The organism is Sphingomonas sp. EC-HK361 (assembly GCF_902498785.1).
GTDB lineage: Bacteria > Pseudomonadota > Alphaproteobacteria > Sphingomonadales > Sphingomonadaceae > Sphingomonas.
Genome location: NZ_LR701493.1, coordinates 86372 through 142856 on the forward strand (window position 1 = coordinate 86372; position 56485 = coordinate 142856).

Sequence of the window (56485 nt, forward strand, 5' to 3'; positions counted from 1 at the left end):
CTTCCCCCCTGACGAACGCCCCCGCCACCCCTATGTGTGGTCGGCAATGGCACGTCACTCACTCATCGCGGCTCGCATCCGATGACCGATTCGTTCGATCTCGGCGAACCGCCGCAGCCGGCGCGCGCGGAAACCTACCGCGTCCTCGCGCGCAAATATCGGCCGCAGACCTTTGCCGAGCTCATCGGCCAGGACGCGATGGTCACCACGCTTGGCAATGCGATCAAGCGCGACCGGCTCGCGCACGCCTTCCTGCTGACCGGCGTTCGCGGGGTGGGCAAGACCTCGACCGCGCGGCTGATCGCGAAGGCGCTCAACTGTATCGGTCCGGACGGCAATGGCGGGCCTACGATCGATCCGTGCGGGGTTTGCAGCTTCTGCACGTCGATCGCGGAGGGGCGGTGCATCGATGTTTTAGAGCAGGACGCTGCGTCGAATACCAAAGTGGAGCAGATGCGCGAGCTGCTGGACAACGTCCCCTATGCGGCCGCCAGCGCGCGCTACAAGATCTACATCATCGACGAAGTCCACATGCTGTCGAACAGCTCGTTCAACGCGCTCCTGAAGACGCTGGAGGAGCCGCCGGCGCATGTGAAGTTCCTGTTCGCGACGACCGAGGTGAACAAGGTGCCGGTGACGGTCCTGTCGCGCTGCCAGCGTTTCGACCTGCGCCGTATTCCGGCCGATCTCCTCGCCGATCACTTCGCGAAGGTCGTGACGGCCGAGAACGTCACCGCCGAACCCGAGGCGCTGGCGCTGATCGCGCGCGCGGCGGAAGGGTCGGCGCGCGACGGGCTCTCGATCCTCGATCAGGCGATCGCGCATGCCGATTCGGGCGGCGGCGGGGTGACCGCGCCCGCGGTGCGCGAGATGCTGGGCCTGTCGGATCGCAGCGCTGTGCGCGATCTCATGGCGCTGCTCCTCTCGGGCGATGCGCCGGGCGCACTCTCGGCACTGCGCCGGCAATATGATTATGGCGTCGATCCGCTGGGTGTGCTGCGCGCGCTGCTGGAGGCGGTGCACGGCGTCACCCTGCTGAAGGTCGGCGCGGCGGCGGATGCGGCGCAGTCGGCCGAGGAGCGCGATGCGTTCGCCGGGTGGGCGGAGCAGCTGTCGTTTCCTGCGCTCCACCGGCTTTGGCAGTTGCTGCTCAAGGGGCATGACGAGGTCGCGCGCGCGGCGCTGCCGATCGAGGCGGCGGAGATGGCGCTGCTGCGCGTCATTCACGCCTCCAGCCTGCCCGATCCGGGGGAACTCGCGCGGCGGATCGCGAGCGGGGAAGGCGCCCCGGTTGCTCCCGTCGCGCCAGCCGCACCTGTAGCGTCGCCTTCGCCGCCAGTGGACCGGACGCCATCGGAATTCGCCGGCGTCATGGCGCTGCTCGAGGCGAAGGGGCATCACGCGCTCTACCACCGGCTGCTCTCGGCGGCGCGGGTGGTGCGGTTTGAGACGCCCGAGATCGATTTCAGCGGCACGCGACCGATCGCGGCGGATACGCTGGCCGAACTCGCGCAGGTGTTGAAGGCCGAAACCGGGCGGGTGTGGAAGATCGCCATGGTCGATGCGCCCGGCGCGCCGACGATGAAGGAACGTGAGGACGCAGCAGCGGCCGCGGAAAGGCAGGCGGTGCTCGACAGCCCGCTCGTCCGCGCGGCGTTCGAATCCTTTCCCGAGGCCGAACTCGAAGATTGGCCCAAGACCCTGAAACATGGAGCGTGACATGAAAGACCTGAACGATATCATGGCGATGGCCCAGAACGTGCAGAGCGAGCTGGAAAAGGCGCAGGCCAATCTCGATTCGATCGAGGTCGAGGGCGTGGCCGGCGGCGGGCTCGTCAAGGTGAAGGCATCGGCGAAGGGCCGGATCATCGGGCTCGATATCGACGAATCGCTGCTCCAGCCGAGCGAGAAGCAGATGGTCGAGGATCTGGTGGTCGCGGCCTTCAATGACGCGCGGACCAGGGCCGATGCGGTGTCCGGCGCAGAGATGTCGAAGATGACCAGCGGCCTGTCGCTGCCGCCGGGATTCAAGCTGCCGTTCTGAGCCGGTCGATACGGTTAAGGAACGACTTTGCCCGTCCGTTCGTTTGCGCTCCCATCAGTAACAGGGAGTAGAAGGCATGGCTGACGAACGGATCGTGGAAACCTCGACCGAGCCGCACACGACGATCATTGAGCGCCGTGGCGGCGGCGGCGGCGCCGGCATTTTCATCGGGATCGTGCTGCTGGTCGCGGTCGTGGTCGGCGCGTTTTTCCTGATGAACCAGTCGAAGAACGACAATCTGAAGACCAACGCGATCACGTCGGCGGCGAAGGACGTCGGCGACGGCGCGCAGAAGGTCGGCGACGCGGCGCAGAAGTCGGTCGAGTAAGTCATCCATTCCGTTCGTTTCGAGCGAAGTCGAGAAACGCTGGACTGGGCTGCGAAGCGTTTATCGACCACGCGCGAAATGAACGGGTGGGTCAAGTTGGGTCGAAAACACTCCCGCTAGCGCAAGCAGGCGTCCAGGCCATCGCGCCGAACGATGCCGACCCGGGCGGCGATCGCGTTGCCGTGGCTGCGGACGAAGCCACGCGGATCGATCGCCGCCCGTTTCTTCGGCAGCGGCAGGACGGCGGCGATGCGGCCCGCTTCGGTCGCGCTCAGACGATCGGCACCGTGCCTGAAATAGCGCTCGGCGCCCGCCTGCACGCCATAGGTGCCGATCCCGGTCTCGGCGATGTTCAGATACACCTCCATGATCCGCCGCTTGCCCCACAGCGTCTCGATGAGGACGGTGAAATACGCCTCGAACGCCTTGCGCACATAGCCGCCGCCCTGAATCAGGAACGCGTTCTTCGCGGTCTGCTGGCTGATCGTCGAGCCGCCGCGGATTCGCCCACCTCGCGCGTTGCGCGCGGCGGCGCCCGCCATTGCGCGGAAATCGAAGCCGTGATGCGAGCAGAAGCGCGAATCCTCCCCCGCGATCGCCGCGCGCGCCATGTCGGGATCGATATCGGACAGCGGGGTCCAGGCCTTCGTCACCGAATGGCCGCTCATCACGTCGCCCAGCATCGTGAAAGTGAAAGGCGGCGGAACGAAGCGATACGCGAGCACCCAGAGCGCCGTCACCACGATGAACCACAGAAGGATTTTCAGGCCCAGCCCGATGACGCGCGCGATCATCGCGCCGCGCTAGATTTTCCCGTGGGGCGTTTCAACCGGATTAGGCGTGCCCGCGTCACTGGACCTGCCGCCCCGCGCGGCGTATCCGGCGCGGCGGCCAGCACTTCCGCTTTCACCTCCATGTTCGACAGGGACGCCGACACTCGTGACCGCGCTACTTCCCGAAGGCTTTCGCGACGCGCTGCCGCCTTATGCCGATGCCGCCGCGCAGATCGAATCGGCGATCCTCGGCGTGGCGCATTCGCATGGCTATGAGCGCGTCGATCCGCCGCTCGCCGAATTCGCGGAAGGGCTGGCGAGCCGGCTGAAGGCGGGTGGTCTTCGCGACGCGGTGCGCTTCGTCGATCCGGTGAGCCAGGCGACGCTCGCGATCCGGCCCGATCTGACCGCGCAGGTCGCGCGGATCGCGGCGACGCGGATGGGGCATCATCCGCGCCCCGTCCGGCTCTCCTACGCGGGCACGACGCTGAAGCTGCGCGCGCCGCAACTCGCCCCGGCGCGTGAACGCAGACAGATCGGCTGCGAGCTTATCGGACTCGATTCGATTGCTGCCGCGATCGAGATCGTCAGCGTCGCGGTCGAGGCGCTGGAAGCCGCCGGCGCGATGGATTTGTCGATCGACTTCACGCTGCCTGACCTCGTCGATACGCTGGCCGCGGACGCGTTGCCGGTGCCTGTCGAGGAAATCGATGCGCTGCGCGAGCGACTGGATGCGAAGGACGCCGGCGGGGTCGCCGCGCTCGCGCCCGCCTATATGCCGCTGGTCGAGGCTGCAGGGCCGTTCGACGCGGCGCTCGCGCGCCTGCGTTCGTTCGATACGCGAGGGTTGCTCGCCTCGCGGCTCGACGGGCTGGCCGCGATCGCGTCGACGCTTGCGGGGCGGGTGACGCTGACCCTCGATCCGACCGAGCGGCACGGATTCGAATATCAGAGCTGGCTCGGCTTCTCGCTGTTTGCTGGCGGCGCGAGCGGTGAGGTGGGGCGGGGCGGCACCTACACGATCGTCCATGAAGACGGCGCCGAGGAAGCGGCGACGGGCTTCTCGCTCTTCCCGGGCGGGTTGCCCGGCGCAAGCCGCGGCGGCGCGCGGCGTCGGCTGTTCCTGCCCGTGGGTGCCGATCCGGCCGCCTCCGCGCGAATGCGGGCGGCAGGCTGGGTGACGGTCGCCGCGCTGGAGGCGGGCGATACGCCCGAGGCGCAGCTTTGCACCCATCTGCTGGTGGACGGCGAGCCGCGCCCGCTGGGCGGTTGACTAACGGGCGCGCGACCGTCTAGGCGCGCCCCGCATTTGAAGATCGTCTGCGTGCCGAGTCCTGTCGAAGGGCGCGCGGATCGGACCCGGCAGGTGGAGACCTGTATCATGGCCAATGTGGCAGTCATCGGCGCGCAGTGGGGCGACGAGGGCAAGGGCAAGATCGTCGATTGGCTCGCCGAGCGCGCCGATATGGTCGTGCGCTTCCAGGGCGGGCACAATGCCGGACACACCCTCGTCGTCGGCGACAATGTCTACAAGCTGTCGCTGCTGCCCTCTGGCATCGTGCGCGGCACGCCGTCCGTCATCGGCAACGGTGTCGTCCTCGATCCTTGGGCGCTGCGCGACGAGATCGACAGGCTGGCCGGGCAGGGCGTTGTCGCGACGCCCGAGACGCTGCGCATCGCCGATAATTGCGCGCTGATCCTGCCGTTCCACCGCGATCTCGATGCGCTGCGCGAGGATGCGAGCGGGGCGGGCAAGATCGGGACGACGCGGCGCGGCATCGGCCCCGCCTATGAGGACAAGATCGGCCGCCGCGCAATCCGGGTTTGCGATCTGGCGCATCTCGACGATCTGGGTGCCCAGCTCGATCGGCTCACCGCCCACCATGACGCCTTGCGTGTCGGCTTCGGCGAGCCGCCGATCGACCGCGCGCGCCTGCTTGCCGACCTGCGCGAGATTGCCGGGTTCGTCCTGCCGTTCGCCAAACCCGTCTGGCGCGACCTCAACGAGGCGCGACGCGCAGGCAAGCGGATCCTGTTCGAAGGTGCGCAGGGCGTGCTGCTCGACGTCGATCACGGCACCTACCCCTTCGTCACCTCGTCGAACACGATCGCCGGCACCGCGGCGGGGGGATCGGGGCTGGGGCCTGGGGCGGTCGGCTTCGTGCTCGGGATCGCCAAGGCTTACACGACGCGGGTCGGGTCCGGACCGTTTCCCACCGAGCTCGAGGACGAAACCGGCGAACGTCTCGGCACGCGCGGGCGCGAGTTCGGCACGGTCACCGGGCGCAAGCGGCGGTGCGGCTGGTTCGATGCGGTGCTGGTGCGGCAATCGGCCGCGGTCAGCGGCATCACCGGAATCGCGCTGACCAAGCTCGACGTGCTCGACGGCTTCGATGAAGTCGCGATCTGCACCGGCTATCGCCTGCACGGCGAGACGCTCGACTATTTCCCGGCCAATGCCAGCGATCAGGCGGCGGTCGAGCCGATCTACGAAACGATGCAAGGCTGGTCGCAATCGACCGCGGGCGCGCGCAGCTGGGCCGATTTGCCGGGTCAGGCGATCAAATATATCCGCCGCGTCGAAGAGCTGATCCAATGCCCGGTCGCACTCGTCTCGACGAGCCCGGAGCGGCAGGACACGATCCTCGTGCGCGATCCCTTCGCGGACTGACAAAAAAGCGGCGGCCAACCAAGGCCGCCGCTCCTTCCATCGGTCGTGATCCTGCAGATCAGTGCGGCGTCACAGAGCCATTCGCGTCGGCGCTACCCGTGGCGCCGACGTTCGTGCCGCCAACCGTTGCGCCGGCCGTGGTGCCTGCGGATGCGCCGTTATCGACGGTTGCGCCGGTGGAGGTGCTCGCACTCCCATTGACGCTGGTGGCGTTGGCCGTGTCGCGGGCCTTGCGTTCTGCTTTGGCAGCAGCGCGATCGGCGCGAGCCTTGGCGCGCTCGGCGTCGCGCTGCGCACGGTCTGCCGTTGCGTTGGCGGCATTCGTGGTGCGCTGGAGCGCGTCGGTCTGCACCGTGCCGTTCACGGCCGTGCCGGCGCTGCCCATCGTCTGGCCGAGCGGGGTGCCGGCCGAGCCGCCGAGCGTGCCGCCGGCGCCACCGCCCAGAACCTGGGCCGACGCGACGCCGGGAAGCGCGAGCGCGCCTGCGGCAAAGATCGTGATGATACGCATGACTTTTCTCCTTACTAAGGCGAAATAAAACGTGGTGACGCCAAAGGACCCGGCGGCCAAAGGCTGCCGGGTCCTGGCGTAGTCCTAACCGGTGATCAGCCCTGCGGCGGAGTCGTCGGAGGCGTCGTCGACGGCGACGTCGGAGCCGGAGTGCTCGGCGTCATCGACGGATCGGCCGGCGTTGTCGGTGTCGGGCTGGTCGGCGCCGGCGTCGTGGTCGTATCGGTCGGCATGGTCGACATGTCGCCCGACTTCTTCGACTTCTTGTGCTTCTTCGACGTCGTGGTCGACTGATCGGGCGTGCCCATGCTGTCGGTCGTCGGCGTGGTCGTCTGCGTCTGATCCGTCGGCGTGGTCTGCGCCATCGCTGCGGCCGGCATCACAAGTGCGCCTGCGGCGATAATGCTGAGGAACTTCATTGGAAAATCTCCTGGATTTGATCCCTGTTAGAGACTTAATATAGGAGCGCTTTCGTTGAATATCACCCGCACTGACCGCGATGAAGCAACGACTGGTCGGCTAATACAAGCGCCATCATTGCTTCGACAACTGGCGCGCCGCGAATCCCTACACAGGGGTCGTGCCTGCCCTTTGTTTGGATGTTGCTCGCTTCACCTTGCCGTGTGACCGTCTCGACGGGAATAAGGATCGAGCTGGTCGGTTTGAAGGCGACGCGGACGCGGATCGGCTGACCCGTCGCGATTCCTCCTGCGATTCCGCCTGCGTGATTGGCGAGAAATTCGGGACCGGCCTCGCCGGGGCGCATCGGATCGGCATTCTCCTCTCCGCGCAGCGCAGCCGCTGCGAAGCCATCGCCGATCTCGACACCCTTTACCGCGTTGATCGACATCATCGCCGCGGCGAGTTCCGAATCGAGCTTGGCATAAAGCGGCGCGCCCCAGCCGGCTGGGACCCCCGTCGCTTCGCAGGCGATTACGGCGCCGAGCGACGACCCAGCCTTGCGCGCGCTGTCGATCAGCGCCTCCCACCGGACGGCCGCGTCAGCGTCGGGGCAGAAGAAGGGATTGGCGTCGATCTGCGCGTCGTCAAAGTTCGCCGGATCGATCGCGTCGCCACCGATCGCCTCCACCCAGGCGCGGATGCGCACCTGCGGGATGACGAGCCGGGCGACGGCGCCGGCCGCCACCCGCGACGCGGTTTCCCGCGCGGACGATCGCCCGCCCCCGCGGTAATCGCGAAACCCGTATTTCGCGTCATAGGCGTAATCGGCGTGGCCGGGACGATAGGCGTTCGCGACCTCCGAATAGTCCTTTGATCGTTGATCGACATTCTCGATCATCAGGCTGATCGGCGTGCCGGTGGTGCGCCCCTCGAAGACGCCGGAGAGAATGCGGACCTGATCCGGCTCCTGCCGCTGTGTCGTGAAGCGCGAGGTGCCCGGACGGCGCTTGTCGAGCCATGGCTGGATGTCGCCCTCGCCGAGCGCGATGCCGGGCGGGCACCCGTCGACCACGGCGCCGATCGCCGGCCCATGGCTTTCACCCCATGTGGTGAAACGGAACAGGTGGCCGAAGCTGTTCAGGCTCATCAGACGAGCGCGATGTCGGGCGCGTCCTCCGCCTTCATGCCGATGACATTGTAGCCTGCATCGACATGGTGCGTCTCGCCGGTGACGCCGCTGGAAAGATCGCTCAGCAGGTAGAGTCCGGCCCCGCCGACATCCTCGATCGTGACGTTGCGCTTCAGCGGCGAGTTCAGCTCGTTCCATTTCAGGATCAGGCGGAAGTCGCCGATTCCCGAGGCGGCGAGCGTCTTGATCGGCCCGGCCGAGATCGCGTTGACGCGGATGTTATCGCGGCCGAGATCGACGGCGAGATACTGAACGCTCGTCTCGAGCGCGGCCTTTGCCACGCCCATGACGTTGTAATGCGGGATGACCTTTTCCGCGCCGTAATAGCTGAGCGTCAGCAGCGCCCCGCCGCCTTTGCCGGTTTCCGGATCGAACGGCGTCATCATCTTCGACGCGCGCTGTGCGACCGCGACGAAGGAATAGACGCTGACGTTCATCGTCATCAGGAAATTGTCGAGGGTGGTATCGACATAGCCGCCGCGCAGCTCGTTCTTGTCCGAAAAGCCGATCGCGTGGACGACGAAGTCGATCGTCGGCCAGTCCTTCGCCAGCGCCGCGAACGTCGCATCGAGCGCCGCCATGTCGGACACGTCGCAGTCGTAAAGCCGCGCGACGCCCAGCTGCTCGGCGAGCGGGCGCACGCGCTTTTCCATGGCTTCGCCCTGATAGCTGAAGGCGAGTTCCGCGCCGGCTTCCCCCAGCTTCTTCGCAATGCCCCAGGCGAGCGATCGATCATTGGCGAGCCCCATGATGAGCCCACGCTTTCCCGCCATCAATTGGTTCACTTGGTCGTCCCTGCCGTTTCGGTTTTGCCTTCCTCTACTCCGGTGACGGGTGGTTCCGCCAGTGCCGCGTTCAGGTGCGCCCCGAAAACGAGACCGAGCCCGATGAGAAAGAAGAACAGCAGCATGACGACCACGCCGGCAAGGCTGCCATAGGTCAGGTCGTAGCTGCCGAGATGCGAAAGCACCCACGGCAGCGCTGCCGTGGCGCCTACCCACCATGCGGTCGTGAACAGTGCGCCCGGCCACTTGCGGCATTTTGAATAACGGTATTTCGACGGGGTCACCGAATAGAACAGCATGTAGAGCGCGCCGAACATCACGACGCCGGGGATCACCCGCGACAAGCCGATCCATCCCGCGACGCCCTGCGCGAAGGGGACCAGTCGGTAGACGAACTGTTCCGCTGCGGTGAGGATGCCCTGGATGAGAAACGACAGCAGCGCGAGGATGACCGAGCTCACGATCACGAGCATCGACAGCAGCCGACCTTTCCAGAAGGGCGCGGTGGAACGGTAGCCATAGGCGCGCCGGAAGATGTCGCGGATCGTCTCGATGAAGCTGCCGACCGTCCACAGGCCGATCAGCCCGCCGAACCACAGCAGCGATCCCGTGCGCGCGGCAAGCACGTCGGTGATCGGCTTGCGAAGAAGGTCCGATACGTCGGGCGGCAGGACATGCAGGAAGGAGGCGACCGCGCGCTGCGTCTCCGCGCTCTGGCCGAAGATCGAGGCGATCGCCGCCGCCACGATGAAGAACGGAAAGACCGTCATCAACGCGAGATAGGCGAGGTTGCCGGCGTGGATGAAGCCGTCGTTGAAGACGCCGATCGCCGCGCGCTTGACGATCTCGAACGCGTAGCTTCCGGGGCGGACGCGCGCGAGCTGGCGGTCCAGCCTCAGCCGTGCCGCGCTGCGGTCTCGCCCGCGATCTTCAGGTGTCAGTGCTGTGCCCTCGCTCATGCGAGGTCAGACGCCCATGTCGGCCCGGGGGTTCCGCGTGTCGATGTCTTTGTGCTCGTTGATGAATGCTTCCAGCTCGGGGCTGACCTGCGGGACGGTGACCATGATGGTAATCATCTGGTCGCCGCGCCCGCCGCCCTTCTTGTGAAAGCCCTTGCCCTTCAGGCGGAACACCTTGCCTGAGGAAGTGCCCTTCGGGATCGTCAGCATCACCGGCTTCTCCACGGTCGGCACCTTCACGCCGCCGCCGAGCACCGCTTCGGCCAGCGTGATCGGCAGGTCGAGCCGCACGTCGTCGCCGTCACGGGTGAAATAGCGATGCGGGGTCACCTCGATCGTCACGATCGCGTCACCCGCGCCGCCGGGCCCCGGTTCGCCCTTGCCCGCGAGGCGCATCTGCGTGCCGTTCTCGACGCCGGCCGGCAGCTTCAGGTCGACGGTCTTGCCGTCGCCCAGCATGGTCCGCTGCGGCGACAGCGCGGCGGCATCGATGAAGGGCACGCGCAGTTTGTAGGCGATGTTGGCGCCCTTGGGCGGCGGCTGACGCCGCCCGAACCCGCTGGAGAAGCCGCCACCGCCGCGATTGCCGAAAAGCCCTTCGAAGATATCGGACATGTCGGCACCTTCGCCGCCGCCGAAGCTGTAATCCTCCGGCCGGAACCCGCCGCTCTGCCCGCCCGGACGCCCGCCGCCGAATCCGCCATGGCCGAAGGGGGAGGTGGGATTGCCGTCGCCGTCGATCTCGCCGCGGTCGAAGCGTGCGCGCTTGTCCTTGTCGTTCAGCAGATCATAGGCGTTGGTTACCTGGCTGAAGCGCTCCGATGCCTTGGGATTGTCCTTGTTGCGATCCGGATGGAGTTCCTTCGCCAGCTTGCGATAGGCCTTCTTGATGTCCGCCTCGCTCGCGCCGCGCGCGACGCCGAGGGTCGAATAAGGATCCGCCACTTAAGTCCCCGTTGAACGTGTGTTACCCGGCTATGTGGGCGCGCGCGGGGCGGAGCGCAATCGCGTTTGCGGTCAGGCCGCGATCGGCTCTGGCGAGGCGGGGAGATCAAGCGGGGCGACATCGACGCTGACCGCCATCGCCTGTGCACCCGAACCGAGCACGACGCCGTCCACCGGCGCGACCTCGCCATAATCGCGCCCGATCGCGACGACTACGTGATCGCCTGCCATCCAGATGCCGTTGGTGGGATCGAAGCCGATCCAGCCGCGCGCCGGCCCGCACCACAGGAGTACCCATGCGTGGGTGGCATCCGCGCCGACAAGTCTCGCCTGACCGGGCGGCGGAATCGTGCGAATATAGCCAGAGGCATAGGCGGCCGGCAGCCCGGCCGCGCGCAGGCCGGAAATCATGATCTGCGCGAAATCCTGGCACACGCCGCGGCGCTTCGCGAAGGCTTCGTGGGGCGGCGTGTCGACAAGGGTCGCGGTCGGATCGAAGGCGAATTCGCGCTGGATGCGCCGCGCGAGCGCGATGCCGGCCTCCAGCGCGGGCGCGTCGGGGTGCAGATCGGCCGCGCACCACGCAGCGATATCGGCTTCGAGCGGGATGAGCGGCGAGGGAAAGAGGTAGCTGGCGGGTCCGCTCGGCGACACATCGCGGCTGTCGCGCGCCATATTGGCGACCTGACCCAGCGTCGGATCGTCGGGTGCGGGGACGGGCACGAGGCGATCCACCGTCACCCGCGCTGCGCTTTCGATAACGAGCTGGCGCACCGGTTCCTCGACCACCAGCCTTGTGACGTGCGCCAGACCAGCCTCGGCCCGCGCCGGAAAGGTCCGCCCCGACGGGCTGACATGGAGCGCGTACTCCTCCACCCGCTGCCCCGGCCAGTCGATCGGGCGCAGCCGCAGGTTGCACCGCGCAAAGCGCACCGCGCCGCCATAATCGAACCGCGTGATGTGGCGGATGTCGTAGATCACGCCAGCGTCAGCCCGCCGGCGCGCAGCGGCTCTGCGCCCTGCAGGAAATAGCGACGTGCGACCGCGTCGGAGAGCTGCCCCAACCGCCGCTCGATCTCGCCGAGCCGGTTCGCGTCGAGCGTCGCCGCCGCCGCAGTAGCGACCAGCGCATGGATCGCGGTCGCCTCCGCCTGTTGCGGCTCGGCCATGCCGTCGTCCGCCAGCACGGGGAGCGCCGACACATGCGCGGCGATGCAATCCACCTGATAGGCGAGGCTGCGCGGGTTGCCCGGATCGAGCGCGACAAGATCGACGACGGGCACCCGCGCGATTCCCGTCAGATAGCGCTGGCGGTAGCTGATCTGGCTGTCCCCCAGATCGAGCAGTGTCTGCAGATCATCGGCGGTCGCGCCCGGCATTCCGAACACCCGCGTCGCCCGTGCGATTGCCACGGCGCGCTCGATCCGGCGCCCCAGATCGTGGAACCGCCACGCGCTCGTCCGTCCCATATGCTCGGCGGACAATCCGGCGATCGCGGCATAGCGCCGCTGGAGCGATCCCGCGCGGTCGAGCAACCCGCGGTGGGTCGGGAAGGGCGCATCGAGAAGGCGCATCATGTCCGCGGACAGCCGGTCGCGCGATCCGTCGCCGATGGCACGGGCATGGCGGTTGATCTCCGCGACCGACTGCCAGCCCTCGCCAAGCGACTCCATCGCGGTGCGTGCGGTGTGGGTCAGATCGGCGCGGCGAAGCGTGTGCGGGTGTGGGGCGGCACCGGAGGACACGATCTGCCCGACGAGTCGCCCAACGGTTTCGGACGCGAGCGCGGCGCCGGCATCGGCGTCGATCGAATTGCCGAGCATCACGCGGATCGCGCTGAGCAGCGCCTCGCCACGCTCGAGATAGCGGCCGAGCCAGTAGAAATTATCCGCAACGCGGCTGGGCAGCGTGCCGGGGTTGCGGCGGATGCCGGCGGAATCTGCTGCGGGAAGAAGCGATACGGGCGCGACCACCTCTCCACCGAAGACGCAGACGTCGGCGGACCACAGCCCTTCGCCCATCACGGTCGCGCGGTCGTCGGCATGCTCGCCGATCCGCGCGAAGCCGCCCGCCATGACCGACCATTCGCCCTTGCCGTCGCGCGCCGCGAAGACCCTGAGCGTGAACGGACGCGCGACCATCGTGTCACCGACGACGACCGGCATGGTGGAAAGCCGGACGATCTCCTGCCCGACATAATCCTGCGGGCGGCGCGCGATATCGTCCAGCAGGTCGGCGCGTTGTTGCGGAGAAAGATCGGCCCCCGTGACTGCGTCCTTGCCCGGCAGGCCGAGCGTCGGCTGGCCGAACGCCGGCGCGACGATCAGGCGGTCGAGGTCCTCTTCCGCCCGCGCGCGCTCGCGTGGCTGGCCGCACCACCACGTCGCGATATTCGGCAGGCGCAGCCCCTCGCCGGTCAGCCGGGTCGCGAGCTGCGGCAGGAAGGCGGCGAACGCCGGCGATTCGAGGACGCCGACGCCGGGGGCGTTGGCCAGGACGACATTGCCCGCGGCATAGCTGTCGATCAGCCCCGGCACGCCGATCTGCGAATGGCTGTCGAACGCCAGCGGATCGAGCAGCCGCGGGTCGAGCCGCCGCCAGAGCGCATCGATCCGTTTCAGCCCGTCGATCGTGCGGACATAGACGCGGTCCTCAAGCGCTGCGAGGTCCGCGCCCTCGACCAGCAGCAGCCCGAGATAACGCGCAAGATGCGCCTGCTCGGCATAGCTCGGGTTGAAACGGCCCGGGGTCAGCAGCCCGATGCGGGGCTCCGCTCGCTTGCACGCGGCAGCGAGTCCGGCACGGAAGGCGGCGAAGAAAGGCGCATGACGGCGCACGTTCAGCCGGTCCTGCAATCCGCCCAGCGTCCGGCTGACCGCCAGCCGGTTTTCCAGCGCGTAACCGGCGCCCGCGGGCGCGCGCAGGTGATCGGCCAGCACGCGCCATTCGCCGGTCGGCCCGCGACCGAGATCGAAGGCGACGAAGTTCAAATGGTGGCCGCCCGGCGGCTCCATGCCGACCAGCGGTCGCAGGAAATAGGGGCTGCCGGTGACAAGCGTCGCGGGGATCATGCCGCGATCGACAAGCCGTCCGGGTCCGTAGATATCGGCGACGATCGTTTCGAACAGCGCCGCGCGTTGCACGATCCCGCGCTCGATCTCGGTCCATTCGTCGGCGCCGATCATCAGTGGCACCGGGGAGACGGGCCATGGCCGCTCGTCCGCCTCGCCGATCACCCGAAAGCCCGTGCCGATATCGGCGGCGTGGCGCTGCACCCGCTCGCGCGCATGACCCAGATCGTCGCCGGCGACCGCCGCCAGCTCCTCGAACATCGCGGCCCAGGCGTCCGCCGCCCCCTGCGCCAGCGCATCGCCGCGCGTCGCGCGGGCGCCGTAATCCTCCATCCAGCGCTTCGCGTGGGTGCCCGCGTCGAACAGCGGGGCGGGGGTTGGGCTTATCGCCATCAGCGCCTGCTTGGACCTCGTCGCGGTTGCCGGACGCGGCCTTTGGTGACGCCCCCCTTGCTGCGACGCAAGGTGAAATCGCGGCTGGTGCTAAAGATCGGGCAGCGCCTGTCGCGCCGATCCCCAGCCGGCGAGCGCGCGCGACGCCGCGCGCTCGATCAGCGTATCGCGGTCGGTGACGGCGAAGATGTTCGCCGCGTCGATATCGCGCAGCTCGCTCCACGATACCGGCGCCGCGACCGGCGCGCCGCTGCGCGCGCGGGCGGAATAGGGCATGACCGCGGTCGCGCCCCGCTGGTTGCGCAGCCAGTCGATGAAGATGCGGCCCTTGCGCTTCGCCTTCGACATCGTGGCGACGAAGCGGTCCGGCTCGGCCTGCGCCAGGGCTTGCGCGAAACGGCTCGCGAAGTCCTTGACCGCCGGCCACTCCGCCTCCGGCGTCAGCGGCACGACGACATGGACGCCCTTGCCCCCCGACAGCATCGGGAAGCTCGTCAGGCCCAGTTCCGCCAGCTGCGCCTTCAGATGCTCGGCGGCCTTCTTGGTATCGCCGAAATCAAGGCCTTCGTCGGGATCGAGATCGAAGATCATGCGGTCGGGCTTTTCCAGGGCTGCGACCGACGATCCCCATCCGTGAAATTCGATCGTCCCCATCTGCACGCACGCGACCAGCCCGTCGGCGTCATCGACGTAAAGATAGTTCTCGGTGCTGCCGTCCTTTTTGCGGATCGGCACATGATGGACGTGATCGCCGAACGATCCGGCATCGTGCTTCTGGAAGAAGCAGGCCTTGCCGCGGCCTTGCGGGCATCGGACGAGACTGACCGGGCGGTTCGCGGTCCACGGCAGCATGATCGGTGCGACGGCCGCGTAATAATCGGCGAGGTCGCCCTTCGTGACCTTGCTGTCAGGGAAGACCAGGCGGTCGCTGCTGGAGACCTTGACGTGGATTTCGGGGCGCGCGGCGGCAGGCGCAGGTGTTTCCAGCCGCACCTCGTCGGCTGGCTGGTCCTCGCGCAGTCCGAGGAAACTCGGATGACGCAGTACGCCATCGGGCGTCGTCTCGGTATAGGCGATCTCTGCAACGAGTTTCGGCGTCACCCAGCGCGCGCCGCGAACCGCCGCGCGCGGGGCTTCGACGGTGGCCGTCTTGCGGGCCAGCCGCGCGAGCTTCGCCGACAGCGCGTCCATCGACGCTTGGTCGAACCCGGTGCCGACCTTGCCCGCATAGATCAGGCCGTCCTCGGCATGCGTGCCGAGCAGCAGCGAGCGAAACCCGCGTTTCTTGTCCGACGGCAGCCACCCGACGATCACGAATTCCTGCCGCCGCGTGCATTTGACCTTGAGCCAGGCGCGCGTCCGCCGTCCGCGATAGGGCGCGTCGGCGAGTTTCGACACGATGCCCTCGAACCCCTCGCGGCACATCGTCTCGAACAGCGCTTCGCCCGATCCGGTGACATGCTCGGCATATTGGATCGCGCCGTTTTCGGGCAGGACGGCGCGCAGCCGCTCCTTGCGCTGGACGTTGGGAAGATCGCTCAGATCCTCGCCATCGAGGGTCAGCAGGTCGAACGCGAAACACGTCATTGCGCGACCTTCGCTGATGGCCACCTTGAGCGTCGAGAAGTCCGGGCGCCCGTCCTTGAACGCGACGATCTCGCCGTCGATCAGCGCGGACGAGACGGGCAGCGCGGCGGCGGCGTCGGCGATACCCTGAAACTTGTCGGTCCAGTCGAGTCCGCTCCGGGTGAACACTTTCGCCTTGCCGCCATTCACCGCGATGAGCGCGCGGTAGCCATCATACTTGACCTCGTGAATCCAGCTGGAGCCTGTGGGGACGGTGTCGACGAGGGTGCAGAGCTGGGGTGAGGTAAACGAAGCAAGCGCCTCCGCCGCCTTTGTGCTCCCGCGAAGGCGGGAGCCCAGTCTGGATCCCCGCCTTCGCGGGGATACATTGTCAGGGGGCCTGCCCTCCGCAATTTCCTGCATCGTCAGCCCGGTTGCCACGCTCGTCAGCGCCGTTTCGGTGAGCACATCGGTGCCTCCCGCGTCCGCATCGTCGATCTTTCTCAGCAGCCAGTTCTCGCGCTTCTCCTTGTCCCGCGGCTTCAGGCGAATGAGCAGCCACTCGCCCTTCATCCGCTCGCCATCGAGCACGAAATGCAGGTGGCCCTTCTCCAGATCCTTCGCGCTCTTGCCCTCGATCGGCGCCCATGTGCCGCGATCCCACAACATCACCGTGCCGCCGCCATATTCGCCTTTCGGGATCGTCCCTTCGAAAGTGGCGTAACTGAGCGGATGATCCTCGGTGCGCACCGCGAGCCGCTTTTCGTCGGGGTCCAGGCTCGGCCCGCGCGTGACCGCCCAGCTTTTCAGGACGCCGTCGAGCTCCAGCCGGAAGTCCCAGTGGAGCCGGGTGGCGTCGTGCTTCTGCACCATGAAGCGCGCACGTCCTGAGCCTGTCGAAGGGTTCTGGCCGGGCGCTAGCGTGCCGGCCGGTTCGGCGGTCTTCGCAAAGTCGCGCTTGGCGTTGTAGGTGGAGAGGGGATCTTTCACGCTCTCCCCTCCCTGGAAGGGAGGGGCCGGGGGTGGGTGGCCCCGGACGACGCGCTCGCGTGGAGGTCGACCCACCCCCAACCCCTCCCTTCCAGGGAGGGGAGCAGACCGGACTCAAGCACGCTTGTTCGCCGCCGGTTTCCGAGGCGGTGTCGCCTTCTTCGCGGGCCCCTTCGCTGCCTCGCCGCTCTTCGCCATCGACTTCTTGAGCGCCGCCATCAGATCGACGACATTGCCGCTCGCCCGTCCGTCATCGTCACCCTTGTCCTCGATGATCTTGCGGTTCGACTTGGCCTTTCGCTTGCGCTCCACCAGCGCCTTCAGCGCATCGACGTAGCGATCGTGAAACTCGCCCGCGTCGAACTTGCCCGATTTCTTCGCGATCAGCGCCTCGGCGAGGTCGAGCAGCTCGGTGTCCGGCTTCGTGTCGGGGATGTCGCGAAAATAGCCCTGCGCCTTGTTCACCTCGTCGGCGTAGCGCAGCGTCTCCAGCACCATGCCGCGCCCGCACGGTTTCAGGCTCACGACATATTCGCGACCGCGCATCGCGAGCTGGCCGAGCCCGACTTTCTTCGTGCGTTTGAGCGCCTCGCGCAGGACGATGAAGGCTTCTTCCGCCAGATCGTCGGCGGGCACGACGAAATAGGGCTTCTCGTAATAGAGGACGTCGATCTCGTCCGCATCGACGAACTGGGTGAGCTCCAGCGTCTTCTTCGATTCCAGCTTCACCGCATCGATCTCATCCTGATCGAGCAGGACATATTCGCCCTTTTCGATCTGGTAGCCCTTCATGATCTCGTCGGCATCGACCGGACCGACCCCGGTCACGACCTTGTCGTAATGGATCGGCTTGCCGGTCGGTTCGTGGATCTGGCGGAACGAGATGGAGGCGCCCGATTTCGTCGCCGAATAGATCTCGACCGGGATCGAGACGAGCGCGAGGCGGATCTGGCCTTGCCAGTAAGCGCGAGCGGGCACGGGCGACGTTCCTTCGTTGCGGAGCCGATTCAATCGCTGAGAAACGGAGTCGTTCCCCAACGACGGTTTCGCTGATGCGGAAGCTCGGCTAAGGCGCGGAGATGGCCGACGATCCTCTCGCGCTGTTCGACGCCTGGTATGCCGAGGCAAGGGCGAGCGAACCCAACGACCCCAACGCCGTGGCGCTCGCGACTGCGGATGGCGCGGGGCGCCCGTCCGTTCGCATGGTGTTGCTGAAGGGGCACGGTCCCGACGGTTTCGTGTTCTACACCAACCGCGAAGGTCGCAAGGCGGCGGAGCTTGCCGACAATCCAAATGCGGCGCTGCTGTTCCACTGGAAATCGCTGCGCCGGCAAATCCGGATCGAAGGCCCCGTCACGCTGGCGAGCGACGCCGAAAGCGACGCCTATTTTGCCTCGCGCAGCCGCGATTCGCAGCTTGGCGCCTGGGCTTCCGATCAGTCCCGCCCGCTCGCCGACCGTGCGACGTTCGAGGCGCGGTTCGAGGCGATGACGACGCGCTTCGCGGGCGGCGACGTGCCGCGCCCGCCGCACTGGGGCGGTTACCGCATCGCGCCGCGCTCGATCGAATTCTGGCAGGATCGCGCGCACCGGCTTCACGAACGCCGTGTGTTCACGCGCGCCGGCGACGGCTGGACGGAGGGGATGCTCTACCCATGACTCGCGACGAACGCCGCCGGATCATCCCGCTCGCGATGCGCGCCGCGCTCGCCAGCGTCGCGATGGCGTGCTTCCTGCTGGCGCTGAAGGGATTTGCGGCGTGGCACACGGGATCGGTCGCGATGCTCGGTTCGCTCGCCGACACCGCGCTCGATCTGCTGGCGAGCCTCGTCACCCTCTACGGCGTGAAGCTGGCGGCGGAGCCGGCGGATCACGACCACCGCTTCGGTCACGGCAAGGCGGAGGCGCTGGCGGCGCTGTTCCAGGTCGCGCTCATCACCGCGTCGGCGGCGGGTATCGCCTGGCGCGCGATTCTGGCGTTCGGCAACCCCAATGCGACTGCGGATGCCGAATTCGGCGTTGGCGTATCGATCGTCGCGATCCTCGCCACCCTGGTGTTGCTGGCCTATCAGCGCAGCGTCATCCGCAAGACCGGATCGGTCGCCATCCTCGCCGATAACGTCCACTACCAGTCGGACGTTCTGCTCAACGGCTCGGTCATCGTCGCGCTCGTGCTCGACCAGTATTTCGCCTGGCGCTGGGCCGATCCGCTGTTCGGCATCGCGATCGCCGCCTGGCTGGCGTGGAATGCGTTCGGCGCGTCGTCGAACGCGATCGACCAGCTGATGGACAAGGAATGGCCTGAGGATCAGCGCGCCGCCTTCCTTGACGTCGCCGCGCGCCAGCCGGGGCTGAAGGGCATCCACGATTTCCGCACCCGCCGATCTGGCAGCCACGATTTCGCGCAGTTCCACATGGAGGTGGAGCGTGAGCTGACGGTCGCGCAGGCGCACGATATCGTCGAAGGGGTCGAGCGCAACCTGCGCGACGTTTTCCCCAAGGTCGAGGTGCTGATCCATCTCGATCCCGAAGGGCATGTCGATACCGACAATCCGCTCGTCGAAGCGGACGTGACCCCGCATTGGTTCGGGAAGCGGCTATGAGCCGCATAGGGTTCGGAAAACGGCTATGAGAATCCCCTTCGCCCAGATTGATGCCTTTGCCGACGCCGCGTTCACCGGCAATCCCGCGGCGGTGATGCCGCTTTCATCCTGGCTCGACGATGACGTGCTCCAGCGGATCGCGGCCGAGAACAAGCTCTCCGAAACCGCGTTTATCCTGCCCGACGAAAGCGGCGAGGCGGATTTCGAGCTGCGATGGTTCACCCCGACTGCCGAGGTGGTGTTGTGCGGCCATGCGACGCTCGCGAGCGGGCACTTCGTCCTGTCGTCCGACACGACGCGTGACGCGGTCCGCTTCCGCACCCGCAAGGCCGGCGTGCTTGCCGTCGAGCGGGACGGCGCCGGCTATGCGCTGGCGCTGCCGGCGTGGGGGCCTTCGCCCAAGCCGCTGCCGGAGATCGTCGCGGCGCTCGGACTCGATACGGTCGTGGAGACGCTGTGGCATCCGCATCGCTACGGCCTGATCGTGGTCGAGAACGCCGCGGTGGTGCGTGGTCTCGACCCCGACTTTAGAGCGTTGGCGCGGGAAGGCGACGTGCTGACGATCGTGACGGCGCCCGGCGACGATACCGATATCGTCAGCCGCGTCTTCGCGCCCGGCGCAGGGATCGACGAGGATCCCGTGACCGGCTCCGCTCACGCGGTGATGGTGCCCTATTGGACGAACCGGCTCGGCCGTGACCGCTTCACCGCGTTCCAGGCGAGCGCGCGGGGCGGGCGGCTGACGTGCCGGCTGGATGGGGAGCGCGTTGTGCTTGGCGGTGCGTGCGTGACCGTGATCGAGGGGACGTTCCTGCTGCCCTGACCTGATCCTCCGCGGCACGGGGAGGGGGACCAGCGAAGCTGGTGGAGGGGGCGTTCCTCAAACGATGTCGCTGGAGGAAACCCCCCTCCGTCAGCGCTGTGCGCTGCCACCTCCCCGCGCCGGGGAGGACTTTTTTGCGCTGCCGATCACCCCGAAAACATCGCCCATCGTTTCGACGACCGGGTGCATCTTCCCCTCGTCGGTGTGGCCCAACCGGATCAGCACCGTCCCGCGCCCGGGACCTACCGACGGACTCGCCATCACGAACTGGCCGAGATGCCCTTCCATCGCCGCGAGGTCCGCCGGCCCCTTCGACGGAAACAGTGACGGGGTCCCATCGGCACCGCCCGCCCGGTTGAGCCATGTCTGCCCGCCATATTCGGCATTGGTCGGAGACGGCGTCTTCATGAACGCGAGCCACTCGGGCGGCACAACCTGCCGCCCGTTTGCGGCTTTTCCATCGAGCAGCAGCATCCCCATCCGCCCCCAGTCATCGAGGGTCATCCGGATGATCGACCCGCCGATCTGGGTGCCGGCGCCGTCGAATTCCAGCGCGGCACTCGTCACGCCCGCAGGGCCGAAGAGCCGCGCCTGCGCGAAGTCGCGATAGGCCGTGGCCCGCACACGCGGATCGCGCGACGGCGTGAGCGCGCGGGTCACGATCTCCGCGAGGATGACCGTCGTCAGCGAGCTGTATTCGAACGTCGCACCCGGCGCTGCCTCGAGCGGCTGGGCGATCGCGCGTGCGGCCATGTCCTGCGTGCCGCCGACGAACAGGACCTGGTTGGTGTCCGATTTCTCGACCGGATCGCCGACCTCGGTATGCCGCAATCCGGAGCGCATCTGGAGCAGCATGCGCAAGCTGATCGTCGCGCGGCGGTCGCCCGGCCGGCGCCACTCCGCGATCGGTGCGGGCGCGTCGAGCGACAGCTTGCCGTCAGTGACAAGCATCCCGACGAGCATCGCGGTCACCGTCTTGGCCATCGACCAGCTGATGAAGCGGTTCGCGTCCGAATAGCCGGGTTCGTACATCTTCGCCGCGACGCAGCCATTGCTGAGCAACAGCACGGCGCGGGTTTCCGGGCGCTGCGTGAACAGCGCATCGAGGTTCGGCTGGACCGCCGACAGGTCGATCCCCGCACAACCGCCATGCTGCGCGATCGGCGCGCGGACCGGCGCCGCGGTCGTCGCCAGCAGCAGCGGCAACAGAACGGCGAGGATCGGCTTGCGCGGCATGATGCCGACGATACGATGCGCGCCCATGAAGGCAAGGCGCATCGCGGTCGCAATCGCAGTTCTGATCGTCGCGATGCTTGCGGGCGGGTGGCTCTATGTCCGCAGCATCACGCCGCAGCTCGAACTCGGCGTCGGCTATGCCGCGCGGGTCGCCTGCGGATGCCGCTTCGTCGAGGGACGGACGCTCGCGAGTTGCCGCACCGATTTCGAGGCCGGGATGGAACCCATCCGCCTGAAAGAGGATGCTGCCGCAAAGAGCGTCACGGCATATGTGCCGCTGATCGCGAGCCGCACGGCGCGGCTCGATCCCGTCCTGGGCTGCCAGCCCGCGCCGTTCACCGGAACGCCGATCGCGGTGCATTGAGCGAAGCTGCACTGGCAACGCCCGCGATATTTGCTAGAGCCTCGTCCGGTTTATGGCGTCCAATCCCCCAGAAGACGTGAATTTCACGCTCCACCGCGACGGCGGCACCGTGCGCGATCGGCTCGGCCGTGCGTGGGCGCGCCGCTGGGTCAAGGCGCTTGCGGTGCTGTTAGGCCTGTTCCTGCTCGGCATTCTCGCCTTCTGGCTGATCTTCGCGCGCGACCTGCCATCGGTGTCGCAGCTCAGGACCTACGAGCCGCCGCTGCCGACGAACGTGCGCAGCAATGACGGCACGCCGATCTATTCCTACGCCCGCGAGCGACGGGTCGAGCTGTCCTTTGCGGAATATCCCCCGCTGCTGGTGAAAGCGTTCCTGTCGGCCGAGGACAAGACCTTTTTCGAGCATCACGGCCTCGATTATCCTGGCCTCGTCCGTGCGGCGTTCCAGGGCATCACGACGGGCAAGACCCCGCGTGGCACCTCGACGATCACGCAGCAGGTCGCGAAGAACCTGCTCGTCGGCAACGAGGCGAGCTACCGGCGCAAGATCCGCGAGGCGATCCTTGCCTACAAGATCGAGGATACGCTCACCAAGCCGCAGATTCTCGAGCTCTATCTCAACCAGATCGCGCTCGGCCGGAACGCGTTCGGTGTGGAAGCGGCGGCGCACGCCTATTTCGACAAGGAGCTGGACGAGCTGACGCTCGCGCAGATGGCGTATCTCGCGATTCTTCCGAAAGGCCCGTCCAACTACGATCCGTTCCGCCACACCGACCGCGCGCTGGAACGCCGGGGCTATGTGCTGGGCGAGATGCTGAAGAACGGGTTCATCACCCAGCCGCAATATCAGGAAGCGATGGCCGAACCGCTCGGCGCGATCATCCGCCGCACGCCCAAGTTCGAGCGGGTGGGCGGCTATTTCGTCGAGGAGGTCCGCCGCCAGCTGATCGCGAAGTTCGGCGAGAACGAGAAAGACGGCCCTTTCAGCGTCTATTCGGGCGGGCTGTGGGTGCGCACCTCGCTCGATCCGCGCATTCAGGATTATGCCGCGAACGCGCTGCGCGAGGGATTGCTGCGCTATGACGCCGGGCGCGGCTGGGCGGGGCCGCTGCGCCATGTCGATATCGATGGCGACAAGTGGCTGGGCGCGCTGCTCAACACCAACATCAGCCTCGACTACAAGGACTGGCGCGCCGCTATCGTGACCGCGACCGGTGGCAGCATCGCGACGATCGGTTTTGCCGATGGCAGGACCGGCGACCTGCCGCGCTACGGCGCGCAGATGCCGGTGCGCGGCAAGGGCGGCACCGCGTTCGCGGCGCTGAAGGTCGGCGACATCGTCGCGGTCGCTCCTGACGGCGGCAATTTCGCATTGAAGGCCGTGCCCAAGATTTCGGGCGCCTTCGTGGTCGAGGAGCCGGCAACGGGTCGTGTTCTCGCGATGCAGGGCGGGTTCGATTCCACCCTCCAGGCGTTCAACCGCGCAACGCAGGCGGAGCGCCAGCCGGGTTCGACGATCAAGCCGATCGTCTATGCCGCCGCGCTGGAACACGGGATGACGCCGTCGTCGATCGTCGTCGACGGGCCGTTCTGCGTCTATCAGGGCGCAGCGCTCGGCCAGAAGTGCTTCCGCAACTTCGGCAACATGCGCGGCGCCGGCCCGCATACGATGCGCTGGGGCCTCGAACAGTCGCGCAACCTGATGACCGTCCAGATCGCCAACAAGACCGGCATGACCAACGTCGTGGCGCTGATGAAGGCGATGAACGTCGGCGACTATCAGCCCTATCTCTCCTATTCGCTGGGCGCCGGCGAGACGACGGTCAGCCGTATGGTCAATGCCTATGCGGTGCTGGCGAACAACGGCAAATGGCACCCGCCGAGCCTCGTCGATTTCGTCCAGGATCGCCACGGCAAGGTCATCTGGCCGGAAAACTGGCGCGCGTGCGATGGCTGCAACGCGCCCGACTGGAACGGCAGGCCGATGCCGCGGCCGGGCATGCGCGGGCGCCAGGTGCTCGACGCGATGAGCGCGTATCAGATGGTGCATATCGCGGAAGGCGTGATCCAGCGCGGCACCGCGACGGTGCTGCGCGATCTCGACCGGCCGATGTTCGGCAAGACCGGCACCAATACCGGGCCGAAGGACGTGTGGTTCATCGGCGGCACCCCGCAGATGATCGGCGGCGTCTATATCGGCTATGACAGCCCGGTGAACCTCGGCGGCTATGCACAGGGCGGCACGCTGGCCGCACCGATCTTCAAGTCCTTTGCGGTGAAGGCGTATGAGGGGATGGAGAAGCTGCCGTTCCGCGCGCCACCGGGCATCCGCATGGTGCGCGTCGACCGCGCGAGCGGGCGGCCGGTCTATGGCGCCTGGCCGAACATGGACGATCCGAAGCCTGCGGTGATCTGGGAAGCGTTCAAGCCCCTCGCCGAGGCGCGCCGGGCCGCGCGGCGTCCGGGTGCCGCGCCCACGGCCGCCCCGACCGCGACCGTCCAGCCGCGCGCCACCCAGCAGTCGGACAGCGATTTCTTGCAAAGAGAAGGCGGAATCTACTAGCCCGCCACCCTATATCGTGACGGCGGCATCCCCGTTGTCCTTCGAATTATCTGGAGTTTCCCTATGCGCGCCGAAGCGCAGGCCCATGTCGACAGCATCAACGAGGCGCTGGCGCTGCTGCGCCGGTTCCTCGATTGGGACCGCGCGCTGCGCCGGCTTGACGAGCTCAACGCGCGCGTTGAGGACCAGGCACTGTGGAACGATCCGAAGGCGGCGCAGGCGGTGATGCGCGAGCGTCGGCGCCTGGATGAAGCGATCACCGCGACCCGCAAGATCGAGAGCGAGCTTTCGGACACCATCGAACTCATCGAAATGGCGGAAGCCGAAGGCGACAGCGAGATGGAGACCGAAGCGGTCGCCAGCCTCGGCGAACTATCGAAGCGCGCGCAGGGCGACAAGGTGAAGGCGCTGCTGGCCGGCGAGGCCGACGCCAACGACACCTATATCGAGGTGAATGCCGGTGCCGGCGGGACGGAAAGCCAGGACTGGGCGGGCATGCTCAGCCGCATGTATTCGCGCTGGGGCGAGCGTCACGGGCTGAAGGTCGAGCTGATCGACCAGCATTCGGGCGAGCAGGCGGGGATCAAGTCTGCGACGATGCTGCTCAAGGGCGAGAACGCGTACGGCTATGCCAAGACCGAGAGCGGCGTTCACCGCCTCGTCCGCATCAGCCCCTATGACAGCGCGGCGCGGCGGCACACCTCGTTCGCCAGCGTGTGGGTCTATCCGGTCATCGACGACAATATCGATATCGAGATCAACGAAAGCGATCTGCGCATCGACACCTACCGCGCATCGGGCGCCGGCGGGCAGCACATCAACACGACCGATTCGGCGGTGCGCATCACCCATCTGCCGACCAACATCGTCGTGCAGTGTCAGAACCAGCGATCGCAGCACAAGAACAAGGCGGAAGCCTATAACCAGCTGCGCGCGCGCCTCTACGAGCGCGAGCTGGCCGAGCGCGAAGCCGTGGCGAACGCGGAAAATGCCGCCAAGACCGATATCGGCTGGGGCCACCAGATCCGGTCCTACGTCCTCCAGCCCTATCAGCTGGTGAAGGACCTGCGCACCGGCGTGACCTCCACCAGCCCGTCCGACGTGCTCGACGGCGACCTCGACGAATTCATGGCCGCCGCGCTATCGCAGCGCGTGACCGGCGAGAAGGTCGAGGTGGAGGACGTGGATTGAGACGAGCGGGGGTTTGGCTGGCGCTGATTGCGCTCACGTCCGGCGTGGCGGCGTGCGACGGCGCGACCCCGCTCATCAAGAAGCATGAAGACGCGCCGGGTCCGTTCCCGGCGGCCGACCGCCCCGTCGCCAGCATCGTGTCGGCACGCTGGTCGACCGAGGAGGAGCGCGACCGGCTGAACGAATCGGGCGAGGTGATGGCGGGCGCCGCGATGAAGCGCGGGATGACCGTCGCCGATATCGGCGCGGGCGAGGGCTATTACACCATCCGCCTGGCGCAGCGGGTCGGCGCGAAGGGCAGGGTGCTGGCGGAGGATATCGTGCCCGCGGTGCGCGACGCGCTGGCCGAACGCGTCGCGCGCGAGCGGCTGGACAATGTCAGCGTGCGGCTTGGTGAGCCTGCCGATCCGAAGCTGCCCGAAGACAGTTTCGACCGCGTATTCCTGGTCCATATGTATCACGAGATCGCGCAGCCCTACGAGTTCCTGTGGCGGCTGCGGCCTGCGTTGAAACCCGACGGGCTGGTCGTCGTCGTCGATGCCAACCGAATCACCCGCAACCACGGCACCCCGCCGGCGCTGCTGAAATGCGAGTTCGCCGCGGTCGGCTACCGGCAGATCGAGATGAAGGACATGCCATCCGCCGGCGGCTATCTGGCGACCTTCCAGGCGGTCGGCCCGCGTCCCGCGCCGGCGGATATCCGCGCCTGCCGGATGCGTGCCAACACGCCCCTGGCCCCTAAAGCAGCCCCGCCGCCCGAAAGCTGAACCGGCTGCCGGCGGCCATGATGAGATGGTCGTGCAGATGCGCATCGATCGCCGCGAGCGCCTGCGACAGCCGCCGGGTCAGCGCGAGATCGGCCTCGCTCGGCCGCGGATCGCCGCTGGGGTGGTTGTGCGCGAGCACGACCTCGCGGGCGCCGAAGGCGAGCGTATCGATGGTGATGCTACGGAACGGCAGCTCGACCGTACTTGCGTCGCCTGCGCCGCAATGCCGCAGGCCGAGCAGCGCGCCGCGACGGTCGAAATAGGCGGCTGCGCACAATTCCCTCGGCGCCTTGGCGAGCGGTTCGAACAGTGCAGCAATGGGATCGTCTCGCCCCTCCATTCGGCCAAACATGACGCGCGGCGACTTCCCGTCACGCGTCGACTGATCCGTTTCGGTGCGACCGGCATCGCGGCTTGGCGACTCGCCGCGGCTTCGCTACGCCTCCGGTCATGCGCCAATATCTCGATCTGATGTCCCGCGTGCTGAACGAGGGCGCGCGGCAGGACGACCGTACCGGGACCGGCACGCTCTCGATCTTCGGGCACCAGATGCGCTTCGATCTGGCGCAGGGCTTCCCGATGCTCACGACGAAGAAGCTCCATTTCCGATCTATCGCCATCGAATTGCTGTGGTTTTTGCGCGGCGACACGAACGTGCGCTGGCTGCAGGAGCGCAAGGTCAGCATCTGGGACGAATGGGCGGACGAGGGCGGCGATCTCGGCCCCGTCTATGGCAAGCAGTGGCGCGACTGGGAGACGGCGGACGGGCGCCGTATCGACCAGATCAGCGATCTGATCGGGCAGATCCGCACCCAGCCGGCCTCGCGCCGCCAGATCGTGACCGCGTGGAACCCCGGTGAACTCCACGCGATGGCGCTCGCGCCGTGCCACTGCCTGTTCCAGACGCATGTCGCGAACGGACGGCTGTCGCTTCAGCTCTATCAGCGTTCAGCCGACATCTTTCTCGGCGTGCCGTTCAACATCGCGAGCTACGCGCTGCTGACGGTGATGCTGGCGCAGCAATGCGGGCTTGAGCCGGGCGACTTCATCTGGACCGGCGGCGACTGCCATCTCTACGCCAACCATCTGGATCAGGCGCGTGAGCAACTGACGCGCACCCCGACAGCGCTGCCGCGGCTGGAGATCGTCCGCAAGCCGCCGGCGATCGATGGCTATGAATATGAGGATTTCGTGCTCCACGATTACGTCGCGCAGGCGCATATCAAGGCGCCGGTCGCGGTCTGACGTGCCGGTCACGCTTCACCTCGCGCGCGCCGCCAATGGCGTCATCGGCGTCGACGGACGCCTGCCCTGGCATATCCCGGCGGACCTGAAGCGCTTCAAGGCGCAGACGATGGGCCGCGCGATGGTGATGGGGCGCAAGACGTTCGAGAGCTTTCCCGCACCACTGCCGGGGCGGCGCCACATCGTGCTGACCCGCGATCCAGACTGGACCGCGGCGGGGGCCGAGGTGGCGCACAGCCTCGACGCCGCGCTGGCGCTCGCCGGTCCCGATGCGGCGGTGATCGGCGGGGCCGAGGTGTTCGCGCTGGCGCTGCCGCATGCCGAACGGATCGAGCTGACCGAGGTGCACCGCGATTACCCGGGGGATGCGGTCGTGCCGCCCTTCGCGGGGTGGCGCGAGGTCGCGCGCGAGGACTTTGCGGCGCAGGGCGATCGGCCCGCCTACAGCTTCGCAACGCTGATCCGGGAGTGAGCGTATCCCCGCGAAGGCGGGAATCTAGACTGGGTTCCCGCCTTCGCGGGAACACATCGGGACGCACTAGCACCGCGCTGTTGCCCCCTCTATAGCCGCGTCATGCAGCGGCTGGACGGCGGCGCAGCGGTTCCCGACGCCCTTGCCGGCGGGATCGTCGCGCTGGGCAATTTCGACGGATTTCATATCGGGCATCAGGCCGTCATCGGCCAGGCCGTCGGATGGGCGCGGCGCGAGGGGCGACCCGCGATCGTCGCGACGTTCGATCCGCACCCCGTCCGCCACTTCCGCCCGGACGCGCCACCTTTCCGCCTGACCACCCTCGATCAACGCGAGCGGCTGTTCGCGAGTGCGGGTGCCGATGCGATGGCGGTGTTCCACTTCGACGCGGGGCTGGCGGCCCTGACCGCAGAGGCATTCGTCAGCGAACGGCTCGTGGGCGCGCTCCACATCGCAGGCGTGGTGACGGGGTCGGACTTCACCTTCGGCAATCGCAAGGGCGGCACTGTCGCGACACTCGCCGCGGCAGGTCAGGCGTATGGCTTCGGCGTGGAGACGGTGGGGCCGGTCGCCTTCGATGGCGAGGTCGTCTCCTCGACGCGCATCCGCGATGCGCTGAAGGCAGGTGACATGGCGACCGCGGCGAAGCTGCTGACGCGGCCGTTCGCGATCGAAGGAGTTGTCCAGCACGGCGACAAGATCGGCCGCACGATCGGCTATCCGACCGCCAATATCGACATGGGCAAGTATCTGCGCCCCGCCTACGGCATCTATGCGGTGCGCGGGCGGCTCCCCGACGGGCGCGTGCTGGACGGCGCCGCGAACCTCGGCATCCGCCCCAGCTTCGATCCCCCGCGCGAGATGCTGGAGTCGTACTTCTTCGATTTTACCGGCGATCTCTACGGCCAGACGATCGCGGTCGAACTGGTGGCGTATCTGCGTCCCGAGGCAAAGTTCGATACGCTGGACGCGCTCACGGCGCAGATGGACGCGGATTGCGCGCAGGCGCGGCGCGCCTTAAGCGCTCAGCACCCATGACCGACACCACCGACACCCCTCAGCGCGACTGGCGCGATACCGTCTTCCTGCCGAAGACCGACTTTCCGATGAAGGCGGGGCTGCCGCAGAAGGAGCCTGCGATCCTCGCCAAGTGGCAGGCGGCGAACCTCTACGACCGGCTGCGCGACGCGCGGCGCGGGCGCGAGAAGTTCATCCTCCACGACGGCCCGCCCTATGCCAATGGCGACATGCATATCGGGCATGCGCTGAACCATATCCTGAAGGACATGGTGGTTCGCACCCAGTCGCTGCTGGGCAAGGACGCGCCCTATGTGCCCGGCTGGGACTGCCACGGCCTGCCGATCGAATGGAAGGTCGAGGAGGAGTATCGCAAGAAGAAGCGCAGCAAAGATGACGTGCCCGCTGACGAGTTCCGCGCGGAATGCCGGGCCTATGCGCAGAAATGGGTCGATATCCAGCGCGAGCAGCTGAAGCGGCTGGGGATCAATGGCGACTGGGACCATCCGTATCTGACGATGGATTTTCAGGCGGAGGCGACGATCGTCACCGAGCTGATGAAGTTCGCCGAGAGCGACCAACTTTATCGCGGGGCGAAGCCGGTGATGTGGTCGCCGGTGGAAAAGACCGCGCTGGCCGAGGCCGAGGTCGAGTATGAGGACATCACGTCGACGCAGATCGATGTGGCGTTCGAGATCGTCGAGGCGCCGAATGCGCCGGAGCTGGTCGGCGCGCATGCGGTGATCTGGACGACGACGCCGTGGACGATTCCGGTGAACCAGGCGCTCGCTTATGGGCCGGAGATTGAGTACCGTCTTTGCCGCAAACGCCAGGATGACGGGCGGCAATATTTAATCGCGCTGGACCTCATTGGTGTGACGGAAGCGCGTGTCGGCAATCTTGTGCCGATACAGGCGATCAAGGGCTCGCAACTTGCCGGCGCCGTTGCCCGCCACCCGATTTACAACTTCCTCCGTCACCCCGGCGAAGGCCGGGGTCCCGCTTCTTCTTCTGGCGCGGGCGAAGGCAGCGGGAGCCCAGATCAAGTCCGGAGTGAAGGGGAGTGGGAGCGGGCGCTCGCGTTCTTCGCCAAGCCTCGCCCATTCCTTCCCGGCGATTTCGTCACCACCGATGCCGGCACCGGCCTCGTCCATATGGCGCCCGATCACGGCGAGGACGATTTTGAGCTTTGCAAGGCGTACGGCATCGATCCGGTCTTCGCGGTCGAGGCGGACGGGAAATACCGTGCGGACTGGGCGTGGCTCGGCGGGCAGGGGAGCGTCATCAATACCAGGTTCGTCGCGTCGGACGGGCCGATTTGCTCCGATCTGCGCGCGGCGGGCGGGTTGCTCGCTGCGAGCGACGATTTCCGGCACAGCTATCCGCATAGTTGGCGGTCGAAGGCGAAGGTGATCTTCCGCTGCACGCCGCAGTGGTTCGTGTCGATGGATCGGCCCCTCTCCCAGCGGGAGAGGGAGGGAGCGGCGGAGCCGCGGAAGGGTGAGGGCGGCACGGCTGACGTCGCGCACTCGCCCTCACCCCGCGCTGCTGCGCAGCTTGCCCCTCTCCCGCCGGGAGAGGGGATCGACACGCTGCGCACCCGCGCCATTGCCGCCATCGCCGACACGAAATTCTACCCCGAAAAGGGCCGCAACCGGATCGGGGCGATGGTCGAGGGGCGGCCCGATTGGGTGCTCTCGCGCCAGCGCGCGTGGGGCGTGCCGATCACGCTGTTCGTCGATCGCAAGACGGGTAAGTATCTGAAGGACCCGGCGGTCAACGCGCGGATTATCGCGGCTGTGCGTGCGGGCGGGGTGGATGCCTGGTCCGACGCGCGGGCGCAGGAGTATCTGGGCGAGGCCTACCGCGCAGAGGATTTCGAGCGCGTCACCGACATTCTCGACGTGTGGTTTGATTCGGGGTGCACCCATGCCTTCGTGCTGGAAAGCGGGCGGTGGCCGGATTTGACGTGGCCGGCGAACCTGTATCTCGAAGGCTCCGACCAGCATCGCGGGTGGTTCCAGTCGTCGCTCCTCGAAAGCTGCGGGACGCGGGGGCGGGCGCCGTATGATGCAGTGCTGACCCACGGGTTCACGATGGATTCGAAGGGCATGAAGATGTCCAAGAGCCTCGGCAACACGATCAATCCGCTCGACCTGATGCGCGATTACGGGGCGGATATCCTGCGGCTGTGGGCGCTGTCGGTCGATTTCACCGAGGATCACCGGATCGGGAAGGAAATCCTGGCCGGGGTCGCGGACCAGTATCGCAAGCTGCGCAATACATTCCGCTATCTGCTGGGGGCGCTTGACGGGTTCAGCAAGGCGGAGCGGGTCGCGCCGGCGGACATGCCGGAGCTGGAGCGGTATGTGCTGCATTTGCTCCGCGCGCTGGACGTGGAGATGAAGGCGGCGGTCGAGGGGTATGACTTCAACCGCTACGTCCGCGCGCTGACCGATTTCGCGAACGAGGACCTGTCGGCCTTCTTCTTCGATATCCGCAAGGATTCGCTCTATTGCGACGCGGCGGACGATCCGAAGCGGCGCGCGTATCGGACGGTGCTCGACACGCTGTTCCACGCGCTGGTGCGCTATGCGGCACCGGTGCTCGTCTTCACCGCGGAAGAGGTGTGGCAGACACGCTATCCCGATGCGGAGTCGGTGCATTTGCTGGAGTGGCCGGAGTTGCCCGCTGCCACGGCGGATGACAATGCCGTCGCCCAGCGCTGGCTCGCCGTGCGCGCGTTGCGGGAACGGGTGACCGAATCGATCGAGCCCTTACGTCGGGAGAAAACGGTGCGGTCGAGCCTCGAAGCCGAGGTTGTCGTGCCAGACATGCCGCTGGACGCCGATGCGCTGGCGGAGGCATTCATCGTGGCGAAGGTGTCGGCGGGCGATAGCGTCGATGTGATCCGCACCGACTTCCTCAAATGCGGCCGCTGCTGGCGGCATCTGCCCGAAGTGAGCGAGGACGGCGCGCTGTGTGCCCGGTGCGAGAGCGTCGTGAGCGAGGTGGTCGCGTGACCCGCGCGATGCCCCGCCTCGGCCTGATGCTCGCGGGCGCCATCTTCGTGCTCGATCAGCTGGTGAAGTGGATCGTCACCGGGCCGCTCGGCATCGCCACGCTGGGTGATGCGAAGACGCTGCTGCCGATCTTCGACCTGCGTTTCGTCCCCAATATCGGCGTCTCGCTCGGGCTGATTCGGGCGGACAGCGACGCGATGCGCTGGGCGCTCGTGGTGCTCACCGCGGCGATTGCCATCGGCGTGGCGGTGTGGATGTTCCGTGAGCCGCGGCGCGGCGATCAGGTCGCGCTCGGGCTGGTGCTCGGCGGGGCGCTCGGCAATATCGTCGACCGGGTTCGGTTCGGCTATGTCGTCGATTTCGCCGACCTGCACTTCGGCGAATGGCGCCCGTTTCTCGTCTTCAACCTGGCCGATGCGGCGATTACCATCGGCGTGCTCATCCTGCTTGCGCGCGCGCTTCTGATCCGCGACAAGCCGCGTGCCCCTTCGGAGAATGTGAATGCGTAAGACCGTCCTCATCGCAACCGGCCTCGCCGCCGCGGCGCTGCTCTCCGGTTGCGGCAAGCGCGGCTACGACCGTGCGCGCCCCGACGAGTTCGCGGTCGCGCGGCAGGCGCCGCTCATCATCCCGCCCGATTTCGCGCTGGTCCCGCCGCAGCCGGGCGCCGCGCGCGTGCAGGCTGGCAACCCGCAGCAGGATGCGCTGAGCGCGCTCTTCGGCGACAATACAGGCCGCTCGGGCGCCGAGCGTGCGACGCTGAACGAGGCGGGCGACGCCGATGCGGGCATCCGCTCCGATGTGGGCGATCCGGGCACCAATGTCGTCGACAAGGGCCAGACGACGCGCGACATCATCGCAGCGCCGCAGGGCGACGGTCAGGATGCCCGCGCGGCGGTGCCGCAGGCTGGGGCGGCGCCTACGCCAGCTCCCACGCCTGCTCCGACGCCCACGCCTGCCCCAACAACGACGCCGCAATAAGCTCGCGTCTGTCGGACGATGGTTCGGACAGCTGAATAGAGCGCCACCGTGCTCCCGCGCACGCGGGAGCCCAGAGTTTCAAACGGTGGCGCCTGTTGCCCTGGACTCCCGCCTGCGCGGGAGTACAATTGCTGTAACGCCGCGCTGGGCGAAATACGCCCATCCGTTCGCCCTGAGCGAAGTCGAAGGGCAAGCGCCAGGCACAGTGCTTCGACTTCGCTCAGCACAAACGGGAAATTGCGCTGGCTTCCTTAAAACGCCGCGCTGAGCGAGAACACGACCGTCGGATCGGTGATCGAAGACCCATCCGTCGTCTTCGCCAGGTTCGGCTTGAGATACGCCGATTCGCGGTCGCCGATATCGGTATCGACATACGATACGCTGAGCGTCAGGTTCTTGTAGACCGCCCAGTCTGCGCCGAGGTTCCAGTCGACATAGTTGCCGGTGGGCGCGAGGCTGGTGCCGTTCGGGCCGAGGCCGGGATTGCCCTTCGACGCGCCGATATGCGCGCGCAGCGTCACCGGTGTATTGGGAATGCCCGCGGTCGCATCGCCGGTGATGTAGAGATTGTCCCACCGCTTCGGATCGCGCTGGATGCCGGCGGCATAGTCGGCGGCGCTGTCATAGATGCGGCCGAGCGAGGTCTGGGTCGGCGCGTAATAGACCCCGGCGGTCAGCGTCGCGGGGCCGGCGGTGCCCGACAGCCGGCCGAAGAACTCGACGACATCGCTTTCGGAATAGCCGCCCGGATAGGTGTACCACGTTACCCCGGTATCGATCGTCGCGCTGCCGAAGGTGTGCTTGTAGCCGCCAATCGCATCGAGCTCCATGTTCGCGCCGCCGAACGTGCCCCAGCCGGACAGGTTGGATGCGAAGGTGCCGATATAGAAGCCGCTCTCATGCGCGATCGTCAGCGATCCCTGGACCGCGGCATGCTTGTCGGTCTGGGAAATGCCGCGCAGGCGATAATCGCTGTAGACGCCGACCGTGCCGCTGACGGTGACGGGCGGCGGCGGTGCCGTATCCTGCGCGAATGCAGGCGTGGCGGCGGCGAGCAAAAGCCCGCTGAGAAGTGAGTGGGAGAAGCGCATCGGTGTCCTTTCGGAAACGAAGAATGAGGGCCGATGTCCCCGCCTGCCTGTCGCCGGCGCCGCATCTGTCGGGCTGAAAGCCCCGCGCGGTCTTGCAACGACCCCCGGATAGTGCGCGTCTCTGCTGCGGCGCACAAGAGATTTGTTACGTCCCGGTTGCATCTCGGGACAGATCGTTGCGCGAGTGCAACACTCCCGCATCACCCCGGCCTCGCTTCAAGGTGACGATCGGCGCTGGCCTCTACATGGCTGCCGAAAACCGCCGCAACCCCGCTGCAAGATCGGCGATCAGGTCGTCGGTGTCCTCCAGTCCGATCTGGAGCCGGACGAGCGGGCCTGCGAAGTCGGGCGCTGTCGCCGTGCGATGCCGGGCGGGATCGATCGGCAGCGCGAGGCTTTCAAACCCGCCCCAGCTGTAACCGATCCCGAAGAGGTCGAGCCCGTCGATCAGCGCCGCACGCGCCGCCTCGTCTCCGCCATTCAGGGCGAAGGCGAAGAGACCGGACGACCCGAGAAAATCGCGCTTCCAATAGTCGTGCCCGGGGCAGGACGGGAGCGCGGGGTGAAGCACGGTCGCGATTTCGGGCCGCGCGGCGAGCCACTGCGCGATGCGCAGCGCGGAGGCTTCGTGATGCTTCAGCCGCACCGCCATTGTGCGCAGCCCGCGGCTGCCGAGCCAGGCGTCGTCGGGGCTCGCGACCTGGCCGAGCTGAAAGCTGGTCTCGCGCAGCCGCGCGAAATGGCCCGGCGCGGCAGTCACCGAACCCAGCATCACGTCGGAATGCCCGACGACATATTTGGTGCAGGCGAGGATCGACAGGTCGATTCCGTGTTCGATCGCCGGAAAGAGCAGGGGGGTCGCCCAGGTGTTGTCGAGGATCGTCACCACGCCGCGCGCCTTTGCTGCGGCGACGATCGCGGGCACATCCTGCACCTCGAAGGTCAGGCTGCCGGGACTCTCGATCAGGACCGCGCGGGTGCGTTCGCCGATCAGGTCGGCGATGCCCGCACCGATCATCGGATCGTAGAAGCGGGTCGTGATGCCCATCCGCTTGAGCAGCCCGTTCGCGATGCCGCGCGTCGGGTCATAGGCCGAATCGACGCAGAGCAGTTCGTCGCCGGGCGCCAACACTGACAGCAAGGCGGCTGCGATCGCCGCCACGCCCGACGGATAGAGGAACGTCCCCTCGGCACCCGGTTCCAGCTCGGTCAGCGCATCGGCGAGCGTCCACTGGGTCGGCGTGCCGCGCCGGCCGTAGAACAGGCGGTGGTGCGTGTCGCGCGCGCCCGACGCGCGCAGGTCCGCGACACTGTCGTAGAGGATCGTTGAGGCGCGCCAGACCGGCGTGTTGACGATGCCAGCCGTCCATTCCTTGCGGCGGCCTGCGCCGACGACGCGCGTGGAATTGCCGGTCTTCGCCCTGATATCGCTCACGCCGCTATCGCTCACGCCGCGCCCATCGCCTTTTGCGTCGTGCGGTCGGCGCCCCATTCGGACCAGCTGCCGTCATAGACCGCCGCGTCATTGCCGAGCAGGTGCGCGCCAAAGGCGAGGACCGAGGCGGTAATGCCCGAGCCGCAGGTGGTGACGAGCGGCTTCGACAGGTCGATGCCGGCACCCTCGAAGGCGGCCTTAAGCGCATCGCCCTGTTTCCAGGTGCCGTCCGGGTCGAACAGATCAGCATAATACAGGTTCTTCGATCCCGGAATATGGCCGGCATGGGTGGCAGGCCGGGGATCGGGCTCCTCGCCGGTGAAGCGCGCTTCGCTGCGGGCGTCGAGCACTTGCTCCGCGCCGCTTTCGACATTGGCCTTCATCTGCGCGAGATCGCGCACGCCCGTGGTGTCCGACCACACGGTGAAGTGCCGGTGGCGATGCTGCTCGCGTCCGCTCGCGACCTCGCGGCCCTCCGCCTGCCACTTGGCGAACCCGCCATCGAGGATCGCGACGTCGTGCGCGCCGAACGTCCGGAGCATGAACCAGGCCCGCGCCGCGGTGTGGAGCGGCGAGTTGTCGTAGAGGACGATCCGGCTGCCGTCGCCCAGACCCAGCGACTGCATCCGGCTGGCGAACTTTTCGGCCGGGGGCAGCATCATCGGCAGGTCGGACGACGTATCGACGATCTCGCCCAGGTCCATGAAGACCGCGCCGGGAATATGCGCGGCTTCGTGCTCGGCAGCGCCGCTGCGCTTGTGCTCGGGCAGGAACCAGCTCGCATCGACGACGCGCAGGTCGTTCGCGCCAAGCTCGCCCGCGAGCCATTCGGTCGTCACCAACGCGTCCATCGCTTCGCCTCCTCGCCCGATTTGGTGCGCGAAGCCTAATCCCTCCCGCTTTCGGCGTCGAGGGAGGACAGGAACTCGGCCGCTCGGCCACGCACCGCTTCGCGGTCGCCCGCATCCATTCGCTGCCAGTTGCGATAGGGCATGGCGAGGCGCGGGTTGCGCGCCAGCTTCGCCTCGTTGCGCGCGAGAAAGTCCCAGTAGAGCGCGTTGAACGGGCAGGCATCCTCGCCCACCCGCGCCTTCACGTCATAGCGGCACTGCCCGCAATAATCCGACATGCGGTTGATATAGGCGCCGGACGCCGCATAGGGCTTCGACCCCAGCAACCCGCCATCGGCGAACTGGCTCATGCCGAGCGTGTTGGGCAACTCCACCCATTCATAGGCATCGGCATAGACCTCAAGATACCATTCATGCACCTGTTTCGGGTCTGCGCCGATGAGCAGCGCGAAGTTCCCGGTCACCATCAGTCGCTGGATGTGATGGGCATAGGCATGGGTCAGCGTCTGCCCGATCGCGTCTGCCAGGCAACGCATGTCGGTGTCGCCGGTCCAGTAGAAGCCGGGCAGATCGCGCGTCGCGTTCAGGAAATTGCGATCGACATAGTCCGGCCCCTCGCGCCAGTAGATGCCGCGGACATATTCGCGCCACCCGATGATCTGGCGGATGAAGCCTTCCGCCGCGTTGATCGGCACCTTTCCCTTATCGTGTGCGGCCGCGACCTTGCGACAGAGGTCGAGCGGATCGAGCAGCCCGACATTGATGTAGGGGGAAAGGACGGCATGCCAGAGGAACGGCTCCCCGGTCAGCATCGCGTCCTGATAGTCGCCGAACCGGGCGAAGGCATGGGTGAGGAAATGCCGCTGCTGCTTCAGAGCATCGGCGCGCGTCACCGCGAAGTCGAAGCCGTCGAGCGTGCCCGGATGGTCGCCGAAACGTCTCGCGACGAGCGCGAGAACGTCGCGAGTCATATCGTCCGGCGCAAAGGATAGCGGGCGCGGCATAAGGAGATCGGCCTGCGCCGGCTTGCGGTTCTCGGCATCGAAGTTCCACCGCCCGCCGACGGGTTCGTCGCCGTCCATCAGCAGCCCGGTCTTGCGGCGCATCTCGCGGTAGAAATATTCCATCCTGAGCGCCTTGCGACCCTCCGCCCACGCCTCGAACTCGGCATGGCTCGCGATGAAGCGGGTGTCGGGGGCGATCGTCACCGGGGTGCCGAACAGCGTCTCCCAGCTTTCGATCGCGGCGCGCACCCGCCATTCGCCGGGTTCGGTGACGACGATCCGATCCGGCGCGTGCCGTTCGACCGCGCGGGCGACCTCCCCGGTAAAACTGCCGCTATTGTCGGGGCCGTCGAGCGCGACGTAATCGACCGTCCATCCCGCGTCGCGCAGCGCCGCTGCGTGGTGGCGCATCGCGGATAGGATGAAGGCGATCTTCTTCTTGTGGTGGCGGACATAGGTCGTCTCCTCCGCCACCTCCATCATCAGGATCGTCGTGGAATCCGGGGAGGCCTTCGCCAGCGACCAAAGGTCGAGCGACAATTGATCGCCGAGCACCGGGATCAGCGTTCTTTGCTTTGCCGTCACCGCGCCCTACATCCCCGCGCATGAACCCGTCCGACCTTCAGCCGAAGCATCTCGGCCAGACCAGCAGCCTCCCCGCATCGCCAGAAGCCGCGATACTCGATTACGTTCCGAACCCGAGGGTCGGGCGCACCTATCTCGTTCGCTTTGCGGTGCCCGAGTTTACATCGCTCTGCCCGGTGACCGGTCAGCCCGACTTCGCGCATCTCGTCATCGATTATGTGCCGGGCGATACCATCGTCGAGTCGAAGTCGCTGAAGCTGTTCCTCGGCGCCTTTCGCAACCATGCCGCCTTTCACGAGGATTGCACGGTCGGAATAGGAGAACGGCTCGTCGCGGAGATGGCGCCGCAGTGGCTGCGCATCGGTGGCTATTGGTATCCCCGCGGTGGTATTCCCATCGACATATTCTGGCAGTCGGGTGCGCCACCCGCAGACCTGTGGCTGCCGGATCAGGGCGTGGCGAGTTACCGCGGCCGGGGCTGAAAAATTGATGAAGATCATGCGCTTTCAGCGCTTCTGCAGTGCAGCATAAACGCAACCAAAGTCCGTGTCGCCCGTTTGGCAATCGAACCCTCGCCCTGCGCGCGGGACAGCGACAAAAGGCACGAGGATGACGACGTTCGAGTCTGGACGGAAAATCGGGCGCATCGCGCTCATCGGAAACTTCCTGCCGCGCAAATGCGGTCTGGCGACTTACACCACCGATACCTATCAGGCCTTGCGCGCGCGTTTTCCGGACATGGCCGTCGACGTCTATGCGATGGACGACCATCCGGGGCGTTACGACTATCCGCCAGCCGTCGTGTCGGCGATCCCCCAGCAGGAACGCGCCGCCTACATCGCCGCGGCCCGTCAGATCGAAGCGAGTGGCGCGGAAGCGATCTGGCTCCAGCACGAATACGGGATATTCGGCGGATCGGCGGGCGAGCATATCCTCGCATTGCTCGACCGGACGTCGCTGCCGCTGATCGTCACGCTGCACACCATCCTCGAAAAGCCGAGTGCCGAAGAGCGTGCGGTCATGGAAGGGCTGCTTCGGCGCGCCGCGCGGGTCGTCGTGATGGCGGAGCGCGGGCGCGAAATCCTCCAGCGGGTCTATGGTGCGAATGCGAAATCGGTGGTGATGATCCCGCACGGCGTGCCGGACCGGGAACTCGCTGATCCGGACACCCTCAAACCGCGTTTCGGCTGGTCGGGGCGCAAGGTCATCCTGACCTTCGGCCTTCTGGCACCGGGCAAGGGGATCGAAACGCTGATCGATGCCATGCCCGCCGTGGTCGAACAGAATCCCGACGCGATGTATGTCGTGCTCGGCGCGACGCACCCCAATCTGGTGGCGCATGAGGGGGAGAAATATCGCAACGGCCTGAAGGCACAGGCCGCGGCGCTTGGCGTGGCGGACAATGTCTCGTTCATCGATGCGTTCGTCGATTATGAGGATTTGCTCGACTATCTGCAGGCGGCGGACATCTACGCCACGCCTTATCTCAACCCGGCGCAGATCACCTCCGGTACGCTCAGCTACGCGGTGGGCGTCGGCAAGCCGGTAATTTCCACGCCCTATGTCCACGCCACCGAGATTCTGGCCGACGGTCACGGCGTGCTCGTCGATTTCCGCGACAGCGCGGCCTTCGCGCGCGAGATCAACACGCTGCTCGGCAACGCGCGCAATCGCCAGCGCTTGTCGGAGCGTGCCTATGCTCGCGGCCGGACGATGATCTGGCCCAAACTGGTTGAAACAGCGATGACCGAAATCGAACAGATCGTCGCCGCGCGCCCGCAGCGCCTCGCGAAGCCGGCCAAGCCATCGACGCTTGCTCCTGATCTGAGTGCTGTCGTCCGGATGAGCGACTCCACCGGCATGTTCCAGCACGCGATCTTCTCGATCCCCGATCGTCGCCACGGCTATTGTATCGATGACAACGCGCGTGCGCTGATGCTGATGACGGCGATGCCCGATCTCGATGACGAGACGCGGGATCGCTGGACGACGACCTACGCGTCGTTCGTCCAATATGCCTGGAACCCGGACAAAAGGCGGTTCCGGAACTTCATGAATTTCGACCGGACCTGGTGCGAGGACGAGGGGTCGGAAGATTCGAACGGTCGAACGCTGTGGTCGCTCGGCGTCACCGCGCGCGATGCGCAGGCGCGCAAGCACCGCGATTGGGCGACGGCCATGTTCGACACGACCGCGAGCATCGCGTTCGACATTCAAAGCCCGCGCGCGCAGGCGTTCGCGATGCTCGGCGCCGCCGCGATGCTGGAAGCCTCGCCCGGGCACCAGCTGGCGAAATCGATCCTGGAGCGTTTCCCCGATCAGCATCTCGCGCTCCTTGATGAGGCGCGCCGCCCGGAATGGCAGTGGTTCGAGATCGTGCTGGCCTATGACAATGCGCGCCTGCCCGAGGCGATGCTGCGCGCTGGCACGGCACTCGGACGCGCTGACCTCGTCGCGTGCGGGCTCAAGACGCTCGACTGGATCATCGGCAAGCAGACCTCGCCCGATGGCCGTTTCCGCGCCATCGGCAGCGAGAGCTTCGGCCGCGCCTATGCCGAGCCGCTGCCATTCGATCAGCAGCCGCTCGAGGCGCAAGCGTCGATCGACGCCTGTCGCGCGGCGTTTGACGCGACCGGCGACCGGCGGTGGTTCGACGAGGCGGAGCGCGCCTATCACTGGTTCCTCGGCGTGAACGACCTCGATCTGCCGCTCGCCACCGCGCAGGACGGCGGCTGTTTCGACGGGTTGATGCCGCACGGCCTGAACCGCAATCAGGGCGCTGAGTCGATTATCGCGCTCCAATTGGCGTCCTGCGGCATTTCTGCCCTTTCAAAGCAGGTCGAAAGCATGGCAGGCCCCGCCCGGGTCGTCGCATAGCAGCAAGGCTACGCGGCGGCGCGTATGGAAAACGGGTACGCGAGGCACGCCGGTCTTGGAGCTTTTCAATCATTCGTTGCGGTTGCACGCCGATCCCTCGCGAGTCGTCGTCCGGCCGTTCCATCTCGCGTGGCAGGCCAATGGTCACGGGGTCAGCCGGTCGGAGCGGATCATCCGCGAGGTGCTCGACCTTAGCCCGGCCGAGGCGCATGCGCAGCTCGAGGTAGTGCTGAAGGACTTCGAGGCACGCCACTGGCAGACCCGCCGCGTGTTCATGACCCGCTATGACGAGATCGAGGCGAAGCACGGCCTCGACGGCGCCAACATCTCGGACGAGAAGCGCCAGCTGATCGGCGCCTATTTCTGTCACGAGTACAGCTACGCCGCCGCCGCGCTGATGAACCCCAGCGCCGTGGCGCATTTCGACCAGTCGGGCATGCCGCACGGATCGCAGCGCATCCTGATGTCGCTGCGCGCGGTGGGCGAGGGGCATATCTCGTCGGTTGCGTTTCGCGAAGGCATCATCACCGAGGACAACGAGCTGAAGCTCGCGCCCGAGCCGCCGTTCGCGACCGCGACCGATATGCTGGGCAGCGAAGAGGACGAGGCGCCGACCGGCCCCGTCACCGTCCACCGCCACCGCGATTCGACTCTGTCGGGCACGGTGATCTTCCCGATCACGGCGGCGCAGTCGAAGGGGCTGGAGGATCTGCGTCTCGTCCAGTTCCGGCATGACGACGGCAGCATGGAGTGGCTCGGCACCTACACCGCCTATAACGGCTCGACGATCCAGTCGGAGCTCTTGCGCACGCGCGATTTCCGGGCGTTCGATCTCGTTCCCATGACGGGGACGGCGGCGCGCAACAAGGGCATTGCTCTGTTTCCGCGCAAGGTCGGCGGCGAGTATCTGGCGATCGGGCGGCAGGACGGAGAGAACCTCTATCTGCTGCGCACCGATGATCTGACCCATTGGGACGACGGCGACCTGATCCTGACGCCGGAACAGCCCTGGGAGTTCGTCCAGATCGGCAATTGCGGCCCGCCGATCGAGATCGACGAGGGCTGGCTGCTGCTGACCCACGGTGTCGGCGCGATGCGCAAATATTCGATCGGGGCCGCGTTGCTCGATAAGCGCGATCCGTCGAAGGTCATCGGGCGGACGCAGCAGCCGATCCTGGCCGCGAAGGATCAGGACCGCGAGGGCTATGTTCCCAACGTCGTCTACACCTGCGGCGCGATGCGGCACGGCGACAAGCTGTTCATGCCGTATGGCATCGCCGACAGCTCGGTCGGCTTCGCCTTTGTCGAGATCAAGGAACTGCTGGCAGCGATGTGACCGCGCGGCGGGTGGTGGCGTAGAGCCACCAGACCGCTGCAAGGAACAGGACCGTCCCGCCGATCAGCGCCGGGCCGGCGAAGCCAGCATCGACGATCGCGATCGGCGAATCGCTGCCTGATGCCGCCACGATCCCCGCAAAGGCGACGCCCCACAGGCTCTCGCCCACGATCATGCCGGTCGCGGTCAGCACGCCGAGGCGGTGCGCGAAGTCGGGGTTCGCGGTCTTGCCTGCCCAGCGATCGTAGAACCAGCCGACCACCGATCCGATCGTGACCGGCAGAATGACCGCCATCGGCAGGTAGATGCCGATGCCGACCGCGAGCGGCGGCAGGCGCAGCTTGCCCGCACGGCCAAGCACTTCGTCGAGCAGGATGAAGCCGACACCGGCGGCGGCGCCATAGGCCAGCATCGGCCAGTTGAGGCTCCCGCCCAGCACGCCCGTCGCAAGCGCGGAGATCAATCCCGCCTGCGGGGCGGCGAGCGCGTTTGGGCCGGCGCCCGGCGCGCCCGCGAACCCGAAGGCGGTGTTGAGCAGGTCGAGCACCGGCGGCACGACGAGCGAGCCGAAGACCACGCCGATGATAAGCGCGACCTGCTGCTTCCACGGCGTCGCGCCGACGAGCTGCCCGGTCTTCAGATCCTGGAGGTTGTCGTTCGAGATGGTCGCCACGCCGAAGACGATGCCGGTGACGATCAGCGCATAGGCGACCATCGCCTGCGTCGTGCCCGCGGCGTTCTCGCGCCCGAACAGCCCGGCGAGCATCAGCGACGCGGCGAGGACGGAGAGAATGCCGATCGCGGAGACGGGCGAGTTGGATGCGCCGATGAGCCCCGCCATATAGCCGCATACCGCGGCGATCATCAGCCCGATGACGATGACGAAGATCAGCGACCCCGCGATGAGCAACGCCGCCGACCCCGCAAGCGGACCGCCGGACAGCACGCTCCACAGCAGCCAGGCGATCGGCAGCAGAATCGCCAGCGAGCCGCCGAAGACGATGCCGATCGGCAGGTCGCGTTCCTCCAGCGCCAGCGTCTCGCCGGCGTCGCGCGCGCGCGCGGCTGCCATCGCGGAGGTGACGCCGCCGACGACCGGCCGCGCGATCTTGATAAGCGTCCACACCGCCGCGACGCCGATGACGCCCGCGCCGAAGAAGCGCACGTCGCGGCTGAACACCGCGCCCGCCCAGGCTTCCGCGCCGCCCGGCATCGGGCTCGCCGCGGTCAGGATCGGCAGGAGAATCCACCAGCCGGTGACGAGCCCGAGGAGCTGCGCCAGCCCGACCGACAGGCCGACGAGGTGCCCGACGCCAAAGAGCGCGAAGGAGAGCCCGCCCGAAATGCCGGTGGCGCCGGCGCCCGCGCGGAACCACACCGCTGCCTCCGCCGCCGCGACCTTCATCTGGGTGAGGACGGCGAACCCGGCGGAAACGATGCTGCCACGGACGAGCACCGCGAGACCACGGCGGCTTTCCTCCGCGCCTTCCGCGGTCGTGGAGCCCACGCGCAAGACCTCGGCTGCGGCGCGGCCTTCGGGGTAGGGCAGGTCGGTATCGACGACGAGCGCGCGTCGCAGCGGGACCGAGAACATCACGCCAAGGATGCCGCCCGTCGCGGTGATCGCGGCGGTGGTGATGTACGGAAAGCCGGTCCACCAGCCGATCATCACGAGGCCGGGCAACACGAAGATGATCGCCGCCAGCGTCCCCGCCGCGCTCGCGATCGTCTGGACGATGTTGTTTTCCAGGATCGTCGAATCCTTGAACGCGCGCAGGATCGCCATCGATATGACCGCGGCGGGGATAGATGTCGCAAAGGTCAGCCCCACCTTCAGCCCGAGATAGACGTTCGCCGCGGTGAACAGGATCGTGATGAGCCCGCCGAGCAGGATGCCGCGCAGCGTCAGTTCGGCGACCCCGGTGGTGCGCGGAGCGGAGGTAGCGGCGGTCATGCGCCAGCCGCCCCGCGGGTGGCGAAACAGGGCGGTAGGTCGCGCATGGCGGCAGGCTTGAAGATCGACATGCGACAAGCGTGGCAGAAAGCGGCGGTCGAGGACAAGGATTTTACCCGAACGCGGCTGGGCACCGCGGCGAAGCGAAACGATCCGTTGCCGCGGCCTGCACCGCATCCTAGATCGAGGGCATGAGCCACGCGCCCCCAATCGCCGAGATGAGCGACCGCGCGCGCGACATCTTCCGCCGGGTCGTCGATGGCTATCTGCTCAGCGGCGTGCCGGTGGGGTCGAAGACGCTGGCGCAGGGCGGGCTGAACCTCTCGCCCGCCTCGATCCGCATGGTGTTGCAGGAACTCGAGGAGCGCGGGCTGCTGTCCGCGCCGCACACCTCGGCGGGGCGGATGCCGACCGATCTGGGCCTCAGGCTTTTCGTCGATGGCATGATGCAGGCGCACGAGCCGTCCCCGCAGGAGCGCGCGGAGATCGAGGCGCGGGCGCGCGGCGGCGGCCCCGTCGAGGATGCGATCGCGGCGACGACGGCGGCGCTGTCCGGCCTTTCCGCCTGCGCCGGCCTCGTCATGGTGCCAAAGCGCGAGCAGGTGCTGCGCTCGATCGGGTTCGTCTCGCTTTCTCAGGGGCAGGCGCTCGCCGTGCTCGTGAGCGAAGACGGATCGGTCGAGAACCGGGTCGTCGATCTGCCGCGGGGCATGGGGCCGTCGACCCTGGTCGAGGCGGGCAACTACATGACCGCGGCGCTGGCCGGGCTGACCCTGGCGCAGGCGCGCGTGCGCGTCGAAACCGAGCTTACGGAAGGACTCGCGGCGGTCGATGAAGCGGCGCGCGCCTTGATCGAGCGCGGCCTCGCGGTGTGGAGCGAGGATGGCGAGCGGCGACCGGTGCTGATCGTGCGCGGGCAGGGGCGGCTGCTCGACGATGCGGCGACGGCCGATCTGGAGCGGGTGCGCGATCTGCTCGACGATCTCGACGGCAAGCAGGAGATCGCGGCGCTGCTCGATTCGGCGCGCGCGGGCGATGCGACACGGATTTTCATCGGCGCGGAGACGAAATTGTTCGCGCTGTCTGGATCGTCGGTCATCGCCCGACCGTTTCGCGGTGGCGACGGGCGCGTCGTCGGCGTCGTCGGCGTGATCGGCCCCACCCGCTTGAACTACGCGCGGGTGGTGCCAATAGTGGACTTCACGGCCGCGACGCTCGCCCGGCTCATGGGTTGAGCGTCGCGCAACATTTACGACAGAATTTCAGAACTGGGATGTGCATGACCGAGACCAACGACCCCACCGACCTGCGCGAGGAAACCGCGGACGCCGCACCCGAAGTCGCCGAGCACGACGCATCGGCGGAGCGGATCGCGGAGCTGGAGGCGCAGCTTGCCGAGGCCAAGCAGGGCACGCTCTACGCGCAGGCCGAAGTGCAGAATGTGCGCCGCCGCGCGGAAAAGGATGCCGCGGACGCGCGCACCTATGCCGCGACCAGCTTCGCGCGCGACGTGCTGTCGGTGGCCGACAATCTCGAGCGCGGGCTCGCCGCGATTCCCGACGATCTGCGCGCTGACGAGAAGATGAAGGGCCTCGTCACCGGCTTGGAGGCGACCGGCCGCGAGATCCAGAACGTGTTCCAGCGCCACGGCATCACCCGCATCGCCGCGATGGGCGAGACGCTCGACCCCAATCGCCACCAGGCGATGATGGAGATGCCGAGCGACGCGGCACCGGGCACGATCGTGCAAGAAATGCAGTCGGGCTGGATGATCAAGGACCGCCTGCTGCGCCCTGCGCTCGTGGCGGTCGCGAAGAAGGCGGATTGACGATGCCGACGCACGATCTCGGGCCACGACGATCGCCGGCCGGGAGCGTGCGACGCGAACGTCGCGAGGCGCTGCTCGCGCGGATTGCCGAGCAAGCCCAGTCGCGCAAGCGCAAGCGCCCGGGCAAGGACGGCGCGGGCGGCTATCCCGTGCCGGTCGAGCCGAACCGCCCGAACAACCTCACCGGCGGCGCCGCCGCCGCGCTGGAGTTCGATGACTGACGCACACGCTTGCCCCTCCCTGGCAGGGAGGGGTTGGGGTGGGTCGGCCTGTGAGGCACGGTGCCGCCCAGCGACAAACCATCGAACATCGACGCTTGCAGCACCGCAAGCGCGCCGCCTAACATCAACCCCCAGACGAGGCCCGCACTCCACTAATTTACGCCGCGAGATGCGCCAAATGATCTGACGACGGACAGCACGCGAAGCGTGACGGAGGGGGCGGACTCCCCACGCACGGCATCGCGTCCTCCCCCTCCGTCAGCTTCGCTGACACCTCCCCCTGGCGGGGGAGGATCGTTCACAGCGACGGCTTTCGATCCTCAAGCCAATTCCACGGTGCTCGTCTCATACCCCGCGGCCTTGAGTGCCGCGATCAGCCGGTCGAGATGCGCCTTGTCGCGCGCCTCGCACTCGATATCGGTGATGAGGCCCTTGGCGGGAAGCGTGGTGAATACGCGCTGGTGATACACCTCGATGATGTTGATGCGTTCCTGATCGAAGATGCGCGCCACGTTGAACAGCGCGCCGGGCTGATCCTGGAGTCGGATACGCAGGCGCGCGAGCCGCCCCGACCGCGCGAGATCGCGCAGCAGCACGTTCGCCAGCAGGCGGGTGTCGATATTGCCGCCGCAAAGCACGACGCCGACGGTCTTGCCCATGAACCGCTCCGGATGCTGCATCAGCGCCGCAAGCCCTGCCGCACCCGCGCCCTCTACGACGGTCTTTTCGATCTGGAGCAGCAGACTTACTGCCTCCTCAAGGCTTCGCTCGGAGACGAGAACGATGTCGTCGACAAGTTCGCGGACCATCGCGGAAGTGATCGCGCCCGGCTCCTTCACCGCGATGCCCTCTGCCAGCGTGTCACCTTCACACGGCATCTTCAGGCCGCGGATGCGCGCATACATCGACGGGAAGAGTTCGGCCTCCACACCGATGACCTCGATCCGCTTGCCGGCCGCGCGCGCGACGGTCGCCATCCCTGAGATCAGTCCGCCGCCGCCGATCGGCGTCACGATCGTGTCGATGTCGGGCACGTCCTCCAGCATCTCGATTGCGGTCGTGCCTGCCCCGGCGATGATCCGCGGATCATCGAAGGGGTGGACGAAGGTGTAGCCCCGCTCCGCCTCCAGCACGCGGGCGTGGGCATAGGCGGCGTCGAATGTGCTGCCTTCCAGCACGACGGTGGCGCCGTGCCCTTCGGTCTGCACGACCTTCACCGTCGGCGTATTGGTCGGCATGACGATCGTCGCGGGAATGCCGAGCCGCTTTGCGTGATAGGCAAGGCCCTGCGCATGGTTGCCCGCCGAGGCTGCGATCACGCCCTTGGCGCGCGCTTCGGGGGTCAGCTGGAGCAGCGTGTTGAGCGCGCCGCGCTCCTTGTAGGCGGCGGTGAACTGGAGGTTCTCGAACTTCAGATAGACGGTCGCGCCGGTCAGTTCGGAGAGCGTGCGGCTGATGAGCGTGGGCGTCCGCACGACCGCGTCGCGAATGCGCGCATGCGCGGCGCGGATATCATCGATCGAGACGGGGAGGGCGGTGTCGGTCTTTGTCTGGGTTGCCATATCTTCTTCCGTTCGCCCTGAGCTTGTCGAAGGGCGGCCTGCACGGCGCCCGGCGGGCGGGCTTCGACAGGCTCAGCCCGAACGGGTCAGAGGTTCGGGCACGCGCCTAGACCATCTGGCGCGGCGGGGGAACAGGCCCTATCGCGAGCTCCATGAAGATCGCTTTCATCGGAACCGGCGTGATGGGCGCGCCGATGGCGGGGCACCTCGCCGCGGCGGGGCACGACCTCACCGTCTATAATCGCACGCGCGCCAAGGCCGAGGCGACTGGCTTGCGCGTCGCGGCCACGCCCGCCGAGGCAGCGAGCGACAAGGACGTCGTCATCACCTGCGTCGGGAACGATAGCGATCTGGAAGCCGTAACGCTCGGCCCCGACGGTGCGTTTGCCGCCATGCGCGACGATGCGGTTTTCATCGATCATACGACGGTGTCGGCCGATATCGCGCGAAGGCTAGCGGGCGCACGATCGATGGTTGTCGATGCGCCCGTGTCCGGGGGGCAGGCGGGCGCGGAGGCCGGCAAGCTGTCGATCATGTGTGGCGGCACGGCAGAAGCCATGGCGAAGGCGGAGCCGATCATGCGGGCCTATGCTGCGCGGATCGTCCATGTCGGCGCGGCGGGCGCGGGCCAGCAGACCAAGATGGTCAACCAGATCTGTATTGCAGGCGTCCTGCAGGGTGTCGCCGAGGGTCTGCGTTTCGCCCAGAAGAGCGACCTCGATCTCGACAAGGTGCTGGAGGCGATCTCGGGCGGCGCTGCGCAAAGCTGGCAGATGGTGAACCGCTGGCAGTCGATGGCGGAGGACCGCTTCGACTTCGGCTTCGCAATCGACTGGATGCGCAAGGACCTTGGCCTCGCGCTGGACGAGGCGACGCGTAACGGCGCGGTGTTGCCTCTGGCGGCGCTGGTGGATCAATTCTACGCCGAGGTTCAGGGGATGGGCGGCGCGCGACAGGATACGAGTGCGCTGGTGAGAAGGCTTCCGAGATAACCGTCGCCCCTGCGCAGGCAGGGGCCTATGGCTCTCACCTTCAAGTGCTAAGTTCAATAACGGATAGACATAGGCCCCTGCCTGCGCAGGGGCGACGGAGTAAGTGGATGCGTCGTTCCCTCATCGCCTTTTTCGCTTTCGCGCTCTCCACCCCCGCGTTCGCCGATGGTATTATCGACAACGTCAACGGCATCGCGCTCGATTCGCGCGGGCAGGTGGTGCATTTCAAGGCGCTGCTGATCGACAAGGAGGGGCGCGTTACGCGCCTCGTGCCCCCGGGCGAGGAACCACCCAAGCTCAGCCGTAAGGAATTGAAGAAGAACGCCGGCAAGCCGCTCTACGACTGGCGCGCAGACATGGGCGGCAAGACGCTGATTCCCGGCTTTATCGATGCGCACGGTCATGTCACCGAACTCGGCTTCCGCGCCGGCGCGCTCGATCTTTCCGACACGAAGTCGCTCGACGAGGCAAAGGCGAAGATCGCGGCCTATGTCGCGGCGAATCCGGAGAAGCGCTGGATCCTGGGTGGCGGCTGGAACCAGGAGCAGTGGGGCCTTGGCCGCTTCCCGACAGCCGCGGACCTCGAGGGCGTGGCGGGCGATCATCCGATCTGGCTGTCACGCGCGGACGGCCATGCCAGTTGGGCGAACGCCGCTGCGATGCGCGAAGCTGGCATTACGGCGGCGAGCGTCGCCCCGGCTGGCGGGCGGATCGAAAAGGCGGGATCGCAGCCATCGGGCGTCTTCGTCGATGCGGCGCAATCGCTCGTCGAAAAGGTCGTGCCGCAGCCGCTCCCCAAGGAGCGCGATGCCGCGTTCCTGACGGCGCAGCAGATCCTGCTCGGTTATGGTGTCACCGCGGTGGCCGACATGGGCACGACGCTGGACGACTGGCTGACCTATCGCAGGATGGGCGATATCGGCGCGCTGCGCGTGCGGGTGATGAGCTATGGCCTGGGCGTCGAAACCGCGATCCGCGTCGGGGGCAAGGGACCGACGCCGTGGCTCTACGGCGATCATCTGCGCATGGGTGGGGTGAAGCTCTACGCCGACGGTGCGCTTGGTTCGCGCGGGGCGTGGCTGAAACAGCCTTATAGCGATGCACCGGGGCAGCGCGGCGCCGGTTTCCTGACCGATACCCAGCTCCAGAACTCGATGAGCCGGGCTGCGATGGATGGCTGGCAGGTCGCGGTCCATGCCATCGGCGACAAGGCGAACGAGGAGGTCCTCGACGCCATCGATGTGCTGTCGCAGACCTACAAGGGTGATCGCCGCTGGCGTGTCGAGCATGCGCAGATCGTCGATCCCGCCGACCTGCCGCGCTTCGGGCGTAACACGACGATCGCATCGATGCAGCCGACCCACGAGACGAGCGACCGGCTGATGGCGGAAGCGCGTCTCGGTCCGCAGCGACTTGCGGGCGCCTATGCGTGGAAATCGATGCTTGCCAATGGATCGAAGCTTGCCTTCGGGTCGGACTTTCCGGTGGAGCGGCCGGACCCGTTCGCGGGCTGGGCTTCCGCCTTCACGCGGCAAGGTGCCGATGGTTTGCCGCCCGGCGGGTGGCAACCGCAGGAGATCGTGACGCGCGAGCAGGCGTGGTGGGCATTCACTGGCGGTGCCGCCTATGCCGGCTTTGCGGAAGGCAAGTTCGGCAGCCTGCAGCCGGGTCAGCGTGCGGACTTCATCATCGTCGACCGGGACCCCACGATCGTCAATGCCGGCGATCTGCGCAGGACCGTGGTGCAGCAGACCTGGGTGGGCGGCGAAAAGGTCTTCGAGCGCAAATAGGTCCGAAACGGATTTTGCCTACGTTAACCAGTGCTTAGCGCGATGACGATAGGATTTAGGCAAGGGCAGGCCGGGGATCGGCACATGTCTTGTACTTGGTCGTGACGGAGTCTGCCGGTGAAAGAACGCGAGCCGCGCCGACGCGTATTGGTGAAGGCACGGATGCGGCTGGGCAATGATTGGTCGGACGTGTCGATCCAGAATGTCTCGTCACGCGGGCTCATGGCGCGCGCGGGCGGGGCAGCACCGCAGCAGGGCGCCTATATCGAAATCCGCAAGGCGACCATCGTCATCGTTGCGCGGGCGGTGTGGGTGAAGGGGCAGATGTTCGGCGTCCGCACACAGGACAGCCTCGATATCGAAGGGTTGCTGCAAAGCGCAGCCGACCAGAACAAGCAGGTTGCGAACCGCGGCGCCGGGAAAGTGGAACGCCGCGATCCGCAGCGCCTTGCCAGCGATATCGCCGCGCGAACAGAACGCAGCCGCGCGCTTGCCCGGTCGATGCAGTTCATCGTTTTCGTCGGCGTGATCGGCGTCGCCGGCTGGCTGCTCGTCGATGCGCTGAGCGGCGCGCTGGCCAGCCCGCTCGCTGTTGTGCGAAGCGCGCTCGCCGGCGGCTGATCGGGCGTCAGTCGCCGGTCAGGATGCGATCGACGAGCTGCTTCACGGTTGGCACGAAGCCGTTGGAATAGAATGGGTCGCGCTTGAAGTTGAAGGCGGAATGGCCCGCGAACATCAGGTTCTGCTCGGTATCGCCGCCGTGCGCGATGTCCTGGAGCGTCTTCTGGATGCAGAAGCTGCGCGGGTCGGCGAGGCGGCCCGTGGAATTGGTTTCGCTGTCCATCCATGACGAGAAGGCGCACTGGCTGAGGCAGCCCATGCAATCGGCCTGATCCTTGCGGATTTCCGTCTTTTCGGAAGGGGTCACGAAGACAAGTGTGTTGTCCGGGGTCTTCAGCGCGTCGGTGAAGCCGTGGCCGAACCATTCGCGTGCGCGCAGCAGATCGTTGCGGGTCACCCAGAAGTTCTTGCCCTTTACGCCGACATCGAGCTGGAAGATGTGGTCGCCGGCCTCCTGCGTGGAAAAGGCGATCTGCCTTTCGCTGCGCGCTTCGAGATTGCGCAGGAACGGGTTGCGCACCGCGGAGGAATAGAAGCCGGTCGGCGAGAAGCGGTGGAGGAGGACATCGCCCTCCTCGATCGTCATCAGCCGCTCTTTCCACCCCTCGGGGATCGGGCTTTCCTTGGTCAGCAGCGGCCGGGTGCCGAACTGGAAGGCGATCTTGCCGAGCTCGGGATTGTCGATCCAGTCGTTCCAGTCACGCAGATACCAGACGCCGCCCGCCATCACGATCGGGGTGGAATCGGGAATGCCGCCTTCGCGCATCGTCTCCCGCAGCGCCTTCACGCGTGGATAGGGGTCTTGCGGCGCAAGAGGGTCCTCGGCGTTCGACAGGCCGTTATGCCCCCCCGCGAGCCAGGGGTCTTCATAGACCACGGCCGCCAGCCATTCGGACGCTTTCGAATAGGCGCGCTTCCACAGCGCGCGGAAGGCGCGGCCGGAGCTGACGATGGGAAGGTAGGAGACGTTGTAGGACGCCGCGATCTCGCTGAGCTTGTAGGGCATGCCGGCGCCGCAGGTCACGCCCGCGACAAGGCCCTTGGTACGCTCCAGCACGCCGTGCAACACACGCTGCGCGCCGCCCATTTCCCACAGCACGTTGATGTTGATCGCGCCCTTGCCACCGGCGATGTCGAACGCGCGGCGGACCTGCTGGACGGCGCCCTCGATCGCGTATTCGATCAGTTCCTCATGCCGGGCGCGGCGGGTGAGGGCGTTGTAGACCTGCGGGATGATCTTGCCTTCGGGATCGTAGCTGTCGGCGTTAACCGCAGAGACCGTACCGATTCCGCCAGCCGCCGCCCAGGCGCCAGCGGATGCATGGTTGGTCGCCGCCACGCCCTTGCCGCCCTCGACGAGCGGCCACACTTCGTGGCCGCCATAGATGATCGGCGTCAGTCCCTTGAACACGTCTCTTCGTCACCTTTTCGACACAATGCGTGGCCTCCCTATAGCGAAAGGCAGCGCGGACGCGAGGAAATACGTTTGGGGCGCGGGGTTGGATGCGGGAGCGACAGCCGATGTGCTCCCGCGAAGGCGGGGACCCAGGCTGGGCTCCCGCCTTCGCGGGAGCACAATAAACTCAGATATGAATCGCCCGCCCATATGCTCCCAGCACGCTCTCATGCATCATTTCGGAGAGCGTCGGGTGCGGGAAGACGGTTTCCATGAACTCCGCCTCGGTCAGCTCGCCCGTCTTGCCGACGGTGTAGCCCTGGATCAGCTCGGTCACTTCCGCGCCGACCATGTGCGCCCCGAGCAACTCGCCGGTCTTCGCATCGAACACCGTCTTCACAAAGCCCTCGGCTTCGCCCAGCGCGATCGCCTTGCCGTTGCCGATGAAGGGGAAGTTGCCGACCTTCACCTCATAGCCGGCTTCCTTCGCCTTCGCCTCGGTCAGCCCGACGCTCGCGACCTGCGGGTGGCAGTAGGTGCAGCCGGGAATGTTGAGCGGGTCCATCGCGTGCGGGTGCTTGCCCGCAATGGCCTCGGCCGCGATGACGCCCTCGTGGCTCGCCTTGTGCGCGAGCCAGGGCGGGGCGGTGATGTCGCCGATCGCGTAGATGCCGTCGACATTGGTCTTGCACATCGCATCGGTCTTCAGGAACCCGCGATCGGTCTCGACCCCCAGTGCCTCCAGGCCGATATCTGCGGTGTTCGGCACGATCCCTATCGCGACGATGACATGGCTGAAATCGGTCGTCGCAACCTTGCCGTCCTTGTCCTTGATCGTCGCCTTGACCCCCGACGCGCCGACCTCGATCTTGTCCACCCCAGCCTTGGTCATGATCGTCATGCCCTGCTTGGTAAGCGCCTTCTCCAGGAAGGCGGAGACGTCGGCATCCTCGACCGGCACGATCCGGTCGAGCATCTCGACCACGGTCACCTCGGCGCCCATGTCGTTGTAGAAGCTGGCGAACTCGATCCCGATCGCCCCGGAGCCGATGACGAGCAACTTCTTCGGCATTTCGGGCGGGGTCATCGCGTGGCGATACGTCCACACGCGCTTGCCGTCAGCGGGCACGCCCGGGAAGTCACGCGCCCGCGCGCCGGTCGCGACGATGATGTTCTTGGCCGAAAGCTCGGTCGTCTTGCCGTCCTTGTCGGTGACGGTCAGCTTGCCTTTGCCCGTCAGTTTGCCGGTGCCCATATGCACGACGATCTTGTTCTTCTTCATCAGGTGCGTGACGCCCTGATTGAGCTGCTTCGCCACCCCGCGCGACCGCTTCACGACAGCATCGATATCCGCGCTGATCTTCTCGGCGGCGAGGCCGTAGTCCTTGGCGTGGCGCATATAATGGAAAATCTCGGCCGATCGCAGCAGCGCCTTGGTCGGGATGCACCCCCAGTTGAGGCAGATCCCGCCAAGCAGCTCCCGCTCGACGATCGCGACCTTGAGGCCGAGCTGCGCCGCCCGGATCGCCGCGACATAGCCGCCGGGGCCCGAGCCGAGCACGATGAGGTCGTAGGTGTCTGCCACTGTGTCCGTCCTTGTTCGCGTGGCCCGCTCAAGGGCCGCATATTCGAAAACTACGCCGCCATTCCCGGCACCTTGCGCGGCTGGCGGTCCTCGCCGATCGCGACGAAGACGAAGCGCGCCTGCGTCACGTTATAGGCTTCCTCGCTGTGGCGGCTGCGGCGCCACGCCTCGACCTCGATCGTCATCGACGTGCGGCCGGTCGCGACAAGCGTCGCGTAGACCGACAGCTCGTCGCCGACGATGACGGGGCGGTGGAACTTCATCCCCTCGACCGCGATCGTGACTGCGCGGCCGCCGCAATGCCGCGACGCGACCGACCCGGCCGCCAAATCCATATGGCCCATCAGCCAGCCGCCGAAGATGTCGCCGTAGGGGTTGGCGTCGGCGGGCATTGCCGTGACGCGGATGATGGGGGAGCCTTGCGGCAACATCGTCATGCGCGACGCCCCGCGCGCAGGATCGGCGGCACCTGGAGCAGTGCGGCAATCGCGACCGTCACGCCGCCGACCGCCCAGATCGTCGCTGCGCCGGGCGGATAGCTCCACGCAAACGCCCAGAAGACGAGGAAGACGACCGCGACGGCGATCACCAGATGCGCGACTTCGATGACAAGCGCGGGCCGCACCTCAGGCCAGCATCGCCAGCGGAGATTCGACGAGCGTCTTCAGCGCCTGCATCAGTTCGGCGCCGTCCGCGCCGTCGATCGCGCGGTGATCGAAGCTGCCGGTCGCCGACATGATCGTCGCGACGCCGAGCGTGCCGTCCTCCATGACCCACGGCCGCTTCTCGCCCGCGCCGACCGCAAGGATCATGCCCTGGGGCGGGTTGATGACCGCCTCGAACTGCTTGATCCCGTACATGCCCATGTTCGAGATCGACGCGGTGCCACCCTGATATTCCTCGGGCTTCAGCTTGTTGTCGCGGGCGCGGGCGGCGAGGTCCTTCATCCGGGTCGAGATCGACGAGAGCGATGCGCTGTCCGCCTCGGTGATGACCGGCGTGATGAGCCCGGACGGTGTGGACACTGCGACCGAGATGTCGGCGCGCTTGAAGCTGATGAGCTGATCTGGCGTGTACATCGCGTTGCACTTCGGCACCTGGACGAGGGCCGCTGCGAGCGCCTTGATCATCAGGTCGTTGACGCTCAGCTTCACGCCGCGCGCTTCCAACCCCTTGTTGAGATCGGCGCGCAGCTTGAGGAGCGCGTCGAGGCGGATATCGACCGTCAGATAGATGTGCGGGACCTGCTGCTTCGATTCGGTGAGGCGGCGCGCGATCGTCTTGCGGACGTTGGAGAGCTTGGTCGCCTCGTGCGGGATGTCGGGGACGGTCGCCGGCCTGGGTGCGGGGGCGGACGCCGCCGTTTCCGCTGCCGCTGTCGTCGGGGCGGGCGCAGGCGCCGCACCTGTCTTCGCGCCTTCGAGGTCAGCCTTTACGATGCGACCGTTCGGGCCGGAGCCCGTGAGGCTCGCAAGGTCGATGCCTTTCTCCGCCGCGATACGGCGGGCGAGCGGGCTCGCCTTCACGCGTGTGCCGTGATCGGACTTTGCAGCGGCGGAGGGCGTTGCATTCTGGGCCTCCACCTTTGGTTCCTCGGCCTTGGCAGGCGCGGGTTCGGGCTTTGCCTCGGGCGCCTTGGCCTCCGACTTGGCAGGCGCAGCCTCCGCCTCGCCAGCGTCCTCGCCATCCGCCGCCAGCACCGCGATGACCGCGCCGACCTTCACCCCGTCGGTGCCCTCGGGCACGACGATCTTCGCGATGGTGCCCTCATCGACCGCTTCGAACTCCATCGTCGCCTTGTCGGTTTCGATCTCCGCCATCAGGTCGCCCGACTTCACGACGTCGCCTTCCTTCACCAGCCATTTCGCCAGCGTGCCTTCCTCCATCGTGGGCGAGAGGGCGGGCATCTTGATTTCGATCGGCATGAAGCGTCCTTGCGGGGCAGAGATTCCGTAGGGGCGTCTCTTGCGCCCGCTTGGCGTCGGGTCAACCCCAACGCCCGACGCATGCGCTTGCACGACCGCATTCTTCGCGCCACCTATCGCGCGAGAGAGGGGCCGCAACATGCGCATGTATCTGGTGGTGATCGATGACAGTCCGGAGGCGGAAGCCGCGCTCCGCTTCGCCGCCCGGCGCGCGGTGAAGACCGGCGGCGGAGTGGAAATTCTCGCCATGCTGCCGGAACAGGAGTTCATCGCGTTCGGCGGCGTGCAGGCGACGATCGAGGAGGAGGCGCGTCTTCATGCCGAGGGGGTGGTTGCGAAGGCGGCGGGGACGCTGATCGAGGAATCGGGGCTACGCCCGTCGATCACCGTCCGCCAGGGCGACAGCGTGAAGATCGTTCACGAGGTGATCGACGCGAACCCGCAAATCGCGGCGCTGGTGCTGGGCGTGGCAGCCAGCGGCGCGCCGGGGCCGCTCGTTGCGCACTTCGCGGCGGAGGCGG

At 67.0% G+C, this 56485-nt stretch carries 51 protein-coding genes and 1 pseudogene (1 of these 52 only partly in view); 28 read left to right on the top strand and 24 right to left on the bottom strand.

Translation table 11 applies throughout. The annotated features are described in order from the left end of the window. Nucleotides 1-81: 81 nt before the first annotated feature. The 3 genes from BOS5A_RS01840 to BOS5A_RS01850 all read left to right on the top strand — a co-directional run bounded on the left by BOS5A_RS01840 (nucleotide 82) and on the right by BOS5A_RS01850 (nucleotide 2372). Nucleotides 82-1719, top strand: a complete 1638-nt coding sequence (locus tag BOS5A_RS01840; RefSeq protein WP_151953530.1) for a DNA polymerase III subunit gamma/tau — start codon at nucleotides 82-84, stop codon at nucleotides 1717-1719. Between the two features lies 1 nt (nucleotide 1720). Beyond that, a complete protein-coding gene (locus BOS5A_RS01845; protein WP_151953531.1) occupies nucleotides 1721-2044 on the top strand; it encodes a YbaB/EbfC family nucleoid-associated protein in 324 nt (107 codons plus the stop codon). A 76-nt stretch (nucleotides 2045-2120) separates the two neighbouring features. Then, nucleotides 2121-2372 carry a hypothetical protein gene (locus BOS5A_RS01850; protein WP_151953532.1) on the top strand — a complete coding sequence of 84 codons (252 nt, stop codon included), beginning with the start codon at nucleotides 2121-2123 and terminating at the stop codon, nucleotides 2370-2372. A 116-nt stretch (nucleotides 2373-2488) separates the two neighbouring features. Here the strand turns inward: BOS5A_RS01850 and mtgA are convergent, their stop codons facing one another. After that, entirely contained in the window at nucleotides 2489-3166 is a 678-nt protein-coding gene (mtgA, locus tag BOS5A_RS01855; protein ID WP_199857168.1) for a monofunctional biosynthetic peptidoglycan transglycosylase, read from the bottom strand. A 145-nt stretch (nucleotides 3167-3311) separates the two neighbouring features. Here mtgA and BOS5A_RS01860 point away from each other — a divergent pair, with 145 nt between their 5' ends. Together BOS5A_RS01860 and BOS5A_RS01865 are read left to right on the top strand one after the other, a co-directional pair. Next, on the top strand, nucleotides 3312-4418 hold the full coding sequence (locus BOS5A_RS01860) for an ATP phosphoribosyltransferase regulatory subunit (protein ID WP_151953533.1): 1107 nt from the start codon (nucleotides 3312-3314) through the stop codon (nucleotides 4416-4418). A 108-nt stretch (nucleotides 4419-4526) separates the two neighbouring features. After that, the gene (locus BOS5A_RS01865) at nucleotides 4527-5816 is read left to right on the top strand and encodes an adenylosuccinate synthase (protein ID WP_151953534.1); all 1290 of its coding nucleotides are present in this window, start codon (nucleotides 4527-4529) and stop codon (nucleotides 5814-5816) included. Nucleotides 5817-5874: 58 nt separating this feature from the next. On the opposite strand, the gene BOS5A_RS01870 is transcribed toward BOS5A_RS01865, so the two are convergent. The 10 genes from BOS5A_RS01870 to ku all read right to left on the bottom strand — a co-directional run bounded on the left by BOS5A_RS01870 (nucleotide 5875) and on the right by ku (nucleotide 17605). Next, nucleotides 5875-6327, bottom strand: coding sequence for a hypothetical protein (locus BOS5A_RS01870; protein ID WP_151953535.1), 453 nt, complete (start codon nucleotides 6325-6327; stop codon nucleotides 5875-5877). Between the two features lie 95 nt (nucleotides 6328-6422). Beyond that, entirely contained in the window at nucleotides 6423-6746 is a 324-nt protein-coding gene (locus BOS5A_RS01875) for a hypothetical protein (protein ID WP_199857169.1), read from the bottom strand. 62 nt (nucleotides 6747-6808) lie between these two features. Continuing rightward, complete coding sequence (aroC, locus tag BOS5A_RS01880) at nucleotides 6809-7876, bottom strand: chorismate synthase (RefSeq protein WP_151953536.1); 1068 nt, start codon at nucleotides 7874-7876, stop codon at nucleotides 6809-6811. Beyond that, a complete protein-coding gene (fabI, locus tag BOS5A_RS01885) occupies nucleotides 7876-8691 on the bottom strand; it encodes an enoyl-ACP reductase FabI (protein WP_199857170.1) in 816 nt (271 codons plus the stop codon). The genes aroC and fabI overlap by 1 nt, the downstream gene beginning before the upstream one ends. 8 nt (nucleotides 8692-8699) lie before the next feature. After that, nucleotides 8700-9662, bottom strand: a complete 963-nt coding sequence (locus BOS5A_RS01890) for a YihY/virulence factor BrkB family protein (protein WP_151953538.1) — start codon at nucleotides 9660-9662, stop codon at nucleotides 8700-8702. A gap of 6 nt (nucleotides 9663-9668) precedes the next feature. After that, nucleotides 9669-10607: a DnaJ C-terminal domain-containing protein gene (locus tag BOS5A_RS01895; protein ID WP_151953539.1), complete on the bottom strand. Its 939-nt coding sequence runs from the start codon at nucleotides 10605-10607 to the stop codon at nucleotides 9669-9671. A gap of 72 nt (nucleotides 10608-10679) precedes the next feature. Next, a complete protein-coding gene (locus BOS5A_RS01900; protein WP_151953540.1) occupies nucleotides 10680-11588 on the bottom strand; it encodes a transglutaminase family protein in 909 nt (302 codons plus the stop codon). Further along, entirely contained in the window at nucleotides 11585-14071 is a 2487-nt protein-coding gene (locus BOS5A_RS01905; RefSeq protein WP_151953541.1) for a circularly permuted type 2 ATP-grasp protein, read from the bottom strand. Before BOS5A_RS01905 ends, BOS5A_RS01900 begins: the two co-directional genes overlap by 4 nt. Nucleotides 14072-14161: 90 nt before the next feature. After that, nucleotides 14162-16627: a DNA ligase D gene (gene ligD / locus BOS5A_RS01910; protein ID WP_151953542.1), complete on the bottom strand. Its 2466-nt coding sequence runs from the start codon at nucleotides 16625-16627 to the stop codon at nucleotides 14162-14164. Between the two features lie 114 nt (nucleotides 16628-16741). Continuing rightward, nucleotides 16742-17605 (bottom strand): non-homologous end joining protein Ku, encoded by an 864-nt coding sequence (ku, locus tag BOS5A_RS01915; RefSeq protein WP_151953543.1) that lies wholly within the window; start codon nucleotides 17603-17605, stop codon nucleotides 16742-16744. A 101-nt stretch (nucleotides 17606-17706) separates the two neighbouring features. Here ku and pdxH point away from each other — a divergent pair, with 101 nt between their 5' ends. The 3 genes from pdxH to BOS5A_RS01930 are packed head-to-tail and all read left to right on the top strand — an operon-like array spanning nucleotide 17707 to nucleotide 20052. Further along, on the top strand, nucleotides 17707-18285 hold the full coding sequence (pdxH, locus tag BOS5A_RS01920) for a pyridoxamine 5'-phosphate oxidase (RefSeq protein ID WP_151953544.1): 579 nt from the start codon (nucleotides 17707-17709) through the stop codon (nucleotides 18283-18285). Continuing rightward, on the top strand, nucleotides 18282-19229 hold the full coding sequence (locus BOS5A_RS01925; RefSeq protein WP_151953545.1) for a cation diffusion facilitator family transporter: 948 nt from the start codon (nucleotides 18282-18284) through the stop codon (nucleotides 19227-19229). Before pdxH ends, BOS5A_RS01925 begins: the two co-directional genes overlap by 4 nt. A 25-nt stretch (nucleotides 19230-19254) precedes the next feature. Continuing rightward, nucleotides 19255-20052 (top strand): PhzF family phenazine biosynthesis protein, encoded by a 798-nt coding sequence (locus BOS5A_RS01930; protein ID WP_151953546.1) that lies wholly within the window; start codon nucleotides 19255-19257, stop codon nucleotides 20050-20052. 90 nt (nucleotides 20053-20142) lie between these two features. Here BOS5A_RS01930 and BOS5A_RS01935 read toward each other — a convergent pair whose 3' ends face one another. Next, nucleotides 20143-21330, bottom strand: coding sequence for a serine hydrolase domain-containing protein (locus tag BOS5A_RS01935; protein WP_151953547.1), 1188 nt, complete (start codon nucleotides 21328-21330; stop codon nucleotides 20143-20145). On the opposite strand from BOS5A_RS01935, the gene BOS5A_RS01940 reads away from it, so the two are divergent. The 4 genes from BOS5A_RS01940 to BOS5A_RS01955 all read left to right on the top strand — a co-directional run bounded on the left by BOS5A_RS01940 (nucleotide 21314) and on the right by BOS5A_RS01955 (nucleotide 26173). Continuing rightward, complete coding sequence (locus tag BOS5A_RS01940; RefSeq protein WP_151953548.1) at nucleotides 21314-21652, top strand: hypothetical protein; 339 nt, start codon at nucleotides 21314-21316, stop codon at nucleotides 21650-21652. The two genes, BOS5A_RS01935 and BOS5A_RS01940, sit on opposite strands and share 17 nt — an antisense overlap. A 52-nt stretch (nucleotides 21653-21704) precedes the next feature. Continuing rightward, on the top strand, nucleotides 21705-24215 hold the full coding sequence (locus tag BOS5A_RS01945) for a penicillin-binding protein 1A (RefSeq protein WP_151953549.1): 2511 nt from the start codon (nucleotides 21705-21707) through the stop codon (nucleotides 24213-24215). A 63-nt stretch (nucleotides 24216-24278) separates the two neighbouring features. Beyond that, nucleotides 24279-25406, top strand: coding sequence for a peptide chain release factor 2 (prfB, locus tag BOS5A_RS01950; protein ID WP_151953550.1), 1128 nt, complete (start codon nucleotides 24279-24281; stop codon nucleotides 25404-25406). After that, nucleotides 25403-26173: a class I SAM-dependent methyltransferase gene (locus tag BOS5A_RS01955; protein ID WP_151953551.1), complete on the top strand. Its 771-nt coding sequence runs from the start codon at nucleotides 25403-25405 to the stop codon at nucleotides 26171-26173. Before prfB ends, BOS5A_RS01955 begins: the two co-directional genes overlap by 4 nt. Here the strand turns inward: BOS5A_RS01955 and BOS5A_RS01960 are convergent. Then, nucleotides 26145-26513, bottom strand: coding sequence for a JAB domain-containing protein (locus BOS5A_RS01960; protein WP_234419156.1), 369 nt, complete (start codon nucleotides 26511-26513; stop codon nucleotides 26145-26147). The genes BOS5A_RS01955 and BOS5A_RS01960 overlap by 29 nt on opposite strands. Nucleotides 26514-26623: 110 nt before the next feature. On the opposite strand from BOS5A_RS01960, the gene BOS5A_RS01965 reads away from it, so the two are divergent. The 6 genes and pseudogenes from BOS5A_RS01965 to BOS5A_RS01990 form a co-directional block, all read left to right on the top strand. Continuing rightward, nucleotides 26624-27418, top strand: a complete 795-nt coding sequence (locus BOS5A_RS01965) for a thymidylate synthase (RefSeq protein ID WP_151953553.1) — start codon at nucleotides 26624-26626, stop codon at nucleotides 27416-27418. Between the two features lies 1 nt (nucleotide 27419). Further along, nucleotides 27420-27890: a dihydrofolate reductase gene (locus tag BOS5A_RS01970; protein ID WP_234419157.1), complete on the top strand. Its 471-nt coding sequence runs from the start codon at nucleotides 27420-27422 to the stop codon at nucleotides 27888-27890. A gap of 102 nt (nucleotides 27891-27992) precedes the next feature. Beyond that, on the top strand, nucleotides 27993-28928 hold the full coding sequence (locus tag BOS5A_RS01975) for a bifunctional riboflavin kinase/FAD synthetase (protein ID WP_151953555.1): 936 nt from the start codon (nucleotides 27993-27995) through the stop codon (nucleotides 28926-28928). Next, a complete protein-coding gene (ileS, locus tag BOS5A_RS01980; protein ID WP_151953556.1) occupies nucleotides 28925-31930 on the top strand; it encodes an isoleucine--tRNA ligase in 3006 nt (1001 codons plus the stop codon). The genes BOS5A_RS01975 and ileS overlap by 4 nt, the downstream gene beginning before the upstream one ends. A gap of 8 nt (nucleotides 31931-31938) precedes the next feature. Further along, complete coding sequence (gene lspA / locus BOS5A_RS01985) at nucleotides 31939-32439, top strand: signal peptidase II (protein WP_151954448.1); 501 nt, start codon at nucleotides 31939-31941, stop codon at nucleotides 32437-32439. Next, nucleotides 32432-32836, top strand: a pseudogene (locus BOS5A_RS01990) (DUF3035 domain-containing protein); the annotation flags it as partial. The gene lspA and the pseudogene BOS5A_RS01990, both read left to right, overlap by 8 nt. Before the next feature lie 326 nt (nucleotides 32837-33162). Here the strand turns inward: BOS5A_RS01990 and BOS5A_RS01995 are convergent. The 4 genes from BOS5A_RS01995 to BOS5A_RS02010 form a co-directional block, all read right to left on the bottom strand. Beyond that, nucleotides 33163-34002 (bottom strand): TorF family putative porin, encoded by an 840-nt coding sequence (locus BOS5A_RS01995; protein ID WP_151953558.1) that lies wholly within the window; start codon nucleotides 34000-34002, stop codon nucleotides 33163-33165. Between the two features lie 241 nt (nucleotides 34003-34243). Beyond that, entirely contained in the window at nucleotides 34244-35494 is a 1251-nt protein-coding gene (gene metC, locus BOS5A_RS02000; RefSeq protein WP_151953559.1) for a cystathionine beta-lyase, read from the bottom strand. Further along, a complete protein-coding gene (locus BOS5A_RS02005) occupies nucleotides 35449-36288 on the bottom strand; it encodes a sulfurtransferase (protein ID WP_151953560.1) in 840 nt (279 codons plus the stop codon). The genes metC and BOS5A_RS02005 overlap by 46 nt, the downstream gene beginning before the upstream one ends. 35 nt (nucleotides 36289-36323) lie before the next feature. Then, nucleotides 36324-37877 carry a cryptochrome/photolyase family protein gene (locus tag BOS5A_RS02010; RefSeq protein WP_151953561.1) on the bottom strand — a complete coding sequence of 518 codons (1554 nt, stop codon included), beginning with the start codon at nucleotides 37875-37877 and terminating at the stop codon, nucleotides 36324-36326. A 20-nt stretch (nucleotides 37878-37897) separates the two neighbouring features. Here BOS5A_RS02010 and queF point away from each other — a divergent pair, with 20 nt between their 5' ends. The 3 genes from queF (at nucleotide 37898) to BOS5A_RS02025 (ending at nucleotide 42090) form a co-directional block, all read left to right on the top strand. After that, the gene (queF, locus tag BOS5A_RS02015; RefSeq protein ID WP_151953562.1) at nucleotides 37898-38359 is read left to right on the top strand and encodes a preQ(1) synthase; all 462 of its coding nucleotides are present in this window, start codon (nucleotides 37898-37900) and stop codon (nucleotides 38357-38359) included. Between the two features lie 127 nt (nucleotides 38360-38486). Next, nucleotides 38487-40754, top strand: coding sequence for a glycosyltransferase family 4 protein (locus tag BOS5A_RS02020; protein ID WP_151953563.1), 2268 nt, complete (start codon nucleotides 38487-38489; stop codon nucleotides 40752-40754). A 55-nt stretch (nucleotides 40755-40809) separates the two neighbouring features. After that, the gene (locus BOS5A_RS02025; protein ID WP_151953564.1) at nucleotides 40810-42090 is read left to right on the top strand and encodes a glycoside hydrolase family 130 protein; all 1281 of its coding nucleotides are present in this window, start codon (nucleotides 40810-40812) and stop codon (nucleotides 42088-42090) included. Here BOS5A_RS02025 and BOS5A_RS02030 read toward each other — a convergent pair. Next, nucleotides 42065-44044, bottom strand: a complete 1980-nt coding sequence (locus BOS5A_RS02030; protein WP_151953565.1) for an OPT family oligopeptide transporter — start codon at nucleotides 44042-44044, stop codon at nucleotides 42065-42067. The two genes, BOS5A_RS02025 and BOS5A_RS02030, sit on opposite strands and share 26 nt — an antisense overlap. A 191-nt stretch (nucleotides 44045-44235) precedes the next feature. Here BOS5A_RS02030 and hrcA point away from each other — a divergent pair, with 191 nt between their 5' ends. The 3 genes from hrcA to BOS5A_RS02045 are packed head-to-tail and all read left to right on the top strand — an operon-like array spanning nucleotide 44236 to nucleotide 46093. After that, nucleotides 44236-45279, top strand: a complete 1044-nt coding sequence (hrcA, locus tag BOS5A_RS02035) for a heat-inducible transcriptional repressor HrcA (RefSeq protein WP_151953566.1) — start codon at nucleotides 44236-44238, stop codon at nucleotides 45277-45279. A gap of 38 nt (nucleotides 45280-45317) precedes the next feature. Next, nucleotides 45318-45872, top strand: a complete 555-nt coding sequence (gene grpE / locus BOS5A_RS02040) for a nucleotide exchange factor GrpE (RefSeq protein ID WP_442800493.1) — start codon at nucleotides 45318-45320, stop codon at nucleotides 45870-45872. 47 nt (nucleotides 45873-45919) lie between these two features. Further along, a complete protein-coding gene (locus BOS5A_RS02045) occupies nucleotides 45920-46093 on the top strand; it encodes a hypothetical protein (protein ID WP_199857171.1) in 174 nt (57 codons plus the stop codon). A 320-nt stretch (nucleotides 46094-46413) separates the two neighbouring features. Here BOS5A_RS02045 and BOS5A_RS02050 read toward each other — a convergent pair whose 3' ends face one another. Then, entirely contained in the window at nucleotides 46414-47655 is a 1242-nt protein-coding gene (locus tag BOS5A_RS02050) for a threonine ammonia-lyase (RefSeq protein ID WP_151953568.1), read from the bottom strand. A 152-nt stretch (nucleotides 47656-47807) separates the two neighbouring features. Here BOS5A_RS02050 and BOS5A_RS02055 point away from each other — a divergent pair, with 152 nt between their 5' ends. The 3 genes from BOS5A_RS02055 to BOS5A_RS02065 all read left to right on the top strand — a co-directional run bounded on the left by BOS5A_RS02055 (nucleotide 47808) and on the right by BOS5A_RS02065 (nucleotide 51058). After that, a complete protein-coding gene (locus BOS5A_RS02055; protein WP_151953569.1) occupies nucleotides 47808-48647 on the top strand; it encodes an NAD(P)-dependent oxidoreductase in 840 nt (279 codons plus the stop codon). A gap of 107 nt (nucleotides 48648-48754) precedes the next feature. After that, nucleotides 48755-50437, top strand: coding sequence for an amidohydrolase (locus tag BOS5A_RS02060; protein ID WP_151953570.1), 1683 nt, complete (start codon nucleotides 48755-48757; stop codon nucleotides 50435-50437). Nucleotides 50438-50554: 117 nt separating this feature from the next. Continuing rightward, a complete protein-coding gene (locus BOS5A_RS02065; protein WP_151953571.1) occupies nucleotides 50555-51058 on the top strand; it encodes a PilZ domain-containing protein in 504 nt (167 codons plus the stop codon). A gap of 7 nt (nucleotides 51059-51065) precedes the next feature. Here BOS5A_RS02065 and BOS5A_RS02070 read toward each other — a convergent pair whose 3' ends face one another. The 5 genes from BOS5A_RS02070 to BOS5A_RS02090 all read right to left on the bottom strand — a co-directional run bounded on the left by BOS5A_RS02070 (nucleotide 51066) and on the right by BOS5A_RS02090 (nucleotide 55964). After that, nucleotides 51066-52469 (bottom strand): NAD(P)H-dependent flavin oxidoreductase, encoded by a 1404-nt coding sequence (locus BOS5A_RS02070; protein WP_151953572.1) that lies wholly within the window; start codon nucleotides 52467-52469, stop codon nucleotides 51066-51068. 172 nt (nucleotides 52470-52641) lie between these two features. Further along, complete coding sequence (lpdA, locus tag BOS5A_RS02075; protein ID WP_151953573.1) at nucleotides 52642-54039, bottom strand: dihydrolipoyl dehydrogenase; 1398 nt, start codon at nucleotides 54037-54039, stop codon at nucleotides 52642-52644. 50 nt (nucleotides 54040-54089) lie between these two features. After that, entirely contained in the window at nucleotides 54090-54476 is a 387-nt protein-coding gene (locus BOS5A_RS02080) for an acyl-CoA thioesterase (RefSeq protein WP_151953574.1), read from the bottom strand. Next, the gene (locus BOS5A_RS02085) at nucleotides 54473-54664 is read right to left on the bottom strand and encodes a hypothetical protein (protein WP_151953575.1); all 192 of its coding nucleotides are present in this window, start codon (nucleotides 54662-54664) and stop codon (nucleotides 54473-54475) included. The genes BOS5A_RS02080 and BOS5A_RS02085 overlap by 4 nt, the downstream gene beginning before the upstream one ends. 1 nt (nucleotide 54665) lies before the next feature. Continuing rightward, on the bottom strand, nucleotides 54666-55964 hold the full coding sequence (locus BOS5A_RS02090) for a pyruvate dehydrogenase complex dihydrolipoamide acetyltransferase (RefSeq protein WP_151953576.1): 1299 nt from the start codon (nucleotides 55962-55964) through the stop codon (nucleotides 54666-54668). A gap of 139 nt (nucleotides 55965-56103) precedes the next feature. Between BOS5A_RS02090 and BOS5A_RS02095 the strand changes: the two genes are divergently transcribed. Further along, nucleotides 56104-56485, top strand: the 5' portion of a protein-coding gene (locus BOS5A_RS02095; RefSeq protein WP_151953577.1) for a universal stress protein. The gene runs 71 nt beyond the window's last position; the window shows 382 of its 453 coding nt (coding positions 1-382); its start codon is at nucleotides 56104-56106; the stop codon falls past the right edge of the window.

What these genes read in the sequence shown, in the direction of transcription:
- BOS5A_RS01890 (WP_151953538.1), bottom strand. Translation starts at nt 9,662, where the DNA reads ATGAGCGAGGGCACAGCACTGACACCTGAAGATCGCGGGCGAGACCGC.
- BOS5A_RS01905 (WP_151953541.1), bottom strand. Translation starts at nt 14,071, where the DNA reads ATGGCGATAAGCCCAACCCCCGCCCCGCTGTTCGACGCGGGCACCCAC.
- BOS5A_RS02030 (WP_151953565.1), bottom strand. Translation starts at nt 44,044, where the DNA reads ATGACCGCCGCTACCTCCGCTCCGCGCACCACCGGGGTCGCCGAACTG.
- lspA (WP_151954448.1), top strand. Translation starts at nt 31,939, where the DNA reads ATGCCCCGCCTCGGCCTGATGCTCGCGGGCGCCATCTTCGTGCTCGAT.
- BOS5A_RS02060 (WP_151953570.1), top strand. Translation starts at nt 48,755, where the DNA reads ATGCGTCGTTCCCTCATCGCCTTTTTCGCTTTCGCGCTCTCCACCCCC.
- BOS5A_RS01865 (WP_151953534.1), top strand. Translation starts at nt 4,527, where the DNA reads ATGGCCAATGTGGCAGTCATCGGCGCGCAGTGGGGCGACGAGGGCAAG.
- hrcA (WP_151953566.1), top strand. Translation starts at nt 44,236, where the DNA reads ATGAGCCACGCGCCCCCAATCGCCGAGATGAGCGACCGCGCGCGCGAC.
- BOS5A_RS01925 (WP_151953545.1), top strand. Translation starts at nt 18,282, where the DNA reads ATGACTCGCGACGAACGCCGCCGGATCATCCCGCTCGCGATGCGCGCC.
- BOS5A_RS02080 (WP_151953574.1), bottom strand. Translation starts at nt 54,476, where the DNA reads ATGACGATGTTGCCGCAAGGCTCCCCCATCATCCGCGTCACGGCAATG.
- BOS5A_RS01975 (WP_151953555.1), top strand. Translation starts at nt 27,993, where the DNA reads ATGCAGCGGCTGGACGGCGGCGCAGCGGTTCCCGACGCCCTTGCCGGC.
- BOS5A_RS02020 (WP_151953563.1), top strand. Translation starts at nt 38,487, where the DNA reads ATGACGACGTTCGAGTCTGGACGGAAAATCGGGCGCATCGCGCTCATC.
- queF (WP_151953562.1), top strand. Translation starts at nt 37,898, where the DNA reads ATGAACCCGTCCGACCTTCAGCCGAAGCATCTCGGCCAGACCAGCAGC.
- grpE (WP_442800493.1), top strand. Translation starts at nt 45,318, where the DNA reads ATGTGCATGACCGAGACCAACGACCCCACCGACCTGCGCGAGGAAACC.
- BOS5A_RS01845 (WP_151953531.1), top strand. Translation starts at nt 1,721, where the DNA reads ATGAAAGACCTGAACGATATCATGGCGATGGCCCAGAACGTGCAGAGC.
- BOS5A_RS01870 (WP_151953535.1), bottom strand. Translation starts at nt 6,327, where the DNA reads ATGCGTATCATCACGATCTTTGCCGCAGGCGCGCTCGCGCTTCCCGGC.
- BOS5A_RS01850 (WP_151953532.1), top strand. Translation starts at nt 2,121, where the DNA reads ATGGCTGACGAACGGATCGTGGAAACCTCGACCGAGCCGCACACGACG.
- aroC (WP_151953536.1), bottom strand. Translation starts at nt 7,876, where the DNA reads ATGAGCCTGAACAGCTTCGGCCACCTGTTCCGTTTCACCACATGGGGT.
- BOS5A_RS01945 (WP_151953549.1), top strand. Translation starts at nt 21,705, where the DNA reads ATGGCGTCCAATCCCCCAGAAGACGTGAATTTCACGCTCCACCGCGAC.
- BOS5A_RS01965 (WP_151953553.1), top strand. Translation starts at nt 26,624, where the DNA reads ATGCGCCAATATCTCGATCTGATGTCCCGCGTGCTGAACGAGGGCGCG.
- BOS5A_RS01935 (WP_151953547.1), bottom strand. Translation starts at nt 21,330, where the DNA reads ATGCGCCTTGCCTTCATGGGCGCGCATCGTATCGTCGGCATCATGCCG.
- BOS5A_RS02090 (WP_151953576.1), bottom strand. Translation starts at nt 55,964, where the DNA reads ATGCCGATCGAAATCAAGATGCCCGCCCTCTCGCCCACGATGGAGGAA.
- mtgA (WP_199857168.1), bottom strand. Translation starts at nt 3,166, where the DNA reads ATGATCGCGCGCGTCATCGGGCTGGGCCTGAAAATCCTTCTGTGGTTC.
- metC (WP_151953559.1), bottom strand. Translation starts at nt 35,494, where the DNA reads ATGGGGCGCCGACCGCACGACGCAAAAGGCGATGGGCGCGGCGTGAGC.
- ileS (WP_151953556.1), top strand. Translation starts at nt 28,925, where the DNA reads ATGACCGACACCACCGACACCCCTCAGCGCGACTGGCGCGATACCGTC.
- BOS5A_RS01840 (WP_151953530.1), top strand. Translation starts at nt 82, where the DNA reads ATGACCGATTCGTTCGATCTCGGCGAACCGCCGCAGCCGGCGCGCGCG.
- BOS5A_RS02050 (WP_151953568.1), bottom strand. Translation starts at nt 47,655, where the DNA reads ATGGCAACCCAGACAAAGACCGACACCGCCCTCCCCGTCTCGATCGAT.
- BOS5A_RS01875 (WP_199857169.1), bottom strand. Translation starts at nt 6,746, where the DNA reads ATGAAGTTCCTCAGCATTATCGCCGCAGGCGCACTTGTGATGCCGGCC.
- BOS5A_RS01930 (WP_151953546.1), top strand. Translation starts at nt 19,255, where the DNA reads ATGAGAATCCCCTTCGCCCAGATTGATGCCTTTGCCGACGCCGCGTTC.
- fabI (WP_199857170.1), bottom strand. Translation starts at nt 8,691, where the DNA reads ATGGCGGGAAAGCGTGGGCTCATCATGGGGCTCGCCAATGATCGATCG.
- BOS5A_RS02055 (WP_151953569.1), top strand. Translation starts at nt 47,808, where the DNA reads ATGAAGATCGCTTTCATCGGAACCGGCGTGATGGGCGCGCCGATGGCG.
- BOS5A_RS02005 (WP_151953560.1), bottom strand. Translation starts at nt 36,288, where the DNA reads ATGGACGCGTTGGTGACGACCGAATGGCTCGCGGGCGAGCTTGGCGCG.
- BOS5A_RS01940 (WP_151953548.1), top strand. Translation starts at nt 21,314, where the DNA reads ATGAAGGCAAGGCGCATCGCGGTCGCAATCGCAGTTCTGATCGTCGCG.
- BOS5A_RS01995 (WP_151953558.1), bottom strand. Translation starts at nt 34,002, where the DNA reads ATGCGCTTCTCCCACTCACTTCTCAGCGGGCTTTTGCTCGCCGCCGCC.
- BOS5A_RS01960 (WP_234419156.1), bottom strand. Translation starts at nt 26,513, where the DNA reads ATGGAGGGGCGAGACGATCCCATTGCTGCACTGTTCGAACCGCTCGCC.
- pdxH (WP_151953544.1), top strand. Translation starts at nt 17,707, where the DNA reads ATGGCCGACGATCCTCTCGCGCTGTTCGACGCCTGGTATGCCGAGGCA.
- prfB (WP_151953550.1), top strand. Translation starts at nt 24,279, where the DNA reads ATGCGCGCCGAAGCGCAGGCCCATGTCGACAGCATCAACGAGGCGCTG.